The 57,671-nt window shown below is 71.5% G+C and carries 50 protein-coding genes and 2 riboswitches (1 of these 52 running past the window's edge); of the genes, 33 read left to right on the forward strand and 17 right to left on the reverse strand.

Annotated elements, in window-relative coordinates; translation table 11 throughout:
• A partial coding sequence (locus ACZ6SQ_RS30900) for a maltotransferase domain-containing protein (protein ID WP_469567907.1) occupies nucleotides 1-744 on the reverse strand: 744 nt, incomplete at its 3' end.
• 225 nt (nucleotides 745-969) lie between these two features.
• Complete coding sequence (locus tag ACZ6SQ_RS30905) at nucleotides 970-1,287, reverse strand: S8 family serine peptidase (protein ID WP_469568084.1); 318 nt, start codon at nucleotides 1,285-1,287, stop codon at nucleotides 970-972.
• 104 nt (nucleotides 1,288-1,391) lie between these two features.
• Between ACZ6SQ_RS30905 and glgP the strand changes: the two genes are divergently transcribed.
• A complete protein-coding gene (gene glgP / locus ACZ6SQ_RS30910) occupies nucleotides 1,392-4,010 on the forward strand; it encodes an alpha-glucan family phosphorylase (RefSeq protein WP_469567910.1) in 2,619 nt (872 codons plus the stop codon).
• A gap of 10 nt (nucleotides 4,011-4,020) precedes the next feature.
• On the opposite strand, the gene ACZ6SQ_RS30915 is transcribed toward glgP, so the two are convergent.
• The 8 genes from ACZ6SQ_RS30915 to glgX form a co-directional block, all read right to left on the reverse strand.
• Complete coding sequence (locus tag ACZ6SQ_RS30915; protein WP_469567913.1) at nucleotides 4,021-4,533, reverse strand: DUF1990 family protein; 513 nt, start codon at nucleotides 4,531-4,533, stop codon at nucleotides 4,021-4,023.
• Between the two features lie 60 nt (nucleotides 4,534-4,593).
• Nucleotides 4,594-6,255, reverse strand: a complete 1,662-nt coding sequence (locus tag ACZ6SQ_RS30920) for a M4 family metallopeptidase (protein ID WP_469567916.1) — start codon at nucleotides 6,253-6,255, stop codon at nucleotides 4,594-4,596.
• A gap of 223 nt (nucleotides 6,256-6,478) precedes the next feature.
• Nucleotides 6,479-8,521 (reverse strand): M4 family metallopeptidase, encoded by a 2,043-nt coding sequence (locus ACZ6SQ_RS30925; protein WP_469567919.1) that lies wholly within the window; start codon nucleotides 8,519-8,521, stop codon nucleotides 6,479-6,481.
• 263 nt (nucleotides 8,522-8,784) lie between these two features.
• Entirely contained in the window at nucleotides 8,785-10,584 is a 1,800-nt protein-coding gene (locus tag ACZ6SQ_RS30930) for an ABC transporter ATP-binding protein (RefSeq protein ID WP_469567922.1), read from the reverse strand.
• Nucleotides 10,581-12,461, reverse strand: a complete 1,881-nt coding sequence (locus tag ACZ6SQ_RS30935) for an ABC transporter transmembrane domain-containing protein (RefSeq protein WP_469568086.1) — start codon at nucleotides 12,459-12,461, stop codon at nucleotides 10,581-10,583. The genes ACZ6SQ_RS30930 and ACZ6SQ_RS30935 overlap by 4 nt, the downstream gene beginning before the upstream one ends.
• 11 nt (nucleotides 12,462-12,472) lie before the next feature.
• Nucleotides 12,473-14,329, reverse strand: a complete 1,857-nt coding sequence (locus tag ACZ6SQ_RS30940) for an ABC transporter ATP-binding protein (RefSeq protein ID WP_469567925.1) — start codon at nucleotides 14,327-14,329, stop codon at nucleotides 12,473-12,475.
• The gene (locus ACZ6SQ_RS30945) at nucleotides 14,326-16,104 is read right to left on the reverse strand and encodes an ABC transporter ATP-binding protein (RefSeq protein WP_469567928.1); all 1,779 of its coding nucleotides are present in this window, start codon (nucleotides 16,102-16,104) and stop codon (nucleotides 14,326-14,328) included. Before ACZ6SQ_RS30945 ends, ACZ6SQ_RS30940 begins: the two co-directional genes overlap by 4 nt.
• Before the next feature lie 86 nt (nucleotides 16,105-16,190).
• On the reverse strand, nucleotides 16,191-18,443 hold the full coding sequence (glgX, locus tag ACZ6SQ_RS30950) for a glycogen debranching protein GlgX (RefSeq protein ID WP_469567930.1): 2,253 nt from the start codon (nucleotides 18,441-18,443) through the stop codon (nucleotides 16,191-16,193).
• A gap of 150 nt (nucleotides 18,444-18,593) precedes the next feature.
• Between glgX and ACZ6SQ_RS30955 the strand changes: the two genes are divergently transcribed.
• The 6 genes from ACZ6SQ_RS30955 to ACZ6SQ_RS30980 all read left to right on the forward strand — a co-directional run bounded on the left by ACZ6SQ_RS30955 (nucleotide 18,594) and on the right by ACZ6SQ_RS30980 (nucleotide 25,163).
• On the forward strand, nucleotides 18,594-19,832 hold the full coding sequence (locus ACZ6SQ_RS30955; protein ID WP_469567932.1) for a L,D-transpeptidase: 1,239 nt from the start codon (nucleotides 18,594-18,596) through the stop codon (nucleotides 19,830-19,832).
• A gap of 142 nt (nucleotides 19,833-19,974) precedes the next feature.
• Complete coding sequence (locus ACZ6SQ_RS30960) at nucleotides 19,975-21,219, forward strand: L,D-transpeptidase (RefSeq protein ID WP_469567936.1); 1,245 nt, start codon at nucleotides 19,975-19,977, stop codon at nucleotides 21,217-21,219.
• Nucleotides 21,220-21,431: 212 nt separating this feature from the next.
• A complete protein-coding gene (locus ACZ6SQ_RS30965; protein ID WP_389336045.1) occupies nucleotides 21,432-22,199 on the forward strand; it encodes an enoyl-CoA hydratase/isomerase family protein in 768 nt (255 codons plus the stop codon).
• Between the two features lie 285 nt (nucleotides 22,200-22,484).
• Nucleotides 22,485-22,988 (forward strand): ATP-binding protein, encoded by a 504-nt coding sequence (locus ACZ6SQ_RS30970; protein ID WP_386383526.1) that lies wholly within the window; start codon nucleotides 22,485-22,487, stop codon nucleotides 22,986-22,988.
• 151 nt (nucleotides 22,989-23,139) lie between these two features.
• A complete protein-coding gene (locus tag ACZ6SQ_RS30975; protein ID WP_469567939.1) occupies nucleotides 23,140-23,958 on the forward strand; it encodes a polysaccharide deacetylase family protein in 819 nt (272 codons plus the stop codon).
• Nucleotides 23,958-25,163 carry a YVTN family beta-propeller repeat protein gene (locus ACZ6SQ_RS30980; RefSeq protein ID WP_469567940.1) on the forward strand — a complete coding sequence of 402 codons (1,206 nt, stop codon included), beginning with the start codon at nucleotides 23,958-23,960 and terminating at the stop codon, nucleotides 25,161-25,163. The genes ACZ6SQ_RS30975 and ACZ6SQ_RS30980 overlap by 1 nt, the downstream gene beginning before the upstream one ends.
• Nucleotides 25,164-25,189: 26 nt before the next feature.
• Here the strand turns inward: ACZ6SQ_RS30980 and ACZ6SQ_RS30985 are convergent, their stop codons facing one another.
• Nucleotides 25,190-25,822: a GNAT family N-acetyltransferase gene (locus ACZ6SQ_RS30985; protein WP_469567943.1), complete on the reverse strand. Its 633-nt coding sequence runs from the start codon at nucleotides 25,820-25,822 to the stop codon at nucleotides 25,190-25,192.
• Nucleotides 25,823-25,990: 168 nt separating this feature from the next.
• Here ACZ6SQ_RS30985 and ACZ6SQ_RS30990 point away from each other — a divergent pair, with 168 nt between their 5' ends.
• The 3 genes from ACZ6SQ_RS30990 to ACZ6SQ_RS31000 all read left to right on the forward strand — a co-directional run bounded on the left by ACZ6SQ_RS30990 (nucleotide 25,991) and on the right by ACZ6SQ_RS31000 (nucleotide 27,230).
• On the forward strand, nucleotides 25,991-26,203 hold the full coding sequence (locus ACZ6SQ_RS30990) for an EF-hand domain-containing protein (RefSeq protein ID WP_386383552.1): 213 nt from the start codon (nucleotides 25,991-25,993) through the stop codon (nucleotides 26,201-26,203).
• 72 nt (nucleotides 26,204-26,275) lie between these two features.
• Nucleotides 26,276-26,497: a hypothetical protein gene (locus ACZ6SQ_RS30995; protein WP_469567945.1), complete on the forward strand. Its 222-nt coding sequence runs from the start codon at nucleotides 26,276-26,278 to the stop codon at nucleotides 26,495-26,497.
• 70 nt (nucleotides 26,498-26,567) lie between these two features.
• Entirely contained in the window at nucleotides 26,568-27,230 is a 663-nt protein-coding gene (locus ACZ6SQ_RS31000; RefSeq protein WP_469567947.1) for an NADPH-dependent F420 reductase, read from the forward strand.
• A gap of 269 nt (nucleotides 27,231-27,499) precedes the next feature.
• On the opposite strand, the gene ACZ6SQ_RS31005 is transcribed toward ACZ6SQ_RS31000, so the two are convergent.
• The 4 genes from ACZ6SQ_RS31005 to gcvT form a co-directional block, all read right to left on the reverse strand.
• Complete coding sequence (locus ACZ6SQ_RS31005) at nucleotides 27,500-28,867, reverse strand: L-serine ammonia-lyase (protein WP_469567949.1); 1,368 nt, start codon at nucleotides 28,865-28,867, stop codon at nucleotides 27,500-27,502.
• A gap of 61 nt (nucleotides 28,868-28,928) precedes the next feature.
• Nucleotides 28,929-30,191: a serine hydroxymethyltransferase gene (locus tag ACZ6SQ_RS31010; RefSeq protein ID WP_469567951.1), complete on the reverse strand. Its 1,263-nt coding sequence runs from the start codon at nucleotides 30,189-30,191 to the stop codon at nucleotides 28,929-28,931.
• A gap of 8 nt (nucleotides 30,192-30,199) precedes the next feature.
• A complete protein-coding gene (gene gcvH, locus ACZ6SQ_RS31015; protein ID WP_389336021.1) occupies nucleotides 30,200-30,577 on the reverse strand; it encodes a glycine cleavage system protein GcvH in 378 nt (125 codons plus the stop codon).
• Nucleotides 30,578-30,687: 110 nt separating this feature from the next.
• Nucleotides 30,688-31,806, reverse strand: coding sequence for a glycine cleavage system aminomethyltransferase GcvT (gene gcvT, locus ACZ6SQ_RS31020; protein ID WP_469567953.1), 1,119 nt, complete (start codon nucleotides 31,804-31,806; stop codon nucleotides 30,688-30,690).
• A gap of 39 nt (nucleotides 31,807-31,845) precedes the next feature.
• A riboswitch (glycine riboswitch) is annotated at nucleotides 31,846-31,981 on the reverse strand.
• Nucleotides 31,982-32,075: riboswitch (glycine riboswitch) on the reverse strand.
• Nucleotides 32,076-32,247: 172 nt separating this feature from the next.
• On the opposite strand from gcvT, the gene ACZ6SQ_RS31025 reads away from it, so the two are divergent.
• From ACZ6SQ_RS31025 to ACZ6SQ_RS31080, 12 genes are all read left to right on the forward strand, one after another.
• Entirely contained in the window at nucleotides 32,248-32,922 is a 675-nt protein-coding gene (locus ACZ6SQ_RS31025; RefSeq protein ID WP_469568089.1) for an AAA family ATPase, read from the forward strand.
• A gap of 115 nt (nucleotides 32,923-33,037) precedes the next feature.
• The gene (locus tag ACZ6SQ_RS31030; protein WP_469567955.1) at nucleotides 33,038-33,805 is read left to right on the forward strand and encodes an enhanced serine sensitivity protein SseB; all 768 of its coding nucleotides are present in this window, start codon (nucleotides 33,038-33,040) and stop codon (nucleotides 33,803-33,805) included.
• Between the two features lie 96 nt (nucleotides 33,806-33,901).
• The gene (locus ACZ6SQ_RS31035) at nucleotides 33,902-34,693 is read left to right on the forward strand and encodes an enhanced serine sensitivity protein SseB C-terminal domain-containing protein (RefSeq protein WP_469567957.1); all 792 of its coding nucleotides are present in this window, start codon (nucleotides 33,902-33,904) and stop codon (nucleotides 34,691-34,693) included.
• A gap of 114 nt (nucleotides 34,694-34,807) precedes the next feature.
• Entirely contained in the window at nucleotides 34,808-34,948 is a 141-nt protein-coding gene (locus ACZ6SQ_RS31040; RefSeq protein ID WP_469567959.1) for a hypothetical protein, read from the forward strand.
• A gap of 3 nt (nucleotides 34,949-34,951) precedes the next feature.
• A complete protein-coding gene (locus tag ACZ6SQ_RS31045) occupies nucleotides 34,952-35,089 on the forward strand; it encodes a hypothetical protein (protein ID WP_469567960.1) in 138 nt (45 codons plus the stop codon).
• 1,002 nt (nucleotides 35,090-36,091) lie between these two features.
• A complete protein-coding gene (locus ACZ6SQ_RS31050; protein ID WP_469567962.1) occupies nucleotides 36,092-37,090 on the forward strand; it encodes an ABC transporter permease in 999 nt (332 codons plus the stop codon).
• A 58-nt stretch (nucleotides 37,091-37,148) separates the two neighbouring features.
• Nucleotides 37,149-38,903: an ABC transporter substrate-binding protein gene (locus ACZ6SQ_RS31055; RefSeq protein WP_469567964.1), complete on the forward strand. Its 1,755-nt coding sequence runs from the start codon at nucleotides 37,149-37,151 to the stop codon at nucleotides 38,901-38,903.
• Between the two features lie 69 nt (nucleotides 38,904-38,972).
• On the forward strand, nucleotides 38,973-39,980 hold the full coding sequence (locus tag ACZ6SQ_RS31060) for an ABC transporter permease (RefSeq protein ID WP_469567966.1): 1,008 nt from the start codon (nucleotides 38,973-38,975) through the stop codon (nucleotides 39,978-39,980).
• Nucleotides 39,977-41,074, forward strand: a complete 1,098-nt coding sequence (locus tag ACZ6SQ_RS31065; RefSeq protein ID WP_469567968.1) for an ABC transporter ATP-binding protein — start codon at nucleotides 39,977-39,979, stop codon at nucleotides 41,072-41,074. Before ACZ6SQ_RS31060 ends, ACZ6SQ_RS31065 begins: the two co-directional genes overlap by 4 nt.
• Nucleotides 41,071-42,315 carry an ABC transporter ATP-binding protein gene (locus tag ACZ6SQ_RS31070; protein ID WP_469567970.1) on the forward strand — a complete coding sequence of 415 codons (1,245 nt, stop codon included), beginning with the start codon at nucleotides 41,071-41,073 and terminating at the stop codon, nucleotides 42,313-42,315. Before ACZ6SQ_RS31065 ends, ACZ6SQ_RS31070 begins: the two co-directional genes overlap by 4 nt.
• A gap of 64 nt (nucleotides 42,316-42,379) precedes the next feature.
• The gene (locus ACZ6SQ_RS31075) at nucleotides 42,380-43,045 is read left to right on the forward strand and encodes a trimeric intracellular cation channel family protein (RefSeq protein WP_389335993.1); all 666 of its coding nucleotides are present in this window, start codon (nucleotides 42,380-42,382) and stop codon (nucleotides 43,043-43,045) included.
• A 64-nt stretch (nucleotides 43,046-43,109) separates the two neighbouring features.
• A complete protein-coding gene (locus ACZ6SQ_RS31080) occupies nucleotides 43,110-43,955 on the forward strand; it encodes a thioesterase family protein (RefSeq protein ID WP_469567973.1) in 846 nt (281 codons plus the stop codon).
• A 467-nt stretch (nucleotides 43,956-44,422) separates the two neighbouring features.
• On the opposite strand, the gene ACZ6SQ_RS31085 is transcribed toward ACZ6SQ_RS31080, so the two are convergent.
• Nucleotides 44,423-45,043 (reverse strand): TetR family transcriptional regulator, encoded by a 621-nt coding sequence (locus tag ACZ6SQ_RS31085; protein ID WP_469567975.1) that lies wholly within the window; start codon nucleotides 45,041-45,043, stop codon nucleotides 44,423-44,425.
• 145 nt (nucleotides 45,044-45,188) lie between these two features.
• On the opposite strand from ACZ6SQ_RS31085, the gene ACZ6SQ_RS31090 reads away from it, so the two are divergent.
• The 3 genes from ACZ6SQ_RS31090 (at nucleotide 45,189) to ACZ6SQ_RS31100 (ending at nucleotide 46,903) form a co-directional block, all read left to right on the forward strand.
• Nucleotides 45,189-45,356, forward strand: a complete 168-nt coding sequence (locus ACZ6SQ_RS31090; protein ID WP_356695219.1) for a hypothetical protein — start codon at nucleotides 45,189-45,191, stop codon at nucleotides 45,354-45,356.
• Nucleotides 45,357-45,375: 19 nt separating this feature from the next.
• Entirely contained in the window at nucleotides 45,376-45,642 is a 267-nt protein-coding gene (locus ACZ6SQ_RS31095) for a DUF4190 domain-containing protein (protein ID WP_386383491.1), read from the forward strand.
• Between the two features lie 91 nt (nucleotides 45,643-45,733).
• Nucleotides 45,734-46,903 carry a cysteine desulfurase family protein gene (locus ACZ6SQ_RS31100; protein ID WP_469567977.1) on the forward strand — a complete coding sequence of 390 codons (1,170 nt, stop codon included), beginning with the start codon at nucleotides 45,734-45,736 and terminating at the stop codon, nucleotides 46,901-46,903.
• 54 nt (nucleotides 46,904-46,957) lie between these two features.
• Here the strand turns inward: ACZ6SQ_RS31100 and ACZ6SQ_RS31105 are convergent, their stop codons facing one another.
• A complete protein-coding gene (locus tag ACZ6SQ_RS31105; protein ID WP_469567980.1) occupies nucleotides 46,958-47,671 on the reverse strand; it encodes an N-acetylmuramoyl-L-alanine amidase in 714 nt (237 codons plus the stop codon).
• A gap of 60 nt (nucleotides 47,672-47,731) precedes the next feature.
• Between ACZ6SQ_RS31105 and mnmA the strand changes: the two genes are divergently transcribed.
• From mnmA to gatC, 8 genes are all read left to right on the forward strand, one after another.
• The gene (mnmA, locus tag ACZ6SQ_RS31110) at nucleotides 47,732-48,865 is read left to right on the forward strand and encodes a tRNA 2-thiouridine(34) synthase MnmA (RefSeq protein WP_469567982.1); all 1,134 of its coding nucleotides are present in this window, start codon (nucleotides 47,732-47,734) and stop codon (nucleotides 48,863-48,865) included.
• A 102-nt stretch (nucleotides 48,866-48,967) separates the two neighbouring features.
• On the forward strand, nucleotides 48,968-49,507 hold the full coding sequence (locus tag ACZ6SQ_RS31115; RefSeq protein WP_469567984.1) for an LOG family protein: 540 nt from the start codon (nucleotides 48,968-48,970) through the stop codon (nucleotides 49,505-49,507).
• Nucleotides 49,508-49,579: 72 nt separating this feature from the next.
• Nucleotides 49,580-50,278, forward strand: a complete 699-nt coding sequence (locus tag ACZ6SQ_RS31120) for an SDR family oxidoreductase (protein ID WP_469567987.1) — start codon at nucleotides 49,580-49,582, stop codon at nucleotides 50,276-50,278.
• Between the two features lie 436 nt (nucleotides 50,279-50,714).
• Nucleotides 50,715-51,716: a methionine synthase gene (locus ACZ6SQ_RS31125; RefSeq protein WP_469567989.1), complete on the forward strand. Its 1,002-nt coding sequence runs from the start codon at nucleotides 50,715-50,717 to the stop codon at nucleotides 51,714-51,716.
• Nucleotides 51,717-51,731: 15 nt separating this feature from the next.
• Nucleotides 51,732-53,930, forward strand: coding sequence for an NAD-dependent DNA ligase LigA (gene ligA / locus ACZ6SQ_RS31130; RefSeq protein ID WP_469567991.1), 2,199 nt, complete (start codon nucleotides 51,732-51,734; stop codon nucleotides 53,928-53,930).
• Nucleotides 53,931-54,190: 260 nt separating this feature from the next.
• Nucleotides 54,191-56,455, forward strand: coding sequence for a putative bifunctional diguanylate cyclase/phosphodiesterase (locus ACZ6SQ_RS31135; RefSeq protein WP_469567993.1), 2,265 nt, complete (start codon nucleotides 54,191-54,193; stop codon nucleotides 56,453-56,455).
• Between the two features lie 342 nt (nucleotides 56,456-56,797).
• Nucleotides 56,798-57,289, forward strand: a complete 492-nt coding sequence (locus ACZ6SQ_RS31140; protein ID WP_389335955.1) for a cupin domain-containing protein — start codon at nucleotides 56,798-56,800, stop codon at nucleotides 57,287-57,289.
• A gap of 147 nt (nucleotides 57,290-57,436) precedes the next feature.
• Nucleotides 57,437-57,671 carry the 5' portion of an Asp-tRNA(Asn)/Glu-tRNA(Gln) amidotransferase subunit GatC gene (gene gatC, locus ACZ6SQ_RS31145; RefSeq protein WP_386383472.1) on the forward strand. It continues 62 nt past the right edge of the window, so only the first 235 of its 297 coding nucleotides appear in the window; its start codon is at nucleotides 57,437-57,439; its stop codon lies off the right edge, out of view.

Raw genomic sequence — 57,671 nt, forward strand, 5'->3', positions numbered from 1 at the left:
CAGGGCCCGTTCCCGCTCCACCAGCAGCGGCATCGCCTCCGACGCCGTCACCAGCTCCCGCAACGGATGCGCGGACAGCGCCGCGTCCACCTCGGGCGTCAGGGCCGCCGCCAGCCGGGAGGCCGCCGGGCGGTTCTCGTCGCGCAGGGCTCCGGCGGCGCCGAGCAACGCCTCGCGCACACCGTCGGCCCTGGGGGCGTCGACGGCGGCGCGCTCGTGCAGGCGCGCCCCCTCCTCCAGCACGAGGCCGGTGTCGATGCCCGCCGGGATCTTGATCCGCGCGTGGTGCCGCCAGGTGGCGACCGGATCGCTCCAGGCCTCCACCGTGAACGTCCACGCGCCGGGCCGGTCCGCGACGACGGTGGCGCCCCAGCGGTCGGTACCGGGAGCGAGTTCACGCAGAGGAGTGAACGCGCCGGTCCGGCCGTCCGGACCGGTGAGCACGACATTGGCCGAAACGGCGTCATGTCCTTCGCGGAAAACCGTCGCTGAGACCTCGAAGGCCTCACCGGTCACGGCCTTCGCGGGCCGGCGGCCCTGCTGCACGACCGGCCGGACGTCGAGGACGGGGATGCGTCCGACGGACGTGGCGGCGCCTGTGGGTGCCGCCGGGGCCGGCGGGTGTCCCGGTGCGGGTGGTTCCGGGACCTTCGGGCTCGCGGGGGCGCGTGCGGCCCGCGGGCGTACGGGGGTCGGTTCGGTACTGGGCGTCGGGAGTGCCGACGTGTGGTGCTTGGCGGGCATCACCGCTCCTGTCCGCGTCAACGTGGGTGGGCGGATGGCTGGGGGAGTGGGTCCTGCGGGTGTACCTGCTGGTGTCCCTGCGACGGAACCGGTGAGGTGTACCGCAGGAGCCTTCCCACCCTATTCGGGTGGGCAATCCGGCACTTTGTTAACTACTCACGCGTATGTCTGCGCACAAGTCCGGCCCCGTTCCGGATGAACGGGGCCGGTCCCATGTGTCCGCCGCTACCGGCGCGGAAGGCGCAGAATTTTGTTCGGCGAGCCGGGTCCCCCTCCGGACACCCTGCCGGAAGCCACCCCGTCGGCCAGAGCCTTCGCGGCCGAAGCGGGTGAGGCTTTCGGATGTCCGGAAAGGAACACCGCCGCTGTCCCGGCCGCATGTGACGCGGCCGTGGACGTACCGGAGAAAGTCACCCGCCCAGTGTCGTCGCTGCGCCGCGCGGACGTGATCGACACGCCGGGCGCGAACAGGTGGGGGCGTGGACCGTAGTTCGAGCGGACGGCCCGGGGGATGGAATCGGCCAAATCGGCGGAAGAGGTCATGGGCGAGAGGTCCAGCGAGGTCGGCACCGGCGCCGGTACCGTCGTACGGAACGTTGGGACGCACTTCGCCGTGCGGGCCCATTCACAACGCGCCGAGGTGGAATGTGAAGGCGATCCGTCGATTCACCGTCCGTCCCGTTCTCCCCGAACCCCTCCGCCCCCTGAGCGATCTGGCCCGCAATCTGCGCTGGTCCTGGCACGCCGAGACCCGTGAGCTGTTCCAGTCGGTGGACCCCGAGCGGTGGGCCGCTTCTGACGGCGACCCCGTGCGGCTGCTCGGCGGGGTGCCGCCGCGGCGGCTGGCCGAGCTCGCCCAGGACCGCCGGTTCCTGCGCCGTCTGAGAGCGGCCGTCGACGAACTGGGCGACTACGTCCGCGGCGACCGCTGGTACCAGGCGCAGCCCGCCGGACTGCCCGCCGCCGTCGCCTACTTCTCACCCGAGTTCGGGATCACGGCCGCCCTGCCGCAGTACTCCGGCGGGCTGGGCATCCTGGCCGGCGACCATCTGAAGGCGGCCAGCGACCTCGGTCTGCCGCTGATCGGGGTCGGCCTGCTCTACCGGCACGGCTACTTCCGCCAGACCCTCTCCCGCGACGGCTGGCAGCAGGAGCACTACCCGGTCCTCGACCCCAACGAGCTCCCGCTCGCCCTGCTGGAGGAGCCCGACGGCACCCCCGCGCAGCTCTCCCTGGCCCTGCCCGGCGGCCGCGCGCTGCACGCCCGGATCTGGCTCGCACAGGTCGGCCGCATCCCTTTGCTGCTGCTCGACTCCGACGTGGAGGAGAACGACCTCGGCGAACGGGGCGTCACCGACCGGCTCTACGGCGGCGGCAGCGAGCACCGGCTGCTCCAGGAGATGCTCCTCGGCATAGGAGGAGTCCGGGCCGTGCGCACGTACTGCCGGCTCACCGGGCACGCCGAGCCGGAGGTGTTCCACACCAACGAGGGGCACGCCGGGTTCCTCGGTCTGGAGCGCATCGCCGAACTCTGCGACCGGGGGCTGGACTTCGACTCCGCCCTGGAGGCCGCGCGGGCCGGCACGGTCTTCACCACGCACACACCCGTGCCGGCGGGCATCGACCGCTTCGACCGGGAGCTGGTCGCCCGGCACTTCGGCCCCGACGCCGAACTCCCCCGCATCGACGTCGAGCGCGTCCTGCGCCTCGGCATGGAGACCTATCCGGGCGGCGAGCCGAACCTGTTCAACATGGCCGTGATGGGCCTGCGTCTGGCCCAGCGCGCCAACGGCGTCTCCCTGCTGCACGGCAACGTCAGCCGGGAGATGTTCTCCGGCCTGTGGCCCGGCTTCGACGCCGACGAGGTGCCCATCACCTCCGTCACCAACGGTGTGCACGCCCCGACCTGGGTCGCCCCCGAGGTGCTGCGGCTCGGCGCCCGCAAGGCCGGTGCCCAGCGCACCGAGGACGCGCTCGCCGTAGGCGACATGGACCGCTGGGACGCCGTCACCGACGCCTCCGACCAGGACGTCTGGGAGCTGCGCCGCTCCCTGCGCGAACAGCTCGTCACCGAGGTGCGCTCCCGGCTGCGGGCGTCCTGGCGGCAGCGCGGCGCGGGCACGGCTGAGCTGGGCTGGATCGACCAGGTCCTCGACCCGGACGTCCTCACCATCGGCTTCGCCCGCCGCGTCCCGTCGTACAAACGCCTCACGCTGATGCTGCGGGACCGCGACCGGCTGATGGATCTGCTGCTGCACCCCGAGCGGCCGGTGCAGATCGTCGTCGCGGGCAAGGCGCATCCGGCGGACGACGGCGGCAAGCGGCTGATCCAGGAGCTGGTCCGGTTCGCCGACGACCCGAGGGTGCGGCACCGCATCGTCTTCCTGCCCGACTACGGCATGGCGATGGCGCAGAAGCTCTACCCCGGCTGCGACATCTGGCTGAACAACCCGCTGCGCCCGCTTGAGGCCTGCGGCACCAGCGGGATGAAGGCCGCCCTCAACGGCTGTCTCAACCTCTCGGTCCTGGACGGCTGGTGGGACGAGTGGTTCCAGCCCGACTTCGGCTGGGCGATCCCCACCGCGGACGGCGCCGGGACCGACGTGGACCACCGCGACGACATCGAGGCCGCCGCCCTCTACGACCTGCTGGAGCAGCGCGTCACCCCGCGCTTCTACGAGCGCGGCCGCGGCGGGCTGCCCGAGCGCTGGATCGAGATGGTCCGCCAGACCCTCACCCTGCTCGGCCCGAAGGTGCTGGCCGGCCGGATGGTCCGGGAGTACGTGGAGCGGCTGTACGCCCCGGCCGCCCACGCCCACCGCGCGATGGACCCCGACTCGGCCCGTGAACTGGCCTCCTGGAAGGCCCGGTTGCGCGCCTCCTGGCACGCGGTGGCGGTCGACCACGTGGAGACCTCCACGTCCGTGACGACCGCCGAGCTGGGCTCCACCCTCACCCTCAGGGTGCGGCTGCGGCTCGGCGACCTCGGTCCGGACGACGTCGAGGTGCAGGCCGTCTCGGGCCGGGTGGACGCCGAGGACCGTCTCACGGACGCCTCGGCGGTGCCCCTCAAGCCGGCCGGCGGCCCGGACCTGGAGGGCAACTGGTGCTACGAGGGCCCGCTCGCCCTCGACCGCACCGGTCCGTTCGGCTACACGGTCCGCATCCTGCCGTCCCACCGGCTGCTGGCATCGAGCGCGGAACCGGGCCTGATGGCCACGCCGTCGGAGGACGTGGTGGAGGGTGCGGGGGTACTGCTGAGGTGACGCTCCCGGCTCACGTCCCCTGCTCGGACTCCGAGCACAGCGCGCGCAGCACCTTTCCGCACCTGCGGGCGTAGGCGTGCTGGAGTCCTCGTGCGGCGGGACCGCCCGCGCGGGAGTACCACTTGGCCGGCCGACTGAAGGCGGACACCGTGAGCCACACGGTGCCGTCGCCGGTCCGGTCGACCACGAAGGACTCCTCGCCGCACTCGGGGTGACCGTGCAGCGTCCCGTAGGCCCAGCCGGCGCGGCGGGGCTCGTCGACGGTCCACACCACGCGGCAGGGCGCCTTGATCACACCGGCGAGGGTGATGGTCACGTCACCGCCCTCGACAGCGCGCTCGGCGTCGGCCTGTACGCCGACACCGAGCGCCTTGTGCATCTCCCAGGTGCGGACCGCCTCCGCGGCCCGCCGGAACACCGCCTCGCCCTCCCCGATCCGGGTTCGGACGTGCAGCGGATGGAAGCCGGGCGGGCAGTAGCCGTCACGACGCGTCGCGCCGACCTCGTCATAGGTGAAGGACATGCCGCCCTAGCCTAGAGCGGGGGCGGCCGACGCCGACAGCCGCCCACGCCCTCGGCGGGGTCAGCTGACGTTGACCGCCGCCCAGGCCGCCGCCACCGTGGAGTACTCCGTGCTGGAGGACCCGTACAGGGCGGAGGCCGCGCTCAGGGTCGCCGTGCGGGCGCCCTTGTAGTTGGTCGTCGACGTCATGTAGGTCGTCAGGGCCTTGTACCAGATCGCCGCGGCCTTGGAGCGCCCGATCCCGGTGACCGTGGAGCCGTTGTACGTCGGCGAGCTGTAGGTCACGCCGTTGACCGTCTTCGTTCCGCTGCCCTCGCTGAGCAGGTAGAAGAAGTGGTTGGCCGGGCCGGAGGAGTAGTGCACGTCGAGGCCGCCCAGCGACGAGGACCAGTAGTCGGCCGAGGAGCCGTCCTTGCTGGGCTTGTCCATGTAGCGCAGCGGCGTGCCGTCGCCGTTGATGTCGATCTTCTCGCCGATGAGGTAGTCGCCCTGGTCGGAGGAGTTCGCGGCGTAGAACTCCACGGCGGTGCCGAAGATGTCGGAGGTCGCCTCGTTCAACCCACCGGACTCACCGCTGTAGTTGAGGCCGGCGGTGTTGGAGGTGACGCCGTGGGTCATCTCGTGGCCGGCCACGTCGATGGAGGTGAGCGGCTTGAGGTTGCCCGTGCCGTCGCCGTAGGTCATGCAGAAGCAGCTGTCCGACCAGAAGGCGTTGACGTAGGCGTTGCCGTAGTGGACCCGGGAGTAGGCCGCGACGCCGTTGTTCTTGATGCCGTTGCGGCCGAAGGAGTTCTTGTAGAAGTCCCAGGTGACCTGGGCGCCGTAGGCGGCGTCGACGGCCGCGGTCTGGCTGGTGGAGGAGCTGGACGCGGTGCCGGTGCCCCAGGTGTCGTCCGCGTCGGTGAACAGCGTGCCGGCCGAGGAGGACGTGGAGCGGGCCTTGTTGTACGTCTTGTGGCCGCCGCGCGAGGCGTCGGTGAGCTGGTACGTCGAGCCCGACAGGGACGTGCCGAGGGTGACCGTGCCGGAGTACTGGCTCTTGCCGGTGCCGGTCTCGATGCCCTGGTACTCGTACAGCTTCTTGCCGGTGGCGGCGTCGGTGACGACGTGCAGTTCGTTGGGGGTGCCGTCGTCCTGGAGGCCGCCGACGACGGTCTCGTAGGCGAGGGTCGGCCTGCCCGTCGCGGCCCAGATCACCTTGCGGGGCGCGCCGGAGGCGTCGGCGCGGCTGCCGCCGAGGGCCTTGGCGCGGCCGACCGCCTGCTTCTCGGCGGCCGCCGAGGCGATCTCGGGGGTGAGGTCGGCGACCTCGACGGCGGCCTTGACCGCCTTGGTGACGCCTTCGGTTCTGCCGGCCGCGTCCTCGTGGACGACCAGGTCGCCGCCGAGGACGGGGAGTCCGGCGTAGGTGCGCTCGTAGCGGGTGTGCAGGCTGCCGTCGGCGTCCTTGACGACGTCGCGGACGACCAGCTTCTCCCGGGCGCCGAGGCCTATCGCCACGGCGGTCTCGGCCTTCTCGGCGTCGGCCTCGCGGATGAGCGCGGTGCGGCTCGCGGGGGAGAGCGCGAGCGGCGCGGCGGTGACGGCCGCGCGGCCGGGGTCGGCGGCGGGCTCGGCGGCGGCCTGGCCGCCGGTGAGTGCGGTGGTCAGCAGCGCCCCGGAGGCGACAGCGGTCGCGACGGCAAGGGTGGTGCGCTTGTGACGCGCGTAGCGGGGGGTCACACAGGCTCCTTGGTTCGTGGGGGAGTTGGTGCTTGTGCGGCGGTGGAGGAAGCCTGGCACTCATGGTGCGTACATGTCATGACCCCGGCGCGATCTTGACCTAAAACTTACTGTCCGGTAAACGTTTCCGGAATGTAAACGAACGCCTCCCCGGCCCGGGACGCAGGGCGCCGCCCCGGTGGACGAACCACCGGGGCGGCGAAGGGAGTTGACGCGTTCCGGGCTACGGGAACGTCAGTCCCCAGCTGTTGATGTAGCCGGTGTCGATGGCCGCGTTGTCCTGGACCCGCAGCAGCCAGGTCCCGTTGGCGACCTCGGACGAGGCGTTCACCGTGTACGCGGTGTTGATGTTGTCGGCGCTGCCGCCGGTGCCGTACGCCTTCAGCGTGTAGGCCGTGCCGTCGGGCGCGACCAGCTGCACCTGGAGGTCACCGATGTAGGTGTGCACGATGTTCACCGGGACCTGGAGGTTGCTCGGCGCGTTGCCGGTGCGGCCGGTGACGGTGATCGGCGAGGTGACCGCGGCACCGACGTCCGGGATCGACACGTCGGCCGTGTTCTCGAACGTGGTGCCACCACCGCCGCCACCGGAGCGGGAGCCGACCGCGACGGCCGCCCACGCGTCCTGGACCGCCTTGTACTCGGCGCTGGTGGTGCCGCCGTACAGCTCACTGGCCACCGCGAGGGTGCCGGTACGGGCGCCCGCGTAGTTGGTGTTGGAGCTGAACTTGGTGGTGAGCGCCTTGAACCAGATCTGCTCCGCCTTGGCGCGGCCGATGCCCGTCACCGGAAGGCCGTCCGAGGTGGGCGAGTTGTAGGTGACACCGTTGATCGTCTTGGTGCCGCTGCCCTCGCTCAGCAGGTAGAAGAAGTGGTTCGCCGGACCCGACGAGTAGTGCACGTCGATCGAGCCGATGCCGGAGTACCAGCTGTCCTTGGACGCGCCGTCCTTGCTCGGCTTGTCCATGTAGCGCAGCGGCGTGCCGTCGCCGTTGATGTTGATCTCCTCGCCGATGAGGTAGTCACCGACGTCGGAGGAGTTGTTGGCGTAGAACTCGACCGTCGCGCCGAAGATGTCGGAGGTGGCCTCGTTGAGACCGCCCGACTCGCCGCTGTAGACCAGGCCCGCCGTGGCCGAGGTCAGACCGTGGCTCATCTCGTGCGCGGCCACGTCGATGGAGGTGAGCGGGTTGGCGTTGCCCGACCCGTCGCCGTAGGTCATGCAGAAGCAGCTGTCCGACCAGAACGCGTTGACGTAGTTGTTGCCGTAGTGGACCCGGGAGTACGCGCCGACACCGTCGCCGCGGATACCGCTGCGGCCGTGCACGTTCTTGTAGTAGTCCCAGGTCAGCGCCGCGCCGTAGTGGGCGTCGGCGCCGGCCGACTCCAGGTTCGACGGGGTGCCGTTGCCCCAGACGTCGTCGGGCCCGGAGAACAGCGTTCCGGTGCCGGACGTACCGCGGTTGAGGTTGTACGTCTTGTGCCCGCCGCGCGCCCCGTCGGTGAGGTTGTACGTCGAACCGGACTGGGTCGTGCCGAGCGTCACCGTGCCGCTGTAGACGGTGTTGCCCGTGCCGGTCTCGATGCCCTGCCACTCGTACAGCTTGGCGCCGGAGGTGGCGTCGGTGACGACGTGCAGTTCCTGCGGGGTGCCGTCGTGCTGGAGGCCGCCGACGACGGTCTCGTAGGCGAGGGCCGGCTTGCCGGTCGCGGCCCAGATCACCTTGCGCGGGGCGCGGTTGACGTCGGCGCCCTTGGCGCGCTCGGCCTTCGCGGCGCCCAGCGCCTGCTTCTCGGCGCGCTCCGCGGCGACGGACGGCGTGAGGGAGGCGACCTCGATGGCCGCCCGGGTCGCCTTCACGACGCCCTCGCGCGAGCCGTCCTTCGCGGTCGCGACGATCAGGTCGCCGCCGAGGACGGGCAGGCCGGCGTAGGTGCGCTCGTAGCGGGTGTGCACCGTGCCGTCGCGGTCCTGGACCACGTCACGGACGACCAGCTTCTCCTTGGCACCGAGGCCCAGGCCACGGGCGGTGTCCGCCTTGCCGGCGTTCGCCTCGCTCAGCAGCTCGGCGCGCGCGGCCGGGCTGAGCTTGGCCGGAAGGGCGCCGGGGTTCACCTTGCCGGCGGCCGGGCGGGCCGTCTGCGGCGCCGCGGAGGCGGCACCCGCCTGGACGGCGGCGGCCAGAAGCGCGGAGACGCCGACGAGGGCGACGGCCGCGGCCTTGCGGGTGTGGGAGGTGCGTCTGTGGGAGGAACTGCTTCTCAACACTGACTCCTTCTGCGGGCCGCGGGTCGCGCGGCCAGGGGAGACCGGATGGCGGGTGGGCCCTCCGGGCAGAACGGGGTGGTGCGTGAAACCACGTGCGTGAAGAGCAGTGACCGGCCCCCCAGCGTGCGTTCGGCTGACTGTGGGGTTGCTGTGGGGTGGCCGTGGGAAGAGTGGCAGGAGATCGCGTCACCTGTCAGGAGCGCGTCAAGAGATTGGCCGGAAATCGTTCGTTGACCGGAGGTTCGCGTTCGATATGCGGACTATTCACCTGACTTGAAGGCGCCGTCGCCGACGGCCCCGGCGGACGCCTCCGCGGCGCCCGGTTCCCCGTGCCAGGTCCGCCACAGCCGCGCGTACGGCCCGTCCGCCGCCACCAGCTCCTCGTGCGTGCCGAGTTCGGCGATCCGGCCGTCCTCCATCACCGCCACCCGGTCCGCGTCGTGCGCGGTGTGCAGCCGGTGCGCGACCGCGATGACCGTACGACCGTGCAGTACGGCCGCCAGGGCGCGTTCGGCGTGCCGGGCGGTCGCCGGGTCCAGCAGGGCCGTGGCCTCGTCCAGGATCAGCGTGTGCGGGTCGGCCAGCACGACCCGGGCGAGGGCGAGCTGCTGGGCCCGCGGGCCGTCCACCCGCATGCCGGAATCGCCCACCTCGGCGTCCAGTCCGCCGCACTCGCGCACCCAGGCATCGGCGCCGACCGTGGCCAGAGCCCGCCACAGCGGGCCGTCCTCCGCGTCCGGCGCGGCGATCCGCAGATTGTCCCGAATCGTACCCAGGAAGACATGGTGATCCTGGGTCACCAGCACCACCTGCCGCCGCAACTGCTCGGGGTCCAGGGCCGCCACCGGCACCCCGCCGACCGTCACCGACCCCTCGGTCGGCGCGTCCACCCCCGCCAGCAGCCGGCTCAGCGTCGTCTTGCCCGCCCCCGACGGGCCCACCATCGCGAGCCGCTCGCCCGGGCGGATCGTCAGATCCACCCCGCGCAGGACCTCCTCGCCGCGGCCGTAGGAGAACCGCACCCCGGAGACGTCGATACGGTCGTCCTCGGGGGCCGCCGCCGACGCCTCGGCCGTACGCGGCGCCCCGGCCAGGCCCTCGACGCGGGCGAACGACGCGCCGCTGCTCTGCAGTTGCTCGACCCGCATCAGGATCTCGTCGAGCGGCGCGCTGAACTGCTGGAGATACACGGCCGCCGCCACGACCGAGCCCAGGCTCAGCATCCCGTGCGTGAGCAGCACACCGCCGATCAGCAGCACGCCGGCGACCGGGAGGACGTAGGACACCTCCACCACCGGGAAGAACACCGTGCGCAGCCACAGCGTGTGGAAGCGGCGGCGCCGGGACTCCGCGAGCGCCTCCCGGCTCGCCGTGATCCGCCGCCGCTGGAGGCGGAACGCCTCCACCGTGCGGGCCCCGGCCGCGGTGGCCGCGAGGATCTCGGCGACCTCGGAACCGGCCGCGCCCTCGGCGAGATAGCCGTCCCGGGCCCGGCGCAGGTACCAGCGCAGCACCAGCCACACCGGGAGGAGTCCGAACACGCCCACCGCGCCGAGCAGCGGGTCGACGGCGAACGTCGCGCCGAGCAGGAAGAGGGCCTGGACGAGGTTGATCAGCAGGTCGGGGCCCGCGTCGCGCAGGGTGGTGCCGACCGCGGTCACGTCCGCCGTGCCGCGGGCCGTCAGATCGCCGGTGCCCGCGCGTTCCACCGCGGAGGCAGGCAGGGCGAGGGCCCGGTCCACGAACTCCTCGCGCACCCGTGCGAGGGTCCGCTCCCCGAAGCGGTGGCCCACGTAACGGGCCCAGCGGGCGAGCAGCAGCTGGGCCACCGAGCAGGCCACGATGGCGAGGGCGAGGCGGTCCACCGCGCCGGTCCCGGAGCCGGCCCGGACCTCGTCGATGATCCGGCCCAGCAGCCAGGGGCCGGCCAGGCCCGCGGCGGCCGCGGCGGCGTTGAGGGCGACGACGACCGTGAAGGCCCGGGTGTCGGCCCGGATCAGCCGCAGTGAGGCGCGGCGGACCTCGGCGGGTTCGGCGACGGGCAGTGGCGCCCGGCTCATCGCACGGCCTCCTCGGTGGCGGTGGTCTCCTCGGTGCTCTCCTCCGTGGTCTCCTCGGTGGCGTCGCGGGACACCAGGGCCCGGTAGCCCGGTTCGTCGGCGAGCAGCCGGGCGTGGGTGCCGCTCGCCGCGACCTTGCCGTCGACGAGGTAGTGGACGGTGTCCGCCCGGTCCAGGACCAGGGGGGAGGTCGTGGTCACCACGGTGGTGCGGCCTGCGCGGCCGGTGCGGAGGCGGTCGGCGACCTGGGCTTCCGTGTGGGCGTCCAGGGCGGAGGTGGGTTCCACGGCGATGAGGACCTCCGGGTCGTGGAGGAGGGCCCGGGACAGGCGGACGCGTTGGCGTTGGCCGCCGGAGAGGTTGGTGGCCTGGGCGTCGATCGGTGAGTCGAGGCCGGCGGGGAGGGCGTGGAGGATGTCCTCGGCGGCGGCGATGCGCAAGGTCCTCCGGAGGTGCGCGTCCTGGGGTGCCTCTTGCTGTGGGTTCGCGGCTGACCGTGCGTCGTGGCTTGTCGCGCAGTTCCCCGCGTCCCTTGAGGGCGGTGTTGCGCCCTGCGGCGGAGCCGCTGATCGGTGCAGTCCCGCGTCCCTTGAGGGCGGTGTCCGGCCGTCGATCACGTCCCTCAGCGGGCCCGCGAACAGGTCTGCGTCCGGGGTGGCCAGGAGGATTCTGGATCTGATCTGGGCGAGGGGGATGTCGGAGAGGCGGGTGTCGCCCCAGGTGGCCGCGGAGGGCTCGTAGCGTGCGAGGCGGTCGGTGACGGCCGCGGCGTCCGCGGGGTGTTCCGCCGCGAGGGCGGTGAGGCGGCCGGGGCGTACCCGGACACCGGAGTCGGGGTCGTGCAGTACGGAGGGTTCCGCGGGCGCCGGCGTCGTGCCGGTGTCGGGATCGGGCTCCAGACGCAGCAGCCGTACGACGCGCCGGGCGGCCACCACACCGCGTCCGAGCTGGTAGCCGCACTCCAGGAGGAACGCCACGGGGCGCACCAGCACCGCCACATAGCCGTACACGGCGACCAGTTCGCCGACGGTGATGGTGCCCTGGGCGGCCAGCCGGGCGGCGAGCCAGGTCACCACGGCCAGGAACAGCGTCGGCAGCCCGATGCCCAGCGCCTGCATCCAGCTGGTCACGGCCCCCACCCGGTAGCCCTGCTCGCGCAGCCGGGCCGAATCCGCGCGGAAGGCCTGCGCGAACAGCTCCTTGCCGCCCAGGCCGTTGAGCACGCGCAGCCCGCCCGCGAGGTCGCCGATCCGGGCGGTGAGCACACCCTGCCGTTCCCGGTACTCCGTCTCGGTGCCCTGGAGCCGGCCCATCAGCGGACCGACGAGCACCACGAGGACCGGCACGCCGAGCAGCACCACCGCCGCGAGCTGCCCGGACACCGACAGCAGCAGCCCGGCGACGACGCCGTAGGCGACCACCGCGCCGAACCCGGGCCCGACCACGGTGAGGGAGCCGCTGATCTGCGCCACATCACCGACGCCGATCGTCATGACCTCGCCGGTCCCGATCCGGCGGGGCAGCGCGGCACCGAGCCGCACCGCGTGCCCGACGACGACCTTCACCGTGCGGAAGTTGGCGTCCATCCGCACCCGGGTCATCGTGCGGTGCCGCATGATGCCGATCCAGGCGTTGAACGCCCCGGCCGCCACCAGCGCGCCCGTCCACACGGCCAGCGCGCCCAGGTCGCCCGGGACCAGTCCCTCGTCGACGGCCCGGGCCATCAGATACGGCGTCGCCGACAGCAGCACCATCCAGGCACTGCCCAGCACCGCCCCGGCCACCGACCGGCCCGGCTGGCGCAGCACCAGCCACCACAGATACCGCCAGCCGCCGCGCCGGTCGGGCGTGCCGGGGTCCTCGTACGCGTCGATCACCGGCCGTCGCCTCATGCGAGACTGTCCCGCCATGCCCGGTGCAGGTCCGCGAACCGGCCCGTGCCGTCGACGAGTTCGGCGGGGGTGCCGTCCTCGACGACGCGGCCGTGCTCCATCACCAGCACCCGGTCGGCGATCTCGACCGTGGACAGCCGGTGCGCGATCACCACCGCGGTACGGCCCTTGAGCACGGTCGTCATCGCCCGCTGCACCGCGCGCTCGCCCGGGATGTCCAGCGAGCTGGTCGCCTCGTCCAGGATCAGCACCGCCGGATCGGCCAGCAGCGCCCGCGCGAACGAGATGAGCTGGCGCTGTCCCGCGGAGACTCGGCCGCCCCGCTTGCGTACGTCGGTGTCGTAGCCGTCGGGCAGGGCGGTGATGAAATCGTGCGCGCCGATCGCCTTCGCGGCCCGCTCGATCTCCTCGCGGGTGGCGTCGGGGCGGCCGATGGCGATGTTCTCGGCGACCGTGCCGGAGAACAGGAACGCCTCCTGGGTCACCATCACCACCCCGCGCCGCAGTTCGGACACGGCCAGCTCGCGCAGGTCGACGCCGTCCAGCAGCACCTGGCCCTCGGTCGGGTCGTAGAACCGGGCGAGCAGCTTGGCCAGCGTGGACTTGCCCGCGCCGGTCGAGCCGACCACGGCGACCGTCTGCCCGGCCGGCAGGGTCAGGTCGAAGCGCGGCAGCACCTCGCCGCCCGTGCGGTAGGCGAACCGGACGCCGTCGAAGACGACCTCGCGGCCGGGCAGTTCGCCGGGCGCCGGGGGAAGCTGCCGGGGAGCGGTGGGCTCGGGGACCGTCGGCGTCTGCGCGAGCAGCCCGGCGATCTTCGACAGCGAGGCGGACGCCGACTGGTAGGAGTTGAGGAACATGCCCAGCCGGTCGATCGGGTCGTACAGCCGCCGCAGGTACAGCACGGCCGCCGCCAGCACACCGAGTTCCAGGGTGCCGCCGGCGACCCGGTAGGCACCCCACAGCACGATCAGCGCGACGGCGGTGTTGGCGACCAGCCGGGAGCCGACGACATAGCGGGCCATCTCCAGCAGGGCGTCGCCGTTGGTGCGCTCGTGGCGGTGGTTGAGCGCCCCGAACTCGGCGTCGTTGACCGTCTCGCGACGGAACGCGCGCACCGGGCGGATGCCGTTCATCGTCTCCACGAACTTCACGATCACCCGGGCGATCGCCGTCGAGCGCTCCTCGTACACCCGCGCCGCCCGCCGCTGGTACAGCCGGACGAGCCCGTACAGCGGCACGAACGAGGCCACCGCGACCGCGCCGAGGCCGAGGTCCAGCCAGAGCAGCAGGGCCGAGATGTAGACGAAGGACAGCACCACCGTGACGAGTTCCTGGAGGCCCTCCTCCAGCAGCTCGCGCAGCGACTCCACGTCGGTGGTCGACCGGGAGATCAGCCGGCCCGAGGTGTAGCGCTCGTGGAAGTCGACGCTGAGCGCCTGCGCGTGCCGGAAGATCCTGCCGCGCAGGTCGAGCAGCACGTCCTGGTTGACCCGCGCGGAGATCACGATGAACGCGTACTGGAGGGCGCCAGCGGCGAGCGCGCTCAGCAGATAGCCGGCCGCGACCGCCCACAGCGGGCCCAGGTCGTCCTCGCGGAAGGCGGGGACCGCCCGGTCGATGGCGTACGCGACGAGCAGCGGGCCCGCCTGGACCGCCGCCTGCTGGAGCAGCAGCACGAGCGTGGTGAGCGCGACCCTCGCCCTCATGGGGGCGAGCAGGGAGCGCAGCAGGGCGCCCACGGCCCCCGGCGGTGTGGGCAGGGTGTCGTTGTCGAACGGGTCGTCGCCGCGGCGCGCCGGTTCGTCGTCGGCCGGGTCCTGGGTCGTCGCGCCGGCGGCTGTCGCCGTCATACCGGGGCCTCCTCGTCCGCTCCGGACATCAGGTGCGCGTACTCGGCGTTGGTGCGCAGCAGTTCGTGGTGGGTGCCGACGGCGGCGATACGGCCCTCGGAGAGCAGGGCGACCCGGTCGGCGAGCAGCACGGTGGAGGGCCGGTGCGCGACGATCAGGGCCGTGGTGTCGGCCAGCACGCGGCGCAGGGCGGCCTCCACGGCGGCCTCCGTGTGCACGTCCAGCGCGGACAGCGGGTCGTCCAGGACCAGGTACCGGGGTCTGCCGACGACGGCGCGGGCCAGCGCCAGCCGCTGCCGCTGCCCGCCGGAGAGGCTGAGGCCCTGTTCGCCGACCTGGGTGCCGGTGCCCTGGGGCAGGCTGTGGGCGAAGGCGGCCTGGGCGATGTCGAGGGCCCGGGCGAGGTCCTCGGGGCCCGCGTCGGGGCCCGCTCCCATGAGGACGTTCTCCCCGACGCTCGCCGAGAAGAGGGTGGGTTCCTCGAAGGCGACGGCGACGAGGGCGCGCAGTTCCTCGCGCGGGACGGTGGTGATGTCCACGCCGTCGACGGTGATCCGGCCCCCGGTCGCCTCGTGCAGCCGGGGGACCAGGGCGGTCAGGGTGGTCTTGCCGCTGCCGGTCGCTCCCACCAGGGCCATGGACTCGCCGGGTCTGATGTGCAGGTCCAGGCGGTCGAGGACGGGCGCGCTGCCGGGGGAGGCGTCGGGATAGCGGAAGGTGACGCCCTCGAACCGCAGTCCGTCGTGGCCGGGGTGCGTCACGGCGGCGGGCACGCCCGGGCACTCCGGCTCCGCGTCCATCACCTCGTAGTAGCGCTCCGTCGCCGTCGCCGCCTCCTGGCTCATGGCCAGCAGGAAGCCGATGGAGTCGACGGGCCAGCGCAGCGCGAGGGCGGTGGAGAGGAAGGCGACGAGGGTGCCCGCGGACATCGCGCCGTCGGCCACCCGTACGGTGCCCAACACCAGCGCGGCGCCGATCGCGAGCTCCGGGAGGGTCACGATGACGGCCCAGATCGCGGCCAGCAGACGGGCCTTGCGCAGCTCGGTGCCCCGCAGGGTGCTGGACAGCTCGCGGAAGGCGCGGGCCTGGCTGCGGTGCCGGCCGAAGCCCTTGACGATACGGATGCCGAGGACGCTCTCCTCGACCACCGTCGTCAGGTCGCCGACCTGGTCCTGGGCGAGCCGGGCCACCTCGGCGTAGCGCTTCTCGAAGAGCACGCAGGTGACTACCACCGGGACCGTCGGGATCAGGATCACCAGGCCGAGGACGACGTCCTGGGCGAGCATGATCACGATGCCGGCGAGGATCGTCACCCCGTTGACGAGGAGGAAGGTCAGCGGGAAGGCCAGGAACATGCGCAGAAGCATCAGGTCGGTCGTCGCGCGCGACAGCAACTGGCCCGAGGCCCAGCGGTCGTGGAAGGCCATCGGAAGCCGCTGGAGACGCCGGTAGAGGGCGTCCCGCATCGACGCCTCGACCGCCGCCAGCGGCCGCGCCACCAGCCAGCGCCGGAACCCGAACAGCAGGGCCTCGGCGAACCCGAGCAGCAGCAGGAACAGCGCGCCCAGCCACACCCCGGCCGGGTCGCGGCCGGCCACCGGCCCGTCCACGACCCACTTCAGGACGAGCGGGATCACCAGCCCCACACAGGAGGCGACGACCGCGACGAACGCGGCGGTGAACAGCCGCGCCCGGACGGGCCGGACGAAAGGCCACAGACGCAGCAGGCTGCGGACGGCGGAGTGGTCCTCGGGGGTTGAACGTGTCGTGGGCATCAGCAGCGAGCCTACGGTTCACCACTGACACTGCCCACCGAGTTTTGGCCGGGCCGCCCTCCGCTCCTGGTCCTAGGACCTGCCCCTCAGCCCACCTCGAACAGCAGCACCGACCGTGCGGGCACCGTGATCACCGCCCCCGCCCGGTGCACGACCGCCGGTGCCTCGCCCTGCTCCTCGCGGGAGGTGTCGACGACCAGCTCGTAGCTCTCCGCCCACGGCGGCCCCGGCAGCACGAACTCCGCCGGACGGTCGGCGGCGTGCAGGACGGCCAGGAAGCTCTCGTCGAGCACGGGGGCACCGCGGCCGTCCCGGCCGGGGATGTCCCGCCCGGACAGATACATGCCGAGCGTGGCGGCGGGGGCGTACCAGTCACCCTCGGTCATCTCTGTGCCCCGCGCGGTGAACCAGGCCAGGTCCCGCAGCCCGTCCGCCGAGTGCGGCCGCCCCGAGAAGAACGCCCGGCGGCGCAGCACCGGGTGCCGGTGACGCAGCGCGATCAGCCGGGACGTCAGCTCGAACAGGGCCCTCCAGCCGGGGTCGTCCAGCAGCGACCAGTCCACCCAGCTGATCTCGTTGTCCTGGCAGTAGGCGTTGTTGTTGCCGTGCTGGGTGCGCCCGAGCTCGTCGCCCGCGACCAGCATCGGCACCCCCGTCGACAGCAGCAGGGTGGTCAGCAGGTTGCGCAGCTGCCGCCGCCGCAGCGCGCGCACCCCCTCGTCGTCGCTCTCGCCCTCGGCGCCGCAGTTCCAGGAACGGTTGTCGTCGGTGCCGTCCCGGTTGTTCTCCCCGTTGTCCTGGTTGTGCTTGTGGCCGTACGAGACGAGGTCGCGCAGCGTGAAGCCGTCGTGCGCGGTGACGAAGTTGACCGAGGCGTAGGGCCGCCGGCCGCCCCAGGCGTACAGGTCGCTCGACCCCGACAGGCGGTAGCCCAGGTCCCGCACGTCGGGCAGCGCGCCCCGCCAGAAGTCGCGCACGGCGCCCCGGTAGCGGTCGTTCCACTCCGTCCACAGCGGCGGGAAGGCGCCCACCTGGTAGCCGCCCGAGCCGACGTCCCACGGCTCCGCGATCAGCTTGACCCGGCGCAGCACCGGGTCCTGGGCGATGACCGCGAGGAACGGGGAGAGCATGTCGACGTCGTGCATCGAGCGGGCCAGCGCGGCCGCCAGGTCGAACCGGAAGCCGTCCACCCCCATCTCCGTCACCCAGTAGCGCAGCGAGTCGGTGATCAGCCGCAGCACCTGGGGCTGGACCACGTGCAGGGTGTTCCCGCAGCCCGTGTAGTCGGCGTAGCGGCGGGCGTCGGCCTGGAGGCGGTAGTAGCCCCGGTTGTCGATGCCCTTCAGCGACAGCGTCGGGCCCAGCTCGCCCGCCTCGGCGGTGTGGTTGTAGACCACGTCGAGGACGACCTCGATCCCGGCCGCGTGCAGCGCCCGCACCATCCGCTTGAACTCGCCGACCTGCTGGCCCGCCGTACCGGAGGCCGCGTAGGCCGCGTGCGGGGCGAAGTAGCCGACGGAGTTGTAGCCCCAGTAGTTGCGCAGGCCCCGGCGCAGCAGATGGTCCTCGTGCGCGAACTGATGGACCGGCAGCAGCTCCACGGCCGTCACGCCCAGCTTCACCAGGTGCTCGATCGCCGCCGGGTGGGCCAGCCCGGCGTACGTGCCGCGCAGCTCCTCGGGGACACCTGGGTGCAGCTTGGTGAAGCCGCGCACATGCAGCTCGTAGATCACCGAGTCCGCCCACGGCGTCTTCGGGCGGCGGTCGTCCGCCCAGTCGTCGTCGTCATGGACGACGACGCCCTTGGGGACGTACGGCGCCGAGTCGCGGTCGTCGCGGACCGTGTCGGCGATCTGCTGCTGCGGCCAGTCGCGGACATGGCCGTAGACCTCCGGCGGCAGCGCGCCGTAGTCGTTCCCCGCGGCGGCGTCCACCGCGCGCGCGTACGGGTCGAGCAGCAGCTTCGCCGGGTTCCAGCGGGCGCCGGTCCACGGGTCCCAGCGGCCGTGCACCCGGTAGCCGTAGCGCTGGCCGGGCAGCACACCGGGCACGAAGCCGTGCCAGATCTCATGGGTGAGCTCGGTCAGCCGGGCCCGGGTCTCACGGCCCTCCTCGTCGAACAGACACAGCTCGACGGCTTCCGCCCCGCCCGCCCACAGCGCGAAGTTGGTGCCCGCCACGCCGTCCGGGCCGACCCGGTACCGGGCGCCCAGCGGGGTCGGCGCGCCCGGCCACACGGGCATGGCGGGGACCGGGGCCCCGCGTCGCGCCCCCTCGACGACGGCGGCCGTACGCCCGTCCTGGACGGCCACCGCCTCCTGCTCGGCTGCGCTCGACACCTGTCGGCCTCCCGCGGCTCGTGGCACGACACGGAGAGGGCGCGCCGGCTACGCCCTCACCTCGGCTCGTGTCGTCCCTTCCCACTGTTCTGCCCAGAGCTTGGGTCGCACTCACGTTTCCGCAGGGCGCGCCCGTCGTTGGGCACTGATGTGAGGCACGTACATGGGCGCGCTCGGCGCGCGGGGGCCGCTCTGGCCGCCGTACTGACATGGGCAGGACTGCTGGCCGGCGCGGCCGGCTGCACGGGCGGCGGGGGGCTGGACAGCATGCTGGGCAAGCCCCGCGCGCCCGAGGACGTCATCCGGATCACGCCGCAGGACGGCAGCAGGGACGTGCGGCCCGGCCGGCCGCTGGCCGTGACGGTGCCCGACGGGCGGCTGGAGTCGGTGAAGGTCACCGCGTCCCAGGACGCCCAGGAGACGGAGGTCCCCGGCCGGATCTCCGCCGACGGGCTGAGCTGGCGGCCCGACGACGAGCGGCTCGCCCTGGCCGCCCGGTACAGCGTCGACGTGGTCGCCCTCGACGGCCACGGCCGCCGCTCGGCCCGGCACACGACGTTCACGACGTATGTCCCGCGCGAGCGGTTCATCGGGTACGTCAGCCCGGAGAACCGGGCCACGGTCGGCACCGGGATGATCGTCTCCCTCGAGTTCAACCGGGAGATCACCGACCGTGCCGCGGTGGAGCGCGCGGTACGGGTCACCTCGCGCCCGGCGGTGGACATCCGCCCGCACTGGTTCGGCAACGGCCGGCTGGACTTCAGGCCCGAGCAGTACTGGAAGCCCGGCACCCAGGTGACCGTCGAGCTGCGGCTGAGGGACGTGGAGGGCGCGCCCGGGGTGTACGGGCTCCAGCACAAGACCTTCGGCTTCACGGTCGGCCGCAGCCAGGTCTCCCTCGTCGACGCCGCCCGGCACACCATGGAGGTGCGGCGCGACGGCGAGCTGCTGGCGACCGTGCCGGTCACCGCGGGCGCCCCGAAGACCACGACGTACAACGGGAAGATGGTGGTCACCGAGATGTACGAGGTGACCCGGATGAACGGCGCCACGGTCGGCTTCAAGAAGAAGGACGGCAAGGGCGAGTACGACATCCCGGACGTGCCGCACGCCATGCGGCTGACCCGCTCCGGCACGTTCCTGCACGGCAACTACTGGGCGGACGCCTCCGTCTTCGGCAGCAGCAACGTCAGCCACGGCTGTGTCGGCCTCCAGGACGTCAAGGGCGGCGGGGCGCAGACGCCGGCGGGCTGGTTCTTCGACCGCAGCCTGATCGGGGACGTGGTCGAGATCGTCGGCAGCAAGGACAAACAGGTCGCTCCCGACAACGGCCTCGGCGGCTGGAACATGGACTGGCGGGAGTGGAGGGCGGGCAGTGCCGTGAAGTAGCTCCCCGGACCGGGCCGGTTGGGACCGAATGGTGACAATCGCGCGACCTCGGTGCTCCTGAACAGGCGGTTAATATGCGCCAATGCGCGCAGGAGCCGCGCTGTCGCGGGCCCGACCAGGCCCGGGGGAGGGGAGTAGGACGTTGAAGGTTCGACCGATACCGGGGGCGTCGGTTGACGCGGGTGGGCGGCGGCTGGGGGCCGTGTTCGCCGGTGTGCTGCTGCTGGCCGTGACGGCCTGCGGTGGTGGGGGATCGGACGCCGGGAAGGACGACCCGGCGGGTGGCAAGGACAAGGGCAAGAACGCGGCGCCGGCCGCGAGCGGGCAGTCGCAGGCCGTCGTCACCATCGCGCCGAAGAACGGCGCCACCGACGTCGACACCAGCGGCAGGCTGAAGGTGGCGGCCGCGGGGGGCAAGCTGACCGAGGTCGTCGTCAAGGACGGCAAGGGCACCAGGATCGACGGCGAGATAGCCGCCGACGGCGCCTCCTGGACGCCCACCACGCATCTGGCCGCCGCCACCAAGTACCAGGTGCACGCGGTCGCCAAGGACTCCGAGGGGCGTCAGGCCGCCGAGGACTCCAGCTTCACGACGCTGACCCCGGACAACACGTTCGTGGGCACGTTCACGCCCGAGGACGGTTCCACCGTCGGCGTCGGCATGCCGTTCTCGGTCCGCTTCACCCGGGGCATCACCAACCCCGACGACGTGGAGAAGGCCGTCAAGATCAAGACCGAGCCGGCCGTCGACGTCCAGGGCCACTGGTTCGGCAACGACCGCCTCGACTTCCGGCCGGAGAAGTACTGGAAGGCCGGCACCAAGGTCACCGTCGAGCTGAACCTCGACGGCGTCGAGGGCCGTGACGGTGTCTACGGCGAGCAGTCCAAGACCGTCTCCTTCACCGTCGGCCGCTCGCAGGTGTCGATCGTCGACGCCTCCAAGCAGACCATGAAGGTCATGCGCGACGGCAAGCTGTTCAAGACCGTCCCGGTGACGACCGGCAAGCCCGGCTACGCCACCTGGAACGGCGCGATGGTCATCAGCGAGAAGTTCACCGTGACCCGGATGAACGGCGACACGGTCGGCTACGACGGCGAGTACGACATCAAGGACGTGCCGCACGCCATGCGCCTGACCGACTCCGGCACCTTCGTGCACGGCAACTACTGGGGCGGCGACGCGTTCGGCAACTACAACGCCAGCCACGGCTGCATCGGCCTGCGCGACGTGCGCGGCGGCTGGGACAAGGACGTCGAGGCGGCCTGGTTCTTCAAGCAGTCGATGGTCGGTGACGTGGTGCTCGTGAAGAACTCCACCGACCCGACCGTCGAGCCGTCCAACGGCTTCAACGGCTGGAACATGTCCTGGGACGAGTGGAAGAAGTAGCCCCTTCGCGGTCGGCGGGCCCGGTGCTGTGAACCACGGCGCCGGGCCCGCCGTCGTCGTGGTGGTGGTGAGGGGGCGGTGTGACCGACCGCACCGCAGCGCACTCGGTCAGCCCCCGTGCCGTGTCTGCCCGGGGGCGACCCCCGGACCCCCGGCCGGGTGTGACCGACCGCACCGCAGCGCTCCCGGTTAGCCTTCGTTAACCTGCCTCCATGACCGTGAATCTCGAAGTTGCCGAGGGCGTCGGCACGCTGCGCCTGGACCGCCCGCCGATGAACGCGCTGGACATCGCCACGCAGGACCGGCTCAAGGAGCTCGCCGAGGAGGCCACCCGCCGCGACGACGTGCGCGCGGTCGTGATCTACGGCGGCGAGAAGGTGTTCGCGGCGGGCGCGGACATCAAGGAGATGCAGGCCATGGACCACACCGCGATGGTCCTGCGCGCCAAGGCCCTCCAGGACTCCTTCACCGCGGTGGCCCGTATCCCCAAGCCGGTCGTCGCCGCCGTCACCGGCTACGCCCTCGGCGGCGGCTGCGAGCTCGCGCTGTGCGCCGACTACCGCATCGCCGCGGACAACGCCAAGCTCGGCCAGCCGGAGATCCTGCTCGGCCTGATCCCGGGTGCCGGGGGCACCCAGCGGCTGTCCCGGCTGATCGGCCCCTCCAAGGCGAAGGACCTCATCTTCACCGGCCGTATGGTCAAGGCCGACGAGGCCATGACGCTGGGTCTGGTCGACCGGATCGTGCCCGCCGCCGACGTCTACACCGAGGCGCACGCCTGGGCCGCGAAGCTCGCCCAGGGTCCGGCGCTGGCGCTGCGCGCCGCCAAGGAGTCGGTCGACGTGGGGCTGGAGTCCGACATCGACACGGGGCTGGCCGTGGAGCGCAACTGGTTCGCCGGGCTGTTCGCCACCGAGGACCGCGAGCGCGGCATGCGCAGCTTCGTGGAAGAGGGGCCGGGCAAGGCGAAGTTCCTCTGAGAACCCTGTGAATCCCCCTCGGTCCTCTTGCACTTGACGGGGTGTCTGATCCGGGTCCCTCGATGGGGCGGATTATGGAAGCCTTAAGGCAGCCTTAAGCCGCTCCCCTCGGGGGAGCCCGTCCTTCGCCGCCGGGCAGATGGTCCTCGCAGGTCAAAGGGGCCGCGACGGCCCTCGAACTGCCTCCGGCATATGCCGATCGATTCCGGCGGAATGAAGGCTTCCGGGGGGCTTATTCCTCAGGAACGGCCCCGCGAGCCGTTGCGGGCGGCCATGATGGGGGGCATGGCGGGGCTGGAGGGCATCGAACAGCCGCGGGGACACAGCCGTGCGACGGCGGCGCGCTGGTCGCCTGCGGTCGAGGACGAACGAGCGCTCAAGGCGCTGGAGTTGTTCGGCAACCCGACGGAGCGTGAGATCCCCCTGCCCTCCCGCCCGGAGTCCGCGGCCACGGCCCGCCGACTGGCCCAGGTGGTCGTGCTGCGGCACTGGGGGCTCAGTCCCAAGCTCACCGAGGACGTGGTGTTACTCGTGTCGGAGCTCGTGGGCAACGCCGTGCGGCACACCGGTGCCCGAGTGTTCGGGCTCCGGATGCACCGCCGGCGGGGCTGGATCCGCGTCGAGGTGCGCGATCCCTCGCGGGGGCTGCCGTGTCTGATGCCGGTCCAGGAGATGGACGTCAGCGGGCGGGGACTGTTCCTCGTCGACAAGCTGTCCGACCGCTGGGGCGTCGATCTGCTGCCCCGCGGCAAGACCACCTGGTTCGAGATGCGGGTCGCCGACCGCTGAGAGCGACGCGCGGGACCGTGGAACCCCGAGTCGGGCCGGACCCCGGACGCTGCGGCAGGCCGGACCCCGGACGCTTCGGCAGGCCGGACCGTACGCCGGGCCGGGGCGGCGAACGGGCCAATCACCTGATTCCGGACTGATCCTCCGTTAAATGGTCCTCGTGACCTCCGCCGACCGCCGCTCGGCCCTCCGTAACGCCGCCGGGCTCGCTGCCGCCACCGCCACCGCTGCCGCCGCGTTCGGCTCGGGCTGCTCCGCCGCACACCCGGTGCCGCCGACGCCACAGAAGCCGCGGCACGCGCAGAACCCCGGGTCCCCGCAGGAACCCCGGTCCTCCCCGCCTGCCCCCGGCCCCCGCCGCTTCCCCGCCCAGCCCGCCCAGATCGGCCACGGTCCCCGCGACCGGCCCCGCGTCGCCCTCACCTTCCACGGGGGCGGCGACCCCGCCACCGCGCGGGCCCTGCTCGCCGAGGCCGAACGCCACGACGCCCGCGTCACCGTGCTGGCCGTCGGGACCTGGCTGGACGAACACCCCGCGCTGGCCCGGCGCGTGCTGGACGGCGGCCACGAGCTGGGCAACCACACCCTGCGCCATCTCGACATCAACGCGATGCCCGAGGCCGAGGCCCTCGCCGAGATCACGGGCTGCGCCGGCCGGCTGAAGCGGCTGACCGGCTCGATCGGGAGCTGGTTCCGGCCCTCCCGTGCCGCGCGGGCCTCACCGCTGGTGGAGCGACTGGCCCACCGGGCCGGCTACCCGCACCTGCTGTCGTACGACGTCGACTCGCTCGACTTCACAGGGTCCGGCGGCCCCGCGGTCGCCCGTACCGTGCTCGGCTCCGTCCGGGGCGGCTCCGTGGTGAGCCTGCACTTCGGATACGCCGACACCGTCGCCGCCCTCCCCGCCGTACTGGACGAACTCGACCGCCGTGGTCTGCGCGCGGTCACCACCACGGAGTTGCTCAGCTGATGCGCCGAAACACCCTGCCCGCCTCCGCCCTGACCCGCGGGTGCCTCGCGACCGCCGCCCTGCTCGCCCTGGCCGCCGTCGCCGCCTGCGGCACCGGGGACAAGGGCGGCGGTGGGCCCGCGACCCGGACCGCGGCCCTGCCCGCGCCCGCGAAGAAGCAGCGCCCCGTCGTCGACGGGCTGCCGGGGATGCCGCCCGTGCTCGACCCGAAGGACGTCTACGCGGCCGACCGGCCGGGCCTGCTCTCCCCGGTCGTCAAGGACTTCCCCTCCCGGGTCTACGTCCCCAACACCGAGTCCGACACCGTCTCGGTGATCGACCCGGAGACGTACAAGATCGTCGAGACCATCCGCGTGGGCCGGCAGCCGCAGCACGTCGTGCCCTCCTGGGACCTGAAGACCCTCTGGGTCAACAACAACCGCGGCCACACGCTCACCCCGATCGACCCGGGGACCGGCAAGGCGGGCGAGCCGGTGGAGGTCCACGACCCCTACAACCTCTACTTCACGCCCAACGGCAGGTACGCCGTCGTCATGGCATCCCTGGACCGCGAGCTCGTCTTCCGCGACCCGCACACCATGAAGACGGTCAGGACCGAGCCGGTCACCTGCTACGGCGTCAACCACGCCGACTTCTCCATGGACGGCAGGTACTTCATCGTCTCCTGCGAGTTCAGCGGGGAACTGCTCAAGGTCGACACCGAGAAGATGAAGGTGGTCGGGCAGCAGAAGCTCCCCTTCGAGGGCGCCATGCCGCAGGACGTGAAGCTCTCCCCCGACGGCAGCACGTTCTACATCGCCGACATGATGGCCGACGGCATGTGGGTGCTCGACGGCGACAAGTTCACCGAGCCGACCCTCCTGCCCACCGGCAAGGGCACCCACGGCCTCTACGTCAGCCGGGACTCGCGCGAGATGTACGTCTCCAACCGGGGCGAGGGCACGATCTCCGTCTTCGACTTCGCCCGGCGCGAGGTCACCAGGAAGTGGCGTCTGCCGGGCGGCGGCAGCCCCGACATGGGCGGCGTCTCCGCCGACGGCAAGGTCCTGTGGCTGTCCGGGCGTTACAACGCCGAGGTGTACGCCATCGACACCCGCACCGGCGCCGAGCTCGCCCGGATCAAGGTGGGCAGCGGGCCGCACGGCCTCGCGGTGTACCCGCAGCCGGGCCGCTACTCCCTCGGGCACACCGGCGTCTTCCGCTGAGCGCCCCTCGGCGCGCCCGCCCCGAGCTACCGGACCCGCAGCAGCGCCTCCGCGCCCACCTGCCGGAAACCGGCCGCCCGGAACGCCCGCGCGCTGCGGGCGTTCCCCGGCGCCACCTGCGCCCACAGCGGCTCGTCGACGAGGTGCCGGGCGGCCGCCACCAGCGCCCGGCCCAGCCCCCGGTGCCGGGCGTCCTCGTCGATCTCCACCGACACCTCCAGTCGCCCGGCGACGCCCCGGCCGGTCACCAGCACGCCGCCCCGCGCCGTCCAGGCGCGCACGTCGTCGCGCCGCTCGCGGGCGTAGGCGACGCGTGGATGGCAGGGGTCGGAGATCTCCTCCAGCGGCAGCGGCGCCTCACCCGGCAGCGGGGCGGCGACCAGCACCGCGTCGACGCACTCGGTCGTACGGCCCGTGCGTTCCAGCAGCGCCGCCAGGAACCGCGGGTTCATCGTCGCGGCGAGGGCGTCGCAGTCGAGGGCGCGCAGAGTGTCGTGCACCCACCCGGGATCCTCGTCGGTGAAGACGACCGAGTGGGCCGTGAAGGCCATCACACCGGCGTCCCGGGGCGAGGGCTGGGGCACGACCGTCGTACGGCCGTCCGGCGGCGGGAACTCACCGCGCGCGGCCGCGTCGAGAACGTCCCGCAAGCTCTCCACCTGTGCTCCTCGTGTCCCGCCGACCGGAAGGATCACCGTCGCACACACAGCCGCCGGACACGAGTGGTTACCGGTGGTCGCCGCACCGGGTGCTCCGGCGGGCCGTTAGTCTGACCTGCGTCCGTACGACAGGTACGACGGCAAGGTATGACGAAGAGGGGCGGATCGGTGGCCGACATCGAAGAAGCACGCAAGCAGTTCGACCGCATCGACACGGACGGTGACGGTCAGATCACCTCGGCCGAGTTCAAGGCCGCCCTGGCTCAGCAGGGCGACTGGAACGTGACCGAGTCCGTCGCCGAGGCCATCATCGCCAGCCGCGACCTGAACGGCGACAAGCTGCTGTCGTTCGACGAGTTCTGGGCCCACCTGAACAAGTGACGCGTGCTCCGAGGGGCGCCCGCCGGGAGATGTTCCCCGGCCGGGCGCCCCTTCGTGCGTGAGGACCACGCCATGGGAAGCGACATCCACGGCAGGGTCGAATGCCGCAACGGGAACGGCGCGTGGGACTACGAGGACGACGAGTGGGACTGCGCCGTCAACCTGGACCTGCTCTTCCTCGGCCGCGACTGCGCCGAGGGCGGCACCGACCCGACGGATCCCGCCTCCGCCGCCGCACGGCCCAGCGCACCGGCGGGATCGTCGTACGGATCTGATCCGGGGAATCCGGAATAGCCCTCGGTGGTACCGGGGTTGATGCCACCGACGGTTATATGCAGGTGCATCGATCTTGGAAGGGTCAGCCATGAAGATAGGCATCATCGGCGCGGGCAACATCGGCGGCAACCTCACCCGGCGGCTCACCGCCCTCGGCCACGAGGTCGCGGTGGCCAACTCCCGTGGCCCGCAGAGCCTCACGGCCCTCGCGCAGGAGACGGGCGCGACCCCCGTCCGCGTCGAGGACGCGGCCCGGGACGCGGAGGTCGTCGTCGTGACGGTCCCGCTGAAGGCGGTCCCGGACCTGCCGCCGAACCTGTTCGCGAAGGCCGCCGAGGGCGTCGCCGTGATCGACACCGGCAACTACTACCCGCGCGAACGAGACGGCCGGATCGCCGGCATCGAGGACGAGGGCCTGACGGAGAGCCGCTGGACGGAACGCCATCTCGGCCACCCGGTGATCAAGGTCTTCAACGGCACCTACGCCGAGGACCTCATCGACCGCCCGCGTCCGGTCGGCGACCCCGACCGGATCGCCGTACCCGTAGCGGGCGACGACGCGGCCGCCAAGGCCACGGTCCGCGCCCTGGTCGAGGAACTCGGCTTCGACACCGTCGACGCGGGCGGCCTGGACGACTCCTGGCGCCAGCAGCCCGCCACCCCGGTCTACGGCCTGCGCGCCGACACGGAGGCGGTGCGCAAGGCGCTGGCAGAGGCGTCCCCGAAGCGCACACCGGAGTTCACGGGCTGAGCGAGCCCTCCGCCGAAGGCGGCCGACGACCGGGGTGCCGACGACCGGTTCGAGGCGCGTAGTCGGTCGTGTTCGTCCCCGAGGGAACGCAGGACGCGCCGACTCCCGCCGCAGGGGAGAGCCGACGAGACCGTCCTGCCCGCCGGCTCGGAGAACGACCGCTCGACATGCGTCGATCAACTGGCAACCCGAGGGGCTGCGCCGTGTGAGCAGGCAGGGCCCTGATCAGCGCTGAGATGCTACGACCGCGCTGATCAGGGCCCGTTCCCTCAGCACTCGATGATGTTCACCGCCAGGCCGCCCCGGGCGGTCTCCTTGTACTTCACCGACATGTCCGCGCCGGTGTCCTTCATGGTCTTGATGACCTTGTCCAGGGAGACCTTGTGCGAGCCGTCGCCGCGCATGGCCATGCGGGCCGCGGTGACCGCCTTGACCGCGGCCATGCCGTTGCGCTCGATGCAGGGGATCTGCACCAGGCCGCCGACCGGGTCGCAGGTCAGGCCGAGGTTGTGCTCCATGCCGATCTCGGCGGCGTTCTCGACCTGCTCGGGGCTGCCGCCGAGGACCTCCGCGAGGGCGCCCGCGGCCATGGAGCAGGCGGAGCCGACCTCGCCCTGGCAGCCGACCTCGGCGCCGGAGATGGAGGCGTTCTCCTTGAAGAGCATGCCGATGGCGCCGGCGGCGAGGAGGAAGCGGACCACGCCGTCCTCGTCGGCGCCCGGCACGAAGTTGATGTAGTAGTGCAGGACGGCGGGAATGATGCCGGCCGCGCCGTTCGTCGGGGCGGTGACCACCCGGCCGCCCGCCGCGTTCTCCTCGTTCACCGCCATCGCGTAGAGCGTGATCCACTCCATCGACAGCGCCAGCGGGTCGCCCTCGGAGCGCAGCTTGCGCGCGGTCGTCGCGGCCCGCCGCTTCACCTTCAGACCGCCCGGCAGGATGCCCTCGCGGGCCATGCCGCGCGACACACAGGCCTGCATCACACGCCAGATGTCGAGTAGCCCCTCGCGGATCTCCTCCTCGCTCCGCCAGGCCCGCTCGTTCTCCAGCATCAGCGCGGAGATCGACAGACCGGTCTCCTTCGTCAGGCGCAGCAGCTCGTCGCCCGTGCGGAAGGGGTACTTCAGGACCGTGTCGTCGAGCTTGATCCGGTCCGCGCCGACCGCGTCCTCGTCCACGACGAAGCCGCCGCCGACCGAGTAGTAGGTCTTGGAGAGCAGCTCGGCGCCCGAGGCGTCGTACGCCCAGATCGTCATGCCGTTGGCGTGGTACGGCAGGGCCTTGCGCCGGTGGAGCTTGAGGTCGCGGTCGAAGTCGAAGGCGATGTCGTGCTCGCCGAGCAGGTTCAGCCGACCCCGCGACCTGATCGACTCCACCCGCTCGTCGGCGGTCTCCACGTCCACCGTGCGCGGGGAGTCGCCCTCCAGGCCGAGCAGCACCGCCTTCGGCGTGCCGTGGCCGTGGCCGGTCGCGCCCAGCGAGCCGTACAGCTCGCAGCGGACGGAGACGACCGCGGGCAGCAGATCCTCGTTGCGCAGCCGGCGCGCGAACATCCGCGCGGCGCGCATCGGGCCGACCGTGTGGGAGCTGGACGGGCCGATGCCGATCGAGAACAGGTCGAAGACCGAGATGGCCACGGAAACTCCTCAGTACGGGGTGGCGGGGCACCCGGGATCGCCGGGTGCCCCCGCCGGGGACTTACTTGTTCAGGCCGGGGTACAGCGGGTGCTTGTCGGCGAGAGCCGTCACCCGGGCCTTGAGCGCCTCCGCGTCGTACGACGGCTTCAGCGCCAGCGCGATCACGTCCGCGACCTCGGCGAAGTCCTCGGCCGTGAAGCCGCGGGTGGCGAGGGCGGGCGTGCCGATCCGCAGACCGGAGGTCACCATCGGCGGCCGCGGGTCGTTGGGGACGGCGTTGCGGTTGGCCGTGATGCCGACCTCGTGGAGCCGGTCCTCGGCCTGCTGGCCGTCGAGCTCGGACTCGCGCAGGTCGACCAGGATCAGGTGCACGTCCGTACCACCGGACAGCACGTTCACCCCCGCCTCACGGGCGTCGGGGGCCGTCAGCCGCTCGGCGAGGATACGGGCACCGTCCACGGTACGCCGCTGGCGCTCCTTGAACTCCTCGCCCGCGGCGACCTTGAAGGAGACCGCCTTGGCCGCGATCACGTGCTCCAGGGGACCGCCCTGGAAGCCCGGGAACACCGAGGAGTTCAGCTTCTTGGCGAACTCCTTCTTCGCCAGGATGATGCCGCCGCGCGGGCCGCCGAGCGTCTTGTGCGTCGTGGAGGTCACCACGTGCGCGTGCTCGACCGGGTTCGGGTGCAGACCCGCGGCCACCAGGCCCGCGAAGTGCGCCATGTCGACCCAGAGGAACGCCTCGACCTCGTCGGCGATCCGGCGGAACTCCGCGAAGTCCAGCTGGCGCGGGTACGCCGACCAGCCCGCGATGATCACCTTCGGACGGTGCTCCTTGGCGAGCCGCTCGACCTCGGCCATGTCCACGAGACCCGCGTCGTCCACGTGGTACGCGACCACGTCGAACTGCTTGCCCGAGAAGTTCAGGCGCATGCCGTGGGTCAGGTGACCGCCGTGCGCCAGGTCCAGGCCGAGGATCGTGTCGCCCGGCTTGGCCATCGCGAACAGCGCGGCCTGGTTCGCGGAGGCACCCGAGTGGGGCTGGACGTTGGCGTACTCGGCGCCGAACAGGTCCTTGATCCGGTCGATCGCGATCTGCTCGGTGACGTCGACGTGCTCGCAGCCGCCGTAGTAGCGGCGGCCCGGGTAGCCCTCGGCGTACTTGTTCGTCAGCACCGAGCCCTGCGCCTCCATGACGGCGAGCGGAGCGAAGTTCTCCGACGCGATCATCTCGAGCGTGGACTGCTGACGCACCAGCTCGGCGTCGATCGCCGCGGCGACCTCCGGGTCGAGCTCGTGCAGGGGGGTGTTCAGGGAGGACATGCGACTCCTCAGCCGGCGATGTAGGCGGAGTACTCGTCGGAGGAGAGCAGGTCGTCCTGCTCGCCCGCGACGCGGACCTTGAACAGCCAGCCGCCCTCGAACGGGGCGGAGTTCACCAGCGCCGGGTCGTCCACGACGTCCTGGTTGACGGCGGTGATCTCACCGCTGACCGGCGAGTAGAGCTCGCTGACCGACTTGGTCGACTCCAGCTCGCCGCAGCTCTCGCCCGCGGTCACCGTGTCACCGACCTCCGGGAGCTGGACGTAGACGACATCGCCGAGGGCGTTCGCCGCGTGCTCCGTGATGCCGACCGTCGACACGCCGTCCTCGGCGGCCGACAGCCACTCGTGCTCCTTGCTGTAGCGCAGCTGCTGGGGGTTGCTCATGGCCTGAATTCTCCTGTACGCGAGGTGATGCTGATGCAGGGGGGACCGCCCGGGGCGTGCGTGAGCAGCGCGAACGTGCCCGACGCCATCGCGGCGGTGCTACGAAACTGTCACTTCTGACGCTTGTAGAAGGGCAGCGCCACGACCTCGTACGGCTCGTGGCTGCCCCGGATGTCCACGCCGACACCCGCGGTGCCCTGCGCCGCGTGCGCCGCGTCGACGTACGCCATGGCGATCGGCTTGCCCAGCGTGGGGGAGGGAGCGCCGGAGGTGACCTCGCCGATCACCTCACCGCCCGCGACCACGGCGAAACCGGCGCGCGGCACCCGGCGGCCCTCGGCGACCAGACCGACCAGCACCCGCGGCGGGTTCTGCTCGGCGCGCGCGGCGGCCTCGGTGAGCGCCTCGCGGCCGACGAAGTCGCCCTCCTTCTCGAACTTGACCACACGGCCGAGCCCGGCGTCGAAGGGGGTGAGCGAGGTGGTCAGCTCGTGCCCGTACAGCGGCATGCCCGCCTCCAGGCGCAGCGTGTCGCGGCAGGACAGGCCGCACGGGATCAGGCCGACCCCCGCGCCCGCCTCCGTCAGCGCCTGCCACAGCGCCACGGCGTGCTCCGGCTTCACGAACAGCTCGAAGCCGTCCTCGCCGGTGTAACCGGTGCGCGCGATCAGCGCCGGGACGCCCGCGACCGTGCCGGGCAGACCCGCGTAGTACTTCAGGCCGTCCAGGTCGGCGTCCGTCAGCGACTTCAGGATGCCGGGGGACTCCGGGCCCTGGACGGCGATCAGCGCGTACGCGTCACGGTCGTCACGGACCTCGGCGTCGAAGCCGGCCGCGCGCTCGGTCAGCGCGTCCAGCACGACCTGCGCGTTGGAGGCGTTGGCGACGACCATGTACTCGGACTCGCCCAGCCGGTAGACGATCAGGTCGTCCAGGATGCCGCCGTCGGCCCGGCAGATCATGGTGTAGCGGGCGCGGCCCACGCCCACGGCGGCGATGTTGCCGACGAGCGCGAAGTTCAGCAGGGCCGCGGCCTGCGGGCCGGTCACGGTGATCTCGCCCATGTGCGAGAGGTCGAAGAGCCCTGCCCTGGTGCGCACGGCGTTGTGCTCGTCGCGCTCGGAGCCGTAACGCAGCGGCATGTCCCAGCCGGCGAAGTCGGTCATCGTCGCGCCCAGCGAGCGATGCAGGGCGTCGAGCGCGGTAAGGCGCAGTTCGGTACTGCTCATCGGTCGGTCGTCTCCCAAGTACACGACAGGCGAGGTCATTCCTCCCCATCTGTCATCGGAACCTGAGAGGTTCGCCATGACCGCCCGTACACATACGTACAGTGACGCGGGGGAAGGACATGGCTTGCACCTTGGGTGGGACCACTGCTGGCAGCGGCCCGCTTTTCAGATGTGCCTCGCCCGCGCGGTAACGGGGCCTGAGAGATTCAAGGGAGGGACTTGCTCCTTCGGCGCCCCAGACGGACTGGGGACTCTCCCGCGCGGATTCAAACGGCCGGTATGCAGTTGGCGCGCCCATCATTGCACGCATCCGCCGAGCAGGGCAGGCCGCATCTGTAACCGGGCTGTGGCACTACGCACACGAAATCCGGAGGCGCACCCCATTACCGTCTCTTTACACTCGATGGGCAAGGGTCTCGTGACCCGCCCCAGGGGAGGACGATCACGGTGAACAGGACCACGCCGTACGCCACCAGCCCGGCCCTCGCGCTGCCCGCACGGACCGGTGCCCCGGCCACGGACGCCTGCCCCGCACACTCCGCACCCGTCGTCCGCGACCTGCGCGAGCGCGCCGGCCGCAGCCCGCACGCCCTGCTCTTCGGCCCCGCCGACCTCGTCGTGATCACCGGACTGCCCGGCAGCGGCAAGTCCACCCTGATGCGGCGCGCCGTGCCCGGCACCCGCATCGACTCCCAGGACACCCGCGACCGCTTCGACGCCCGCGCCCCCCGCTTCCTGCCGTACGCCGTCTACCGCCCGCTCGTCCGCCTCGCCCACTACGCCGGACTGCGCCGCGCCCTGCGCTCCGGCCGGGGCGTCGTCGTGCACGACTGCGGCACCCAGGCCTGGGTGCGCGGCTGGCTCTCCCGCGAGGCCCGCCGCCGCGGCGGCACCCTGCATCTGCTGCTCCTCGACGTCACCCCCGAGCAGGCCCTGGCGGGCCAGCGCGAGCGCGGCCGCGGCGTCTCGCGCTACGCCTTCCGCCGCCACCGCGGCGCCGCCGCGCGCCTGCTGCGCCGCGTCGAGCGCGGCGCACTGCCCGGCGGCTGCGGCTCGGCCGTCCTGCTCGACCGGGACGCCGCGGACGCCCTGCGCCGGATCGGGTTCACGGGCTGACGGACCGGCCGTGGGAGCCCGTCCGTTCCCACGGGCCGGGCACGCCGACGGGCGGGCCGTCCGCACGGGTTAGCCTTTCAGCCACAGCAGGTTCACGGCAGGCGGTAGGCAGCAGATGGACTTCCCGGCGCAGGCGCAGGCGCACCCGCATCCGCACGGCGGATGGCCCGGCAACGAACTGGAGGAGGTGCTCTCCGCCTCCCTCGGCGTGCCGTCGGCCGGCGCCCGCCTCGTCGAGGTCCTCGGCCGCAGCTTCGTCTGGGTGCCGCTGCCGTCCGGCGGCGGCCCGGACAGCGGCGAGCTCGACCTGCCCACTCTGGAGATCGAGGGCCAGGCCTACGTCCCGGTCTTCACCTCCGAGGAGCAGTTCCGCCTCGGCGCGGGCCCGAACATGTCGTACGCCGTCGCCCCCGCCGTGGAGTTCGCCCGCGGTCTGCCCCCGCAGGCCGGCATCGCGCTCAACCCCGGCGGCGTGGTCGGCGTGCCCCTCCCGCCGGCCGCCGTCGCCGAGCTCTGCCGCTCCGGCCGCACCCCGCTGGACGGCCCGGCGAGCGGCGGCCGCGTCCGCCTGTACGAACCCGACTGGCAGGAAGACCCCGTCGCCTTCCTCACCGCCGCCTCCGCCGAGTTCGACGCCACCGGGGTCGTCCGCACGGCCCGCCGCTGTCTGGCCGCGATCGAGACGGCCGGCCCGGCGCTGTTCGTCGGAGTCGAACTCGCCCAGCTGGACGGCGACCCGCTCGCCGCACCCACCGCGGCCCTGGGCCGGGCCCTGGCCCAGGCCCCCGTCCCGTGGCCGGTGAACCTGGTCCTGCTGGACGTGGCGCAGGACCCGGTGGGGGACTGGATGCGGCAGAAGGTGCGCCCGTTCTTCCAGAAGTAGGAGATCACGGAACCCACCGAGCTCTCCCCCGGTGCTCCCCCCGGACGGCATAACCTGGTTTCATAACCCGGTCAGAAGAAGAAGGGGCGTAACACAGTGAGCGCGAGCGGCACCGCCGCGACCGGCACGGTCGAGCACACGCTGCGCCAGGTCACCCCGGGGCGTTACGACGCCTACGAGGCGCTCCTGCGTGCCCTCGCGACGCCCGTCTCCGGCCAGGTCTGGATGCTGCTCTGGCACGGTCAGGCGGGCTCCCCGGACGCCCAGTACGGCACCATGCACGTCGGCGGCCACTCCTACGCGCCCTGTGTGACCTCCGCCCAGGAGCTGTCGGCCAGCGGCTGGAACCGCAGTTACGAGGTCGTCGACGCCCTCGACGTGGCCCGCACCCTGTACCCCGACCACTACGGCCTCTGGCTCAACCCGCACGCCCATGGCGGCGGCGTCGGCGTGCCCTGGCTCGATCTGCGCCGCATCGCGACGGGCCTGGACCGCCAGCCGGCCGGCCCGCTGCGGCTGGCCGAACCCGGTATCGAGATCCCGCAGTTCTACGCCCTCCTCGCGCAGAACGCCCATCGCACCCCGGCCGTGCGGACTTTGCGCCGCGCCTGGGTGCAGCCGGCGCTGGGCGCACCGTATCTCGCCATCGGCCTCGACGTGTACGAGACCTCGCCGCCGGCCGTGGACTCGGTGCGCGCCATGATGCACCAGTCCATCGGCGCCGTACCCGACGGGCTGCCCGTGTCGACGGTGGCGATGTCCGACGAGTACTGCCCCGTCGCGATGTGGATGCGGTCCAACGCGCGCCCGTTCTACGACCGCGAGGCGCACGCGGCTCCGGCGCCCGTCGCGGGCTACGGATACCCTCCGGCGCACGGCGGCTTCTGAGCCACCGGATTCCGAACCTCCGCCGAGCCGCCTACGGAAGGGCCGGCCGGGGGCGTCCGGCCCTTCCGCGCATCGGCCTGGGGGGCAGACCGACGTCTGTGGGCGGCGGACTGTGTGTCAGCCGGTCAGGCGGCGCAGAACCGGGCCTGGGCCATCGCCGCCGGTGAGTTCGAGGTGACGCGGTCCGCGCAGTTGACCGCTCCCTACCCGAGCGCCGTCCAGCTCACGGCCTTGCCGGTCACCGGGGAACCGTAGCCCGTGCCCCGCGCGTTGCACGTCTTCGCGCTGTACGAGCCGGAGGCCTTGGTGGTTCCGGCGAAGAACACGGTGGTGCCGTTCTTCCCCGAAGCCCGCACGACCGTGGTCGAGGGCGTGGTGCTCCCCGCAGGTCGGTGACCGACGGTGCCGTCGCGGCCTCGGCGGCACCGGTGAGGGGAGCCGCGAAGCAAGCCAAGGTAATTGCTGACGCTAACGCCTTAGGCATTTTCGATCGATTTCCTTTCCTGTTTCTACAGTCAATTTTTTGTCCAACCGGGCACGAGAAAGTTCCGATGCCCGGTCAGAGTGTTCAGCAGGAACGTTTGTGAGAATGCCTCAGATCGGCTGTCAGGGCCCGCCGAACTCGCGGTACTCCACCATCGGACGGGTGTAGGCGCGCTTGCGGGCGCCGACGACCATGCGGTCGGTCACCGTGACGCCCTTCTTGGCGGACCGGGTCGTGCTCCAGCCGCCCGAGGCCTTGACCTTGACGATGCCGAAGTTCAGGTCCCCACCCCCTCGGCCTTCTTTACGGGTCGGTTCGACGTCGAGAAACCTAGCGACCCACCGTTCGGTGCAGCAAGCAGTTCATTCGAGAACGAGAATTCAGAAGCTCAGAGAGCCCTAAAATTTGCAGACGGGAAATCAAAAGCGGCGCCCGGAAGATTCCCGATGCCCGATTCGCCACTGTCGAGTGAAGGTGGCGAAAGGTGTAATTCCGGCCTTGTCGCGAAGGGTGTGGTGGCGGTCACATCGGCCGTCAGGGGGCCTCCTCAACTCCCCCGATCGGGGGGCCCGTTGGGGGTCCGAGGCGGTCCGTCGCGGCCCCTGGGGGCCGGTGTATGCCTCTACTGATTCACCGCAACGCGGCGTAGGTTGTTCGGATAACGGAACCCCTCACGCGGCATCACGGTTAGGCATACTTTCGGCGGCAGATCTGGCGTGTGATCAGCAGAGCGTTGAAGACTCCCGTGTCAGGTGCAGGCCGAGCGGATTCCCTGAGCGAGAACACGTCCACGGGTCGTCCGGCCGAAGGGGTCGTAACACCTACGGCCGAGGCGCCACCGCAGGAACAGCACACGCCGAACAACGGCGGAGGAGTGGGCCGAACACCACCGGCCGAGAAGGGGTAGGGCGCTTGTGACCGCACCGATCGACACCGCCGGGGCAGCAGCCGAGGCACAGCCGGAAGCTGTACTCGTCGGCGCCGGCAAGGGGCAGATCGAGGGCCGCTCCCTTGGACAGATCGCCTGGACCCGGTTCAAGAAGGACAAGGTCGCCGTCGCCGGCGGCGTCATCGTCATTCTGCTGGTGCTCCTCGCGATCCTCTCCCGTCCCCTCCAGGCCCTGCTCGGTCTCGACCCCAACGCCTTCAACCAGGACCTGATCGACCCCAACACCTCGTTGCCCACCGGGGGCTTCGGCGGCATGAGCGCGGACCACCCGCTGGGCGTCGAGCCCAAGTTCGGGCGCGACATCGCCACCCGCATCCTGGAGGGCTCCTGGGTGTCGCTGGTCGTCGCCTTCGGCGCCACGATCCTGTCCAACACGATCGGCGCGGTCCTCGGCGTCGTGGCCGGCTACTACGGGGGGCGGGTGGACACGGTCATCAGCCGTCTGATGGACACCTTCCTCGCCTTCCCGCTGCTGCTGTTCGCCATCGCCATCGCCGCGACGCTGCAGGGCGGTGCGTTCGGCCTGGAAGGTCTGCCGCTGCACATCGGCGTGCTGATCTTCGTCATCGGCTTCTTCAACTGGCCCTATCTGGGCCGTATCGTCCGTGGTCAGACCCTGGCCCTCAGAGAGCGTGAGTTCGTCGACGCCTCCCGGGGCCTGGGTGCCAAGGGGCCGTACATTCTCTTCCGGGAGCTGCTCCCGAACCTGGTCGGCCCGATCATCGTCTACTCGACGCTGCTCATCCCGACGAACATCCTCTTCGAGGCCAGCCTGAGCTTCCTCGGCGTCGGCATCCAGCCCCCGCAGGCGTCGTGGGGCGGCATGCTCAGCGAGGCGGTCAACTTCTACGAGGTCGACCCGCAGTTCATGATCGTGCCCGGCCTCGCAATCTTCGTCACCGTCCTGGCGTTCAACCTGCTCGGCGACGGACTCCGTGACGCTCTCGACCCGCGCAGCCGCTGATTCGCGGACGCGCCGAGAGCACATCAAGTTTCCAACAATGGAGGGGAAGCAGACCATCATGCGAAGGTCAGCGCTGGCCGCGGTGGCGGCAATCGGTACCGTGAGCCTGGTCCTCACGGGTTGCAGCAAGGCCGATGAGGGCAAGGACAACGGCGACAAGGGCAAGGCGGCCGGAGCCAACGCGGCGACGACCGGTGTCGTCAACGCCTCCACCCAGGCGGGTGGCACGGTCACGTACGAGTACTCGGACGTGCCGGACTCCTTCGACCCCGGCAACACGTACTACGCGTACATGTACAACCTCAGCCGGCTGTACGCCCGTCCGCTCATGACGTTCAAGCCCGCCCCGGGCGAGAAGGGCAACGAGCTGGTCCCGGACCTCGCGGCCGGTCCCGGCACCCCCGGTGACGGCGGCAAGACCTGGACGTACAAGCTGCGTCCGGGCCTGAAGTACGAGGACGGCTCCCCGATCACGTCCAAGGACGTGAAGTACGCCGTCGAGCGCTCCAACTTCGCGCGTGACGTGCTCTCGCTCGGCCCCAACTACTTCCAGCAGTTCCTCGAGGGCGGCGACAAGTACAAGGGCCCGTACAAGGACAAGAGCGCCAAGGGCCTGGCGTCGATCGAGACCCCGGACGACACCACGATCGTCTTCCACCTCAACCGCGCCTTCCAGGAGTTCGACTACCTGGTCGCCACGCCGCAGACGGCTCCGGTGCCGCAGGCCAAGGACACCGGCGTCGACTACGTCAAGAAGATCGTGTCCTCGGGCTCGTACAAGTTCGAGAGCTACGAGGAGGGCAAGCAGGTCACCCTCGTCCGCAACGAGAACTGGGACGCGAAGACCGACCCGCTGCGCAAGCAGTACCCCGAGAAGATCGTCGTCAAGCTGAAGGTCAACGCCGAGACCATCGACCAGGACGTCATGGCGGGCACCGCCATCGACCTCGGCGGTACCGGTGTCCAGGCCGCGACGCAGGCGAAGGTCGTCAACAGCAGCGACCTGAAGGCCAGCACCGACAACACCTACGGTGGCCGGCTCGTCTACATGGCGATCAACACCAAGGTCGCGCCGTTCGACAACGTCGAGTGCCGCAAGGCCGTGCAGTACGCGATCGACAAGGTCTCGGTCCAGACGGCCGAGGGCGGCCCGATCCGCGGCGACATCGCCACGACCGTGCTGCCGCCGGACATCCCGGGCTACGAGAAGTCCGACATCTACGCCACCGACGGCAACAAGGGCGACGTGGCCAAGGCCAAGGAGCACCTGAAGGCCTGCGGCAAGTCGACGATCAGCACCAACATCTCGGCGCGCAGCGACCGTCCGCAGGAGATCGACGCGGCCACCGCGATCATCGACTCGCTGAAGAAGGCCGGCATCACGGCCACGCTGAAGCAGTTCCCGTCGGGCAAGTACTTCACCGACGCGGCGGGCGTGCCGGCGTTCAACAAGAAGCAGAACATCGGTCTGCACATGATGCAGTGGGGCTCCGACTGGCCGTCCGGCTACGGCTTCCTGCAGCAGATCCTGCACGGTGACGCGATCGGCGAGTCCGGCAACACCAACCTGTCGCAGCTCGACAACGCGGACGTCAACTCCCTGCTGGAGAAGGCGATCGGCACCGAGGACGGCGCCGAGCGCAACAGCCTCTACACCCAGATCGACAAGAAGACGATGGAGGAGGCGGCCCTCGTCCCGCTGACCTACTTCAAGGTCCTGCTGTACCGCCCGTCCAACTTCACCAACCTCACCTCGACGGCGGCCTTCAGCGGTCAGTACGACTACCTCAACATCGGCACGACCAAGAAGTAGCCCCGGAAGGCAGGTGAAGGCATTGGTGCCCGCGGGCTTCGCGGTCCGCGGGCACCAGCGCCGGTCCCCGTGATCTCGTATATCCTCCGCCGGACGGTCGCGGCAGTGATCCTGCTGCTGGTCGTCACCGCGGTCACCTTCGGCATCTTCTTCCTGCTGCCGCGGCTCGCCGGCCAGACCGTCGACCAGCTCGCCCAGCAGTACATCGGGAAGAATCCCTCGGCCGCCGACATCGCCGCGGTCAAGCACAACCTCGGACTGGACCAGCCCGTACACGTCCAGTTCTGGCACTTCGTCAAGGGGATCGTGTCGGGCGCCACGTACGACCTCGGCCCGACCACGGTGCACTGTGACGCGCCGTGCTTCGGCTACTCCTTCAAGACGCACGTCGAGGTCTGGCCGCAGCTCACCTCCCGTCTGCCGGTGACGATCTCGCTGGCCGCCGGTGCCGCGGTGCTCTGGCTGCTGTCCGGTGTGACGGCCGGTGTGATCTCCGCCCTGAAGCCGGGCTCGCTCCTCGACCGCACCTTCATGGGCGTGGCGCTGGCAGGCGTCTCGCTGCCCATGTTCTTCACGGGCAACCTCGCGCTGCTGCTCTTCACCTTCCAGTGGCCGATCTTCGGCCGCACCTACGTCCCGTTCACCGAGAACCCCTCGCAATGGGCCAACACGCTTTTCCCGGCGTGGTGTTCACTCGCGCTGCTCTACTCCGCCATCTACGCGCGGCTCACCCGCTCCGGCATGCTGGAGACGATGAGCGAGGACTACATCCGCACGGCGCGCGCCAAGGGCCTGCGTGAGGGCAAGGTCGTGGTGAAGCACGGTCTGCGGGCCGCGCTGACCCCGATCATCACCGTCTTCGGCATGGACCTCGGGCTGCTGCTGGGCGGTGCGGTGATCACCGAGACGGTGTTCTCGCTGCACGGCATCGGTGAGTACGCCGTGAAGTCCATCCAGGACAACGACCTGCCCCCGATCCTCGGCGTCACGCTGATCGCCGCCTTCTTCGTCGTGATCGCAAATCTCCTGGTGGACCTGTTGTACGCCGCCGCCGACCCGCGGGTGAGGCTCTCGTGACCGAACTGTCCAAGACCGGTGCCGCTGTCGGGGAGCCCGTCAAGGCCCCCGCCGGGGCGGGCACCGCCTTCCTCGACGTGCGTGACCTCAAGGTGCACTTCAGCACCGACGACGGTCTCGTCAAGTCCGTCGACGGACTCAGCTTCCAGCTGGAGAAGGGCAAGACCCTCTCCATCGTGGGCGAGTCCGGCTCCGGGAAGTCCGTCACCTCCCTCGCCATCATGGGACTGCACCGCCTCGGCTCGCGCGGCAAGAACGTGCGGATGTCCGGCGAGATCTGGCTCGACGGCAAGGAACTGATCTCCGCCGATCAGGACGAGGTGCGCCGGCTGCGCGGCCGCGAGATGGCGATGATCTTCCAGGACCCGCTGTCCGCGATGCACCCCTATTACACGGTGGGCAGCCAGATCGTGGAGGCGTACCGCGTCCACCACGACGTCAGCAGGAAGGTCGCGCGCAAGCGGGCGATCGAGATGCTCGACCGGGTCGGCATCCCCGAGCCCGCCAAGCGCGCCGACAGCCACCCGCACGAGTTCTCCGGCGGTATGCGCCAGCGCGCCATGATCGCCATGGCGCTGGTCAACAACCCCGAGCTGCTCATCGCGGACGAGCCGACGACCGCCCTCGACGTCACGGTCCAGGCGCAGATCCTCGACCTCATCCGGGACCTGCAGAAGGAGTTCGGCTCCGCGGTCGTCCTGATCACCCACGACCTCGGCGTGGTGGCCGAGATCGCGGACGACGTGCTGGTCATGTACGGCGGCCGGTGCGTGGAGCGCGGCTCGGTCGAGGGTGTCTTCAACCGGCCGCAGCACCCGTACACCTGGGGCCTGCTCGGCTCGATGCCCCGCCTCGACCGCGAGACCACGGACCGGCTCATCCCTGTCAAGGGACAGCCGCCGAGCCTCATCAACGTCCCCTCGGGCTGCGCCTTCCACCCCCGCTGCCCCTACGCGGATGTCCCCAAGGGCGAGGCCACCCGCACGACGCGCCCCGAACTGGCGCAGGTCGGCGGGGGACACTGGTCCGCCTGCCACCTCTCGCCCGAGGACCGTACGCGGATCTGGACCGAAGAGATTGCGCCGAAGCTGTGAGTGAGACGAAGAAGACGGACGTGGTCGTCCCGGCGCAGGCGTCGGCTCCCGACGAGCGTGACGTGCTGCTCAAGGTCACGGGCCTGACCAAGCACTTCCCCATCCGCAAGGGTGTGCTCCAGCGCCAGGTGGGCGCCGTCAAGGCGGTCGACGGGATCGACTTCGAGGTGCGCAAGGGCGAGACCCTGGGCGTGGTCGGCGAGTCGGGCTGCGGCAAGTCGACGATGGGACGGGTGATCACCCGGCTCCAGGACCCGACGGGCGGCACGATCCACTTCCAGGGCAAGGACATCACGCGGCTCAACACGGCCGGGATGCGTCCGCTGCGGCGGGACATCCAGATGATCTTCCAGGACCCGTACGGTTCCCTGAACCCCCGCCACACCATCGGCTCCATCGTCTCGGCGCCCTTCCGGCTGCAGAACGTGGAACCCGAGGGCGGTGTGAAGAAGGAGGTCCAGCGCCTCCTCGGCCTCGTCGGGCTGAGCCCGGAGCACTACAACCGCTACCCGCACGAGTTCTCCGGCGGCCAGCGCCAGCGCATCGGCATCGCCCGCGCGCTCGCGCTGAACCCGAAGCTCGTCGTCGCCGACGAGCCGGTCTCCGCGCTGGACGTGTCGATCCAGGCCCAGGTCGTGAACCTGCTGGACGACCTCCAGCAGGAACTGGGCCTGACGTACGTGATCATCGCGCACGACCTCTCGGTCGTCCGGCACGTCTCGGACCGGATCGCGGTGATGTACCTCGGCAAGATCGTGGAGCTGGCCGACCGCGACCTGCTCTACAAGTCGCCGATGCACCCGTACACCAAGGCCCTGATGTCGGCGGTGCCGATCCCGGACCCGGGGCGCAGGGGAGCCAAGAGCGAGCGCATCCTGCTCAAGGGTGACGTGCCCTCGCCGATCTCGCCGCCCAGCGGCTGCCGCTTCCACACCCGGTGCTGGAAGGCCACGGAGATCTGCCGGACGACCGAGCCGCCGCTGCTCCAGCTGCGCCCGGGCCAGCAGGTCGCCTGCCACCACCCGGAGAACTTCGAGGACCAGCAGCCGCAGGACACGGTGCTGCTGAGCGCCGCGAAGGAGGCGGCGGAGCTGGTGCCGGACGCGGTGGTGGCGGAGTCGGCAGCGGAGAAGTCCCCGGAGCCGGCCGAGCCGGAGCCGGCCGTGTCCACCGCCGATTCGGCCGACCCTGAGCCGGTCGAGGTCTCGAAGTCGGAGACCGCGAAGTCCGACGAGAAGTAACCCTGTGACGCAGCCCCTGCCTTGCAATGCAAGGCAGGGGCTCTGTCATAGGTAAGAATGTAGGGTGCTTGAGCAACTCTTCAGCCCGTCCGTCCAGCACACGCTCGACCTGATCGGCATCTTTGTCTTCGCCATCTCCGGCGCGCTGCTGGCTGTCCGCAAGAACTTCGACGTCTTCGGCATCGCCGTCCTCGCCGAGGTCACCGCGCTCGGCGGCGGACTCATCCGCGACCTCGTCATCGGGGCGGTGCCCCCGGCGGCGTTCACGGACCTCGGGTACTTCTCCACCCCGCTGCTCGCCGCGCTCCTGGTGTTCTTCCTGCACCCGGAGGTGGAGCGCATCCAGGTAGGCGTGAACGTCTTCGACGCGGCCGGCCTCGGCCTGTTCGCGGTCTCCGGCACGATAAAGGCGTACGAGTACGGGCTGAATCTGACCGCCTCGGCGGCGCTCGGCCTCGCCACCGCCGTCGGCGGCGGTGTCCTGCGGGACGTGCTCGCCAACGAGATCCCCTCGCTGCTGCGCTGGGACCGCGACCTGTACGCGGTGCCGGCGATGGTCGGCGCGGGCATCGTCGTCCTGTGCATCCGCTTCGACGCGCTGACCGCCTTCACCTCGGGGCTGGCCGTCGTGACGGCCTTCGTGCTGCGGCTGCTGGCGATGAAGTACCACTGGCGGGCGCCCAGGGCGTGGAACCGCAGGTCGACGGCGCGGGAGGCGGACGACGTCTAGGTGGGACGGGTTGGCGCGAGGGGAAAAGCTACCGCTTAGTAGTTTCCTGTTGTACGGTACCTGTATGGCTCAGGCATCCCAGGCGCTCATCGGCGACAGCGAGTTCGACCGAGACACCGCGCTCACCCGCCGCACCGAGGGCGTCTACGACATCGACCTCTCGGCAGGCTGGACCATCATCAACGCGGTCAACGGCGGCTATCTGCTGGCCGTGCTGGGCCGCGCGCTCGCCGACGCCCTGCCCCACCCGGACCCGTTCTCCGTCTCCGCCCACTATCTGACGGCGTCCCAGCCGGGCCCGGCGGTCGTGCGCACGGAGGTCGTCCGCACCGGCCGCACGCTGTCGACCGGCCAGGCCTCGCTGTTCCAGTACGACGAGCAGGGCGCCGAGGTCGAGCGGATCCGCGTCCTCGCCTCCTACGGCGATCTGGGCACCCTGCCCGACGACGTCCGCACCACGGCCCGGCCGCCGGCGATCCCACCGATGAGCCAGTGCTTCGGCCCCGAGGACGGTCCCGCCCCGGTCGACGGCAGTTCGGCCATCACGGAGCGGCTGATGCTCAAGCTGGACCCGTCGACCCTCGGCTGGGCGCTCGGACAGCCCTCCGGCAACGGGGAGATGCGCTCCTGGTTCGGCCTCGCCGACGGCCGCGACATGGACCCGCTGTCCCTCCTCCTCGCCGTGGACGCCCTCCCGCCGACCGCCTTCGAGTTGGGCATCAAGGGCTGGGTCCCCACCGTCGAACTCACCGTCCACATCCGCTGCCGCCCGGCCCCGGGCCCGGTCCGCGTCTCCATCACCACCCGCAACCTCGCGGGCGGCTTCCTGGAGGAGGACGCGGAGGTCTGGGACACCCAGGGCCGCCTGGTGGCCCAGTCCCGCCAACTGGCCCGAGTTCGCCTCCCCTGACCCCAACCCCCTAGGGGCCCGGGGAACTGTGCGCCCAGCCCGACGGACGTGCAGCCGCAAACCGCCCCTGAAGGGGCGCCGGGAACTGCGCGATCAACCACGACGCCGGGAATGCCGCACACCTCTCCGCAGGCCGCGTCCCGTCCTCGACGGGGCCGAGCGCAACTCCCCTGGGGGCGCGGGGAGCTGCGCGCCCAGCCCGACGGACGTGCAGCCGCAAGCCGCCCCTGAAGGGGCGCGGGGAACTGCGCGATCAACCACGACGCCGGGAAGGCCGCGCACCTCCCCGCAGGCCGCGTCAGGTCCTTGACGCGGCCGAGCGCAACTCCCCTAGGGGCGCGGGGAACTGCGCGACAAGCCACAACGGACGTGCAGCCGCAAGCCGCCCATAAAGGGGCGCGGGGAACTGCGCGACAAGCCACGACGGACGTAAAGCCGCAAAGCCCGCCGCAGGCACCCCCCGGACGTCAGTCCAGCCAGTACACCCGCCCCACACTGATAAGCCGCAACCGGCGGGACGCCACCCGCGCAACCCACCCCCGCTCCTCCTCGGACCCCGCCTCCAGGAACAACGAAGCCGTGCCCAGCATCTGATCGACGTACAGCCCGGCCAGCATCCGGACGTCGTCGTCGCTCCACCCCACCGCCTGCGGATCCTTCGCCAGCTCGGTCTTCACCTCCTCGGTGAACCGATCGAGCTGCTCCCGGATGGCCGCCCTCACCGACTGCACCCCACCGTGCCGCTCCCGGGCGATGAACCGGACGTGCGCGGGATGCGCCGCCACATGCCCGGCGATCAACTCCACCGCACGCGCGATGCGTTCCTCGCCGTCCCCCGTCGTGGACACGACGGTCCGGATCATCGGATGCAGACTGCCTAGCGCCTCCTCCACCAGCGCCACCCCGAGGTCCGCCGTGGACCGGAAGTGCCGGTAGAAGGCCGTCGGCGCGACGCCCACCGCCCGGGTGACCTCGCGCAGCCCCAGACTGCTCAGGCTCTGCTCCTCCAGCAGCTGGAGCGCCGCGTCCAGGAGGGCCTGACGGGTCTTGAGTTTCTGGGCCTGCCGGGCACCGAGGGTGTGACTCATGCCATGCAGTTAACAACTGTTCTCCGGAATTGGGAAGTCGCCCGGTGCGCTAGACTCTCCAGTCAGTGAACAACTGTTACTACAACCGTTCACCGAAGCTTCACGGGGCAGACCCGTGAGGCGTTCCGGAGGGGGATTACGTCCCATGCTGTTCCTCGTCGCCGCGCTGCTGCTGCTCGGTGTCGTCCTGGGCACCGTCGCCCACGCACCGCTCTCCTTCACCGTCGTCGCGGCCGCCGTCATCGCCGCCTGGCTCGGCGTCTTCGCCCTGCGCGAGCGCCACGCCCGCCGCCGGCACACGCCCACCCGCTGAACCGCCGGGAGTCAACGCCATGCATCTCACCGCACCGGCCGTCGGCCGGACCACCGCCCGTGACGCCGACGGCATGGCCGTCGCGTCCTTCGTCCTCGGCCTTCTCGGCCTGCTGGTCTTCAACTTCTTCCTCGGACCGATCGCCGTCGTCCTGGCGGCCGCGGCCCTGTGGCGCGGGACCCGGCGACGCGGCCGGGCCCTCCTCGGCCTCGGCCTCGGCGTGGCCGACCTGGTCGTGCTCGCCGCGTTCATGCACGCCGACAGCACCATCTCCTGGAGCTTCTAGCGCCCCAGGAGTCACCGGGGCCCCAGGGCACCGCGCGCGGCCGACACCGCACGCGGTGCCCTCAACGGCGCCCCGTAGAATCGGCGTCACCATGGCATACCTCGACCACGCCGCGACGACGCCGATGCTCCCGGAGGCGGCTGAGGCGCTGACCGCCCAGCTGGGCGTGACCGGAAACGCCTCTTCCCTCCACGCCTCGGGCCGCCGGGCCCGCCGCACGGTCGAGGAAGCCCGCGAGACCCTCGCGGAGGCGCTGGGCGCCCGGCCCAGCGAGGTCGTCCTCACCTCGGGCGGCACCGAGGCGGACAACCTCGCGGTCAAGGGCCTGTACTGGGCCCGCCGCGACGCCGACCCCGCCCGCGTCCGGGTGCTGGCCAGCCCCGTCGAGCACCACGCCGTCCTCGACGCCGTGCACTGGCTCGGCGACCACGAGGGCGCCGTGATCGAGTACCTCCCCGTCGACGCGCACGGCCGGGTCCACCCGGACGCCCTGCGCGAGGCCATCGCCGCCAACCCCGACGACGTGGCGCTCGCCACCGTGATGTGGGCCAACAACGAGATCGGCACGCTGATGCCGGTCCGTGAACTGGCCGACGCGGCCGCCGAGTTCGACGTGCCCCTGCACGCCGACGCGGTGCAGGCCTTCGGACAGGTCCCGGTCGACTTCGACGCCTCCGGCCTCGCCGCCATGACCGTCTCCGGCCACAAGATCGGCGGGCCGTACGGCATCGGCGCGCTGCTCCTCGGCCGGGAGTACAGCCCCGTGCCCGTGCTGCACGGCGGCGGCCAGGAGCGCCATGTCCGCTCCGGCACGCTCGACGTCCCCGCCGTCGCCTCCTTCGCGGTCGCCGGGCGGCTCGCCGTCGAGCACCGCGAGTGGTTCGCCCGAGAGATCGGCGCCCTGCGCGACGACCTGATCACCGCCGTCCGTACGGCCGTACCCGACGCCGTCCTCGGCGGCGACCCGGACCCTGCGGGGCGGCTGCCCGCCAACGCCCACTTCACCTTCCCCGGCTGCGAGGGCGACTCCCTGCTCCTGCTGCTCGACGCCCAGGGCATCGAGTGCTCCACCGGCTCCGCCTGCACGGCCGGCGTCGCGCAGCCCAGCCACGTCCTGCTGGCCACCGGCACCGACCCGGACCTGGCCCGCGGCACCCTGCGCTTCTCCCTCGGCCACACCTCCACCGCGGCCGACGTCGAGGCCGTCGCCAAGGCCATCGGCCCGGCGGTGGAACGGGCCCGCGCGGCCGGCCTGAGCTGACCCGGCCCGGGGCGTGCGCGGCCCTGCCCCCGGGGCGCGTCCGGCGCCAGGGCGCTAGGCCCTGCCCGCCCCCGTGCCCGACGGCCGCGGGCTGGGCGTGTGGGTGGCGGACGTACGCGCCCGCCGGACCAGTTTCAGATATCGGTCCCAGTCCCAGTGCGGCCCCGGATCGGTGTGGTCGGTGCCCGGCACCTCCACATGGCCGATGATGTGCTCGCGGTCGACCGGGATGTCGTAGCGCGCGCATATACGGGCCGTCAGCCGTGCCGAGGCCGCGTACATCGCGTCCGTGAAGGACGCGGGGTCCTCGACGAAACCGGCGTGCTCGATCCCCACACTGCGTTCGTTGTAGTCGCGGTTGCCCGCGTGGTACGCCACGTCCAGCTCGCGGATCATCTGCGTGATGTGGCCGTCGTCGCGGACTATGTAGTGCGCGGCGGCGCCGTGGCCCGGGTCCTGGAACACCCGCACCGCGCTCGCGAAGCTGCCCTGGGTGACATGGATGACCACCAGATCGACGCCGTAGTCCTCCGGCCGGTCCGCCCAGCGGAAGTTGGCCTCGGACGCGGGCGTCCAGCGGGCGCCCGTGAAGTCGACCTCGCCCGCCTTGCGCGGCCTGCGCACACCCGGCGTCCGCCACCACAGCCGCCGCAGTTCGTCGCGGGCGAGCACGGCCGTGCCGGCCGCCGCCGCCATGCCGCCGACGAGCAGGGCACGCCGCCTGATCCGCCGGTCGGTGTCCCGGGTGGCCCCCGTAGTACGTCCCATGTGATCCACAACGGATACTCGCGGGCCCCGGTTCCCGCGCCCCCGTACCCTGGAAGGGTTATGACTGACACCCCGCAGCGCTCCCGTCCCCTCCGCGTCCTCGCCGCCATGTCCGGCGGCGTCGACTCCGCCGTAGCCGCCGCCCGCGCGGCCGAGGCGGGCCACGACGTGACCGGCGTCCATCTCGCCCTCTCCGCGAACCCCCAGTCCTTCCGCACGGGCGCGCGGGGCTGCTGCACCATCGAGGACTCCCGCGACGCCCGCCGCGCCGCGGACGTCATCGGCATCCCGTTCTACGTCTGGGACCTCGCCGACCGCTTCCGCGAGGACGTCGTCGAGGACTTCGTCGCCGAGTACGAGGCGGGCCGTACGCCCAACCCGTGCCTGCGCTGCAACGAGAAGATCAAGTTCGCGGCCCTGCTGGACAAGGCCCTCGCCCTCGGCTTCGACGCGGTCTGCACGGGCCACTACGCCCAGGTGATCGTCGCCGAGGACGGCACCCGCGAGCTGCACCGCGCCTCCGACATGGCCAAGGACCAGTCCTACGTCCTCGGTGTCCTGGACGACCGGCAGCTGGCGCACGCCCTGTTCCCGCTGGGCGACACGGTGACGACGAAGGACGAGATCCGCGCCGAGGCCGAGCGCCGCGGCCTGGCCGTCGCCAAGAAGCCCGACTCGCACGACATCTGCTTCATCGCCGACGGCGACACCCAGGGCTTCCTCGCCCGGCGCCTCGGCAAGGCCGAGGGCGACATCGTCGACGAGGCCGGCACCAAGCTCGGCACCCACGAGGGCGCGTACGGCTTCACCATCGGCCAGCGCAAGGGCCTGCGCATCGGTGTCCCCGCCGCCGACGGCAAGCCGCGCTACGTCCTGGACATCTCCCCGGTGGACAACACCGTCACCGTCGGCCCGGCGGCCTCCCTGGACGTCACCGCCCTGTCGGCCGTCAAGCCCCGCTGGTGCGGCGCCGCCCCCACCGGCCCCGGCACGTACACCGCCCAGCTGCGCGCCCACGGCGGCGAGACCGAGGTCACCGCCGAGATCGTCGACGGCTCCCTGGAGGTCACCTTCGCCGAGCCGGTCCGCGGCGTCGCCCCCGGCCAGGCGATCGTGCTCTACGACGGCACGCGCGTGGTGGGCTCGGCGACGATCGCGTCGACCAGGCGCGCGGCGGCCCTGTCGAACCCGTGACCGTGACGGGCGCGAAGGCCGCCACGGGCGACTGCGTGGACGTGCGGTAGCGCTTCCGCCGCGTGGGACGGCGGCGGGGGCCGACCCCGTACGGTGGACGCCATGAACATCTGCGTCTTCCTCTCCGCCGCCGACCTCGACGACCGCTACACCCGCCCCGCGCGGGAGTTCGCCGAACTGCTGGGCAAGGGCGGACACACGCTGGTGTGGGGCGGGTCTGACGTCGGTCTGATGAAGGTCGTGGCGGACGGCGTGCAGTCGTCGGGCGGCCGGCTGCTGGGCGTCTCGGTCGGTTTCCTGGCCGCCAAGGCCCGCGCGGGCGCCGACGAGATGGTGATCGCCGCGGACCTCGCCGAGCGCAAGAAGCTGCTTCTGGAGAAGGCCGACGCCGTGGTCGTCATGGTCGGCGGCACGGGCACGCTCGACGAGGCGACCGAGATCCTGGAGCTGAAGAAGCACGGCCACACCGGCAAGCCGGTCGTGCTGCTCAACACCGCCGGGTTCTACGACGGCCTCAAAGAGCAGTTCCGCCGTATGGAGGACGAGGGCTTCCTGCCCCGGCCGCTCACCGAGCTGGTGTTCTTCGCCGAGGAGCCGGTGGGCGCGCTGGCGTACCTGGAGGAGAGCCGGGGCATCCGCTAGGGCGATCCGCCAGGGCGGTGGAGCGGCGGCGGTCCGGAGGTCCCGGAGGTCCCGGCGCGCGGGGGTGCGACCATGGCGGACATGGCAACTCATGTGATCACCGGGGCCGGTTCCGGCATCGGCGCGGCCGTGGCCCGCCGTCTGCACGCGCGCGGGGACGAGCTCGTGCTTCACGCGCGCGACGCGGGCCGTGCGAAGGAGCTGACGGCCGAGTTCCCCGGTGCCCGGACCCTGGTCGGCGACCTGGCGGACCCCGACCGGCTCAGCTGGGCCTTCTCCCACCAGACCCTGCCGGAGCGGGTGGACACCCTGCTGCACATCGCCGGTGTCGTCGACCTCGGGCCGGTCGGCGACCTGACGCCGAAGACCTGGCACCACCAGCTCAACGTCAACCTGATCGCCCCGGCCGAGCTGACCCGGCACTTCCTGCCGCAGCTGCGCACGACGCGCGGGCACGTGGTGTTCGTCAACTCCGGCGCGGGCCTGAACGCGCATGCCGAGTGGTCCGCCTACGCCGCGTCCAAGCACGGCCTCAAGGCCCTGGCCGACTCCCTCCGCCACGAGGAGCACGCGAACGGCGTCCGGGTCACCTCCGTCTACCCCGGGCGTACGGCCAGTCCCATGCAGGCCAAGGTCCATCAGCAGGAGGGCAAGGAGTACGACGCGTCGAAGTGGATCGACCCCGAGTCCGTCGCGACGACGATCCTCACGGCCATCGACCTCCCCGCCGACGCCGAGATCAACGACCTGACAGTCCGCCCGGGCCGCTGACCCCCGCTTTCCTCGCCCCCACCCGTCCCATCCCGGGGCAGCCGCCCCCGGCCTCCGGACCTTTACCCACCCACCACCCGAATCGCCCACTCAGGAAGCGGCGCCGAAGCCCCACACCCGTCTCGTCCTCAGGGACCCCGCCCCTGATCCTGGGGCCTTGCCCGCCCACCACCCGAAGCGGTCGGTCAGGAAGCGGGGCGGTCGGAGCCACTCAGCCCGTCTCGTCCTCGGGGGCTCCGCCCGCCACCCGAATCGGTCGGTAAAGAGCGGGCCCCGGTCCCACTCGGCCCGTCCGGCGATTGAGGACGAGGCCCGTTCAGGGCCGCGGCGGGGGCCGGGGGGCGGCAGCCCCCGGGACGGGACGGGTAGGGGCGGCGGGGGCGGGGGAAAGACCGGCCGGGGACGCCGATCCCGGCACCTACGTAGGCTTCGCAGCGTGAACGAACACTTCAGCTTCGCCCCCGCCACCGGCATCGGCTCCATGCCCGGCGGAGACGCCCGAGAGGCCGCCAAGACCGTCACCGGCAGCTTCGAGGACTTCCCCTTCCTCGCCGAACTCCCCGCCCGCGGCCCCGGCGCGGACATGATCGGCCGAACCGCGGGCCTGCTCGTGGAGCTGTACGCGCGCGTGGAGCCCAGCGGCTGGCGCCTCGGCGACCACCCGGGCCGCGACACCAAGCGGGCCCGCTCCTGGCTGGGAGAGGACCTCGACGCGCTGGAGGAGTTCACCCAGGACTACACCGGCCAGCTGAAGGTGCAGGCCGTAGGCCCCTGGACCCTCGCCACCAGCCTCGAGCTGAGGAACGGCGAGTCCGCGCTCTCCGACCCGGGCGCCTGCCGCGACCTCACCGGCTCCCTCGCCGAGGGCCTGCGCCAGCACCTGGCCGAGCTCCGCCGCCGCGTCCCCGGCGCCCAACTGGTCCTCCAGCTCGACGAACCGTCGCTGACCGCCGTACTGCGCGGCCATGTGAAGACCGCCAGCGGCTACCGCACCCACCGCGCCGTCGACCGGCAGATCGTCGAGGCCGCGCTCCGGGACGTGATCGGGGTGCACGAGGAGGGCCGGACCGTGGTCCACTCGTGCGCGCCGGACGTACCGTTCGCGCTTCTGCGCCGGGCGGGCGCGGTCGGCATCTCGTTCGACTTCTCGCTCCTCACCGAGCGTGACGACGAGGTGATCGGTGAGGCCGTGGAGGCGGGCACGCGGCTGTTCGCCGGTGTCGTGCCGACAGCGGACGGCCGATTGTCAGACCCTGCCGGTAGCGTCATGGGTGTCAGGACGCTGTGGCGCAGGTTGGGGCTGCGGCCGGGGCTTCTCCCGGAGGCGGTCACGGTGACTCCGGCATGCGGACTCGCGGGGGCCTCCCCGGAGTACGCCCGCCGGGCTCTCGCCCATTGTGTCCGGGCGGCGAGATCCCTCGCGGACAACCCTGAGTAACGGGAGGACGACACGGTGGCCGGCGACAAGCAAGCGGAGACGACGGTGCCCGCCGAGGCGCGGGAGCGGCACGTGCAGCTCGCTGAGCAGATCGAGGAGCACCGCTTCCGGTACTACGTGAACGACGCTCCGGTCATCAGCGACGCGGACTTCGACCAACTCCTGCGCACCCTGGAGGCGTTGGAGGAGGAGTACCCGGAGCTGCGGACGCCCGACTCGCCCACGCAGAAGGTGGCGGTCGAGTTCTCGACGGACCTGGCCGAGGTCGAGCACAGAGAGCGCATGCTCTCCCTCGACAACGTCTTCGACGACGAGGGTCTCGCCGCCTGGGCCGAGCGCATCCACAAGGACGTCGGCACGCCCGATCACCATTTCCTGTGCGAGCTGAAGGTCGACGGTCTCGCCGTCAACCTGACGTACGAGCACGGCCGGCTCACGCGCGCGGCCACCCGCGGCACGGGCCGGATCGGCGAGGACATCACTCCGAACGTGATGACCATCGCCGAGATCCCGCACCGGCTCGACGGTGATCATGTGCCCGATCTCGTGGAGATCCGCGGCGAGGTGTACTTCCCCATGGAGGACTTCGCCGGGCTCAACGAGCGCCGGATCGAGGCGGGGGAGAAGCCGTACGCCAACCCCCGCAACTCCGCCTCCGGTTCGCTGCGGCAGAAGGACCCGAAGGTCACGGCGACCCTGCCGCTGCACATGGTCGTGCACGGCATCGGCGCCCTGGAGGGCTTCGAGCCGCTCACCCGGCTGTCGGAGGCGTACGGCCTGCTCAAGAGCTGGGGTCTGCCGACCTCCCCGTACAACAGGGTGGTCGACGGTCTCGACGGGGTAAGGGAGTTCGTCGCCTACTACGGCGAGGCCGCGAACCGGCACTCGGTGGCGCACGAGATCGACGGCGTGGTCGTCAAGCTCGACGAGATCCCGCTCCAGGGCCGCCTCGGCTCGACCTCGCGCGCGCCGCGCTGGGCGACGGCGTACAAGTACCCGCCGGAGGAGGTCAACACCAAGCTGGTCAACATCCGTGTGGGAGTGGGCCGTACGGGCCGGGTCACGCCGTACGCGCAGGTCGAGCCGGTCACGGTGGCGGGCTCGGAGGTCGAGTTCGCGACGCTGCACAACCAGGACGTCGTGAAGGCCAAGGGCGTGCTGATCGGCGACACCGTGGTCATCCGCAAGGCCGGTGAGGTCATCCCGGAGATCCTCGGTCCGGTGGTCGACCTGCGGGACGGTACGGAGCGCGAGTTCGTGATGCCGTCGCAGTGCCCGGAGTGCGGGACGCCGCTGAAGGCGATGAAGGAGGGCGACGTCGACCTGCGCTGCCCCAACGCCCGCACCTGTCCCGCCCAGTTGCGTGAGCGGATGTTCTACCTCGCGGGCCGCGCCTGTCTGGACATCGAGCACTTCGGCTATGTGGCGGCGGCCGCCCTCACCCAGCCGCTGGAGCCGTCCGAGCCGCCCCTGGCCGACGAGGGCGACCTGTTCGACCTCACCGTCGAGAAGCTGCTGCCGATCAGGGCGTACGTCCTCGACAAGGACAGCGGGCTGCCCAAGCGGGACCCGAAGACGGGGGAGGACAAGGTCGCCACCGTCTTCGCCAACAAGGACGGCGAGGCGAAGAAGAACACCCTCGCGCTGCTGGCGAACATCGAGGCGGCGAAGACGCGCTCGCTGGCCCGCTTCCTCAACGGCCTGTCCATCCGGCATGTCGGCCCGGTCGCCGCGGAGGCGCTGGCCCGCGCGTTCCGTTCGCTCGACCGGATCGACGAGGCGAGCGAGGAGGAGCTGACGGCGGTCGACGGCGTGGGCGGGATCGTCGCCAAGGCCGTCAAGGAGTGGTTCGCCGAGGACTGGCACCGCGAGATCGTCCGCAAGTGGAAGGCCGCCGGAGTCACCCTGGAGGACGAGGGCGCCGGTGAGGACCAGGGGCCGCGGCCGCTGGAGGGCCTCACCGTCGTGGTCACCGGCACCCTGGAGCGCTACACCCGTGACGGCGCCAAGGACGCCCTCCAGAACCAGGGCGCGAAAGTGACCGGTTCGGTGTCGAAGAAGACCTCGTTCGTCGTTGTGGGTGACAACCCCGGTTCAAAACACGACAAGGCAATGCAGCTCAAGGTTCCCGTGCTGAACGAGGACGGCTTCGACATCCTGCTCGCACAGGGTCCGGAAGCCGCCGCGGAGGCCGCGCTTCCGACCGGGGAGTAGCGGTTGAAGGCCACCCGATCGGCGCATATCAGTTGCATACGGGTGGCACGGGCGTATTCGGGCAACCGTCGACGACCGCTGCCCGAGGAAGCCCTCCGCGTCCTACTGTTGAGGAATGCACCTGCCGGGCCCAGCCGCGGTCGGGGCATCCCCCCGCTTCTGGACAGCAGCGGGAAAGGGTTTTCCGACGCGGTGCCGATGCGGAACGTCGGGCATCGGGCCGCGGGGCGTGGGCACCGCCGGCTGTGAGAGGGACGGGAATGGAACCGACCGAGAGCGCCGCCCCGGACTCATGGCTGCGCCGGCTCTCCGGCGCGTGGCGCGAGGGCCGGGCACAGCGTTGGCGGTCCGGCGCGTCCGACCGCGCCGCCGACCAGGGCGGCCCCGATCTGCTCGCCGGTCCGCTCGGCGCCGATCCGCTCGGCACCCGTCCACTCGGCACGGCGCCGCTCGCGGCCGGCCGCGTCCCCGGACTGCACGGCGGCGAGGCCGACCGGACCCCGACCTGGCCCGCCCTGCCCGCCGCCGTCGTCGCGGCCGCCGGCTTCGCGCTGGGCGCCGGTTTCTACCGCGCTTTCACCGGCAGCCACGCCCTCTTCCCGTCCGGTACGGCCGGCTGGTCGCTGGCCGTGCTGACGGGTCTGATCGTCGGCCATCTGGTCATGCTCGGCCGCGCCCGCTGGTGGGGCGGCACGGGCTCCGGAGCCGCCCTCACCCTCGCCGTCCTGCTGCTGTACGGCTGGGTGCCCGCCGGGATGGTCAGCCTCACCGTGGTGGTGCTGGTCGGCATAGCCCGCCGCAACCGCTGGCGGCAGGGCGTGCTGCACGGCGCGGTGGACATCCTCGGCATCGGCGCGGGCGCCCTGACGCTGGCGGCCTTCGGCCGGGTGCCGTCGGTGGAGCACTCCTGGAACCCCGAGGCGTGGACGGTCTACACCGTGCCCGAGATAATGCTGACCGCGGGCGCCTATCTCGCCGTCTCGCGCGTCCTGCTCTGGTACCTGCACGCGCCCCGCTCCGGCGGGCTGCCGACGATCGCCCGCACCGCCCTGCTCAGACAGGGCCTGGTCGCCGTCGCGCTGCTCGGCATAGCGCCCCTGGTGTGCGTGGTCGCGATCGCCAAGCCGATCCTGCTGCCGCTGTTCGCGATCCCGCTCATCGCCCTCGACTCCACCTTGTGGATAGCCAGGGCCCGGGCCGAGGAGCAGTTGCGCGACCCGCTCACCGGACTGCCCAACCGGCAGTGGCTGCTGGAGCGCATCTGGACCGCCCTGGACGACGCCGACCGCATCGGCGCCCGCGCGGCCCTGATGCTGATCGACCTCGACCGTTTCAGATCGGTCAACGACACCCTGGGGCATCTCGCCGGAGACCGGCTGCTGCTCCAGACCGCGGACCGGCTCCGGCTGGCCCTCCCGCGCGGCGCCGAGGTCGCCCGGCTCGGCGGCGACGAGTTCGCCGTCTTACTGCCGGTCGCCGACTCCACCACCTCAGCGACCCGCATCGCCCGCGGCATCGTCGCCGCGCTCAGCTCCCCGCTCGACCTCGACGGCCTCACCCTGGTCCTGGAGGCCAGCGCGGGAGTCGCCGTCTTCCCCGACCACGCGCTGGACGCCGAGGGCCTGCTGCGCCGCGCGGACGTGGCGATGTACCAGGCCAAGCGGGACCGTACGGGGGTCGAGGTGTACGAGTCCAAGCGCGACTCCAACACCCCCGACCGGCTCGGTCTGCTGGCCGACCTGCGCCGCGCGCTCGACGCGCACGAGGTGCAGCTGCACTACCAGCCCAAGGTCCGCTTCGACGGACAGGTGGCCGGCCTGGAGGCCCTGGTGCGCTGGGTGCACCCGGAGCGGGGCAAGGTGCCGCCGGACGAGTTCATTGCCATCGCCGAGTCCTCCGGCCTGATGCCGCACCTCACCGAGTACGTCCTGGAGACCGCGCTCGGGCAGGTCGCCGAGTGGCGCTCCCAGGGGCTGTTCGTGCCCGTCGCGGTCAATGTCTCCCCGCGTGATGTGCACACCCCCGGTTTCGCCGGTTCGGTCGCCGCGCGGCTGGCCCGGCACGGGGTGCCCGCGGGGGCGCTCCAGCTGGAGATCACCGAGCATGTCCTCCTGGAGGACCCCCAGCGCGCCGCCGACACCCTCGCGGGGCTCACCGGGCACGGCGTGAAGATGTCCCTCGACGACTTCGGCACGGGGTACTCCTCGCTCGTGCATCTGCGGCGGCTGCCGGTGAGCGAGCTGAAGATCGACCGCTCGTTCGTGGCGCGGCTCGCCGTCGACAACGAGGACGCCGAGATCGTGCGCTGCACCGTCGATCTCGCCCACTCGCTGGGGCTTCTCGTCGTTGCCGAGGGGGTCGAGGACGACGAGACGTGGGAGCGGTTGCGGGATCTGCGGTGTGATGCGGTGCAGGGGTGGCTGGTCGCTGCGGCCATGCCTGCGGATGAGACGACCGCGTGGTTGCGGGCGCGGGGGGTTCGGGGGTGGGAGCGGCCCCGGGCGGCTCTGCCCGCCGCCGAGTAGTTCTTCGCCGCGTTTGGGGTGTGCCGCGTTTGGGGTGTGCCGCGGTTCGTCGTCGTGCGTCTGCGGCGGTGTTGTGGCTTGTCGCGCAGTTCCCCGCGCCCCTAATGACCTGCGCCGTTCCCCGCGCCCGCCCCTGAAGACTCGTGTAGTTCCTCCCGCCCCCTGAGAGATGTGCGCCGGTCCCCGCGCCCCTAAGGGTCTGCGCAGCTCCCCGCGAACCTGGAGGCTCGCGTGCCCCTGGGAGATTGCCGGACCGCTGGTCCTTGTGCTCTCGGTGGGATTCATTTCGGGTCCATGGGCGTTGTGAAGGTGACTGGTGGGCGGTTCTCAGGGGGTTGGGGCGTGTCGTTGTTCGTGCCGGGGTTCGATGAGACCGTTGTCGTGCGGGACGCCGACGCGGAGGTGGTGGGTGCGGACCCGGTGGCCGTGAAGCTGCTGGCCGACAGCAGTGCCACCGGAGGGGCGCTGTCCACGGTCCGGGTCACGCTGGGGGAGGGGGCCGACGGCGCCAGGCCGCATCTGCACCGCAACTCCGCGGAGATGTTCTTCCTGCTCGACGGCGCCCTCGACGTCCTCTCCGGCGACGACGTGGTGACCGCCGGGCGCGGTGACCTGGTCGTCGTCCCGCCGGGCCGGCCGCACGCCTTCGCCGCCGTCCCGGGCAGCACGGCCGATCTGCTCATCGTCATCACGCCCGGAGTGGAGCGCTTCGAGTACTTCCGCCACCTCAGGCGCATCCGTCTGGGCGAGGTCGGCCCGGAGAGCCTGCTGGAGGTCCAGGACCTCTACGACAACCACTTCCTGGGCAGCCCCGCATGGGACGCCCGCCGATGAGGGCTCAACCGTTTAACGGGCACAGCCCCCCGCCCCCTAGGATTGGGGCTAGTCGTCACATTCGCGTCTGCCCCGCGGGCGGACGACGGGAATGTGACGACTAGCCCCAGCCCCGAACCACACACACTCACCCCAGAGGATCGCTGCATGCCTGGCATCACGCGCGAGGAGGTCGCCCACCTCGCCCGGCTGGCGCGTCTGGAGCTGAAGCCCGAAGAGCTCGAACACTTCGCGGGACAGCTGGACGACATCATCGGCGCGGTCGCCCGCGTCAGCGAGGTCGCCGACCAAGACGTACCGCCGACCTCGCACCCGCTCCCGCTGACGAATGTCATGCGCCAGGACGAGGTGCGTCCGTCGCTCACCCCCGAGCAGGCGCTCT

It is taken from the genome of Streptomyces sp. NPDC048600, from assembly GCF_055587025.1.

Excerpts from the sequence above, each read along its gene's own strand:
- ACZ6SQ_RS30905 (WP_469568084.1), bottom strand. The coding sequence starts at position 1,287 with ATGACCTCTTCCGCCGATTTGGCCGATTCCATCCCCCGGGCCGTCCGC.
- ACZ6SQ_RS30915 (WP_469567913.1), bottom strand. The coding sequence starts at position 4,533 with ATGTCCTTCACCTATGACGAGGTCGGCGCGACGCGTCGTGACGGCTAC.
- ACZ6SQ_RS30930 (WP_469567922.1), bottom strand. The coding sequence starts at position 10,584 with ATGAGCCGGGCGCCACTGCCCGTCGCCGAACCCGCCGAGGTCCGCCGC.
- ACZ6SQ_RS30940 (WP_469567925.1), bottom strand. The coding sequence starts at position 14,329 with ATGACGGCGACAGCCGCCGGCGCGACGACCCAGGACCCGGCCGACGAC.
- ACZ6SQ_RS30945 (WP_469567928.1), bottom strand. The coding sequence starts at position 16,104 with ATGCCCACGACACGTTCAACCCCCGAGGACCACTCCGCCGTCCGCAGC.
- ACZ6SQ_RS30965 (WP_389336045.1), top strand. The coding sequence starts at position 21,432 with ATGACCGTGAATCTCGAAGTTGCCGAGGGCGTCGGCACGCTGCGCCTG.
- ACZ6SQ_RS30970 (WP_386383526.1), top strand. The coding sequence starts at position 22,485 with ATGGCGGGGCTGGAGGGCATCGAACAGCCGCGGGGACACAGCCGTGCG.
- ACZ6SQ_RS30975 (WP_469567939.1), top strand. The coding sequence starts at position 23,140 with ATGGTCCTCGTGACCTCCGCCGACCGCCGCTCGGCCCTCCGTAACGCC.
- ACZ6SQ_RS30980 (WP_469567940.1), top strand. The coding sequence starts at position 23,958 with ATGCGCCGAAACACCCTGCCCGCCTCCGCCCTGACCCGCGGGTGCCTC.
- ACZ6SQ_RS30995 (WP_469567945.1), top strand. The coding sequence starts at position 26,276 with ATGGGAAGCGACATCCACGGCAGGGTCGAATGCCGCAACGGGAACGGC.
- ACZ6SQ_RS31000 (WP_469567947.1), top strand. The coding sequence starts at position 26,568 with ATGAAGATAGGCATCATCGGCGCGGGCAACATCGGCGGCAACCTCACC.
- ACZ6SQ_RS31010 (WP_469567951.1), bottom strand. The coding sequence starts at position 30,191 with ATGTCCTCCCTGAACACCCCCCTGCACGAGCTCGACCCGGAGGTCGCC.
- gcvH (WP_389336021.1), bottom strand. The coding sequence starts at position 30,577 with ATGAGCAACCCCCAGCAGCTGCGCTACAGCAAGGAGCACGAGTGGCTG.
- gcvT (WP_469567953.1), bottom strand. The coding sequence starts at position 31,806 with ATGAGCAGTACCGAACTGCGCCTTACCGCGCTCGACGCCCTGCATCGC.
- ACZ6SQ_RS31030 (WP_469567955.1), top strand. The coding sequence starts at position 33,038 with ATGGACTTCCCGGCGCAGGCGCAGGCGCACCCGCATCCGCACGGCGGA.
- ACZ6SQ_RS31055 (WP_469567964.1), top strand. The coding sequence starts at position 37,149 with ATGCGAAGGTCAGCGCTGGCCGCGGTGGCGGCAATCGGTACCGTGAGC.
- ACZ6SQ_RS31080 (WP_469567973.1), top strand. The coding sequence starts at position 43,110 with ATGGCTCAGGCATCCCAGGCGCTCATCGGCGACAGCGAGTTCGACCGA.
- ACZ6SQ_RS31085 (WP_469567975.1), bottom strand. The coding sequence starts at position 45,043 with ATGAGTCACACCCTCGGTGCCCGGCAGGCCCAGAAACTCAAGACCCGT.
- ACZ6SQ_RS31090 (WP_356695219.1), top strand. The coding sequence starts at position 45,189 with ATGCTGTTCCTCGTCGCCGCGCTGCTGCTGCTCGGTGTCGTCCTGGGC.
- ACZ6SQ_RS31095 (WP_386383491.1), top strand. The coding sequence starts at position 45,376 with ATGCATCTCACCGCACCGGCCGTCGGCCGGACCACCGCCCGTGACGCC.
- ACZ6SQ_RS31100 (WP_469567977.1), top strand. The coding sequence starts at position 45,734 with ATGGCATACCTCGACCACGCCGCGACGACGCCGATGCTCCCGGAGGCG.
- ACZ6SQ_RS31105 (WP_469567980.1), bottom strand. The coding sequence starts at position 47,671 with ATGGGACGTACTACGGGGGCCACCCGGGACACCGACCGGCGGATCAGG.
- mnmA (WP_469567982.1), top strand. The coding sequence starts at position 47,732 with ATGACTGACACCCCGCAGCGCTCCCGTCCCCTCCGCGTCCTCGCCGCC.
- ACZ6SQ_RS31115 (WP_469567984.1), top strand. The coding sequence starts at position 48,968 with ATGAACATCTGCGTCTTCCTCTCCGCCGCCGACCTCGACGACCGCTAC.
- ACZ6SQ_RS31120 (WP_469567987.1), top strand. The coding sequence starts at position 49,580 with ATGGCGGACATGGCAACTCATGTGATCACCGGGGCCGGTTCCGGCATC.
- ACZ6SQ_RS31135 (WP_469567993.1), top strand. The coding sequence starts at position 54,191 with ATGGAACCGACCGAGAGCGCCGCCCCGGACTCATGGCTGCGCCGGCTC.